This is a genomic window from Stenotrophomonas sp. STK16_22 (assembly GCF_051984505.1).
Taxonomy (GTDB): Bacteria; Pseudomonadota; Gammaproteobacteria; order Xanthomonadales; family Xanthomonadaceae; genus Stenotrophomonas; species Stenotrophomonas maltophilia_A.
The window spans coordinates 2735730-2787885 of record NZ_CP196972.1; the positions used below are offsets into that span (position 1 = coordinate 2735730).

The following is a 52156-nucleotide window of genomic DNA, read 5'->3' on the forward strand; positions in this document are numbered from 1 at the left end:
CAGTTGGCGCTGGCCGAGATCGGGCGCCAGCTCGGCATCAGCCGGCAGACCGCGCACAGCCATCTGCTGCGCGCACTGGTCGCCCTGCAGCAGGTGCCCGGCGCATGAGCCTGGACGCGATCGCGCGCGAAGCTGCACGCTGGTGGCTGGACGGGCACGACGGTGGCCGCGACGAGAACGCGTTCGAGCAGTGGTACCAGGCCGACCCTCGCCATGCTGCGCAGTACCAGCATCTGCAACACCTGTGGCAGGCCGGTGCGACGCTGCCCAGCCTGCAGCGGCAACAGCAGCGCAGGCAACGCCGTCGCCTGCGCGAAGCTGGCATTGCGGTTCTGTTGCTGTGCGCGCTGGGTCTCTACAGCCGCCATGTGTCGCCGCCCGTAGCGCAGGTCCTGCGAACGGCCGCTGGCGAGATCCGCGAGGAGACCCTTCGGGATGGCTCGCATGTCCTGCTGTCACCCGGCAGCGAAGTGAAGGTGCGCATCGATGGGCAGCGCCGCCAGCTCCAGCTGCAGCGCGGCCAAGCCTGGTTCCAGGTCGCCGCCGATGCCGACCGGCCCTTCCAGGTGCATACCCCACAGGGCACCGTCACTGCACTGGGGACCGCATTCGATCTTGCCGTGCAGGGCAACAGCAGCGTGGTCACCGTTACCGAGCATCGCGTGCGCGTGGACAGCGGCAACGTCAGCATGCTGGCTGACCACGGCGAACAGCTGCGCTTCGATGGGCAGGCAACAGCCCATGCAACAACGACCGCCCCCGGAGCATTGGCCTGGCGCGAGCGGCGCCTGCATTGGGTCTCGGCCCCACTGGCCGACGTCACGCAGGGCCTGGACCGCTGGCATGGCGGGCACACGTGGGTCGTCGGCGAGCAGCTGCGCCAGCAGCCGGTCACCCTGCTTGGCAGTGCCGACGGTGCGGCCGGCAATCGCGACCAGTTGGCCACTCAGTTGCAGGTGCGCGTGCTGCGCCTCGGCGCGGGCATACAGGTGTGGCTGCCGCCACGCAGGGAACAGCGTGATGGACCCTGACATCCGGCCTGCGGCTGCGTCTACCCAGGATGACGACGCTCTGCGTCAGCCCCTGGAGCCCCCGATGCTGTGCCCCCGCCCCCTTGTCCTCGCCCTGTCGCTGGCCTGTACCAGTGCCCTTCCGCTGCTGCCCGGCAGTGCCCACGCACAGACCGCCACCCGTACCTACAATCTGCCCGCACAACCGCTGGCGGCCGCACTGGACGCCTACAGCCGGCTGACCGGCGTCGATCTGGTGATCGGCGCAGCGCTGCCCGCGGGCCATTCGGCGCCTGCGCTGCGCGGTGACTTCGACGATGCGCAGGCCCTATCGCGCCTGTTGGCAGGCAGCGGCCTGCGCCCGCGCTTCGTCGATGCGCGTCGTGCCGCCCTGGAGCCGGCACCGGCTGAACGCGCCGATGGCAGCCGTCGCACTGGCCCGCTGCGGGTGCAGGGTACTACCGCACACGGTCAGGCACCGGGTGCCGGCGCCAGTCAATATGTACCGGCCACCCGCGATGGCTTTGCGCCCCCGGTGGGCAGCGAGCGCGTGGCGATGGCCGAACGCCAGGAAGGCAACAGCCTGCTGCGCTCGATGCCCGGCACCCACAGCTTCCATTCGCGCAGCCAGCCGGGCCTGCAGGTCAACATCCGCGGCATGACCGGTGCCGGCCGGGTCAACACCATGATTGACGGTGTCACCCAGACCTTCCGCAACAATGCCGGGCACGGCTCGGGCGGCCCGTTCGCCTATGTCGATCCCTTCCTGCTGGCCGGTGTGGACGTGCAGCGCGGTGCGGTCGCCGGTGGTGATGGCGCCGGCACGCTGGCCGGCAGTGCCAACTTCCGCACGCTGGACATCGACGATCTGCTCGGCGAGGGGCGCGACTGGGGCCTGCGTGCGGGCTACCGCCACGGCAACAACGGCTACGGCAGTGGCCGTACCTTCGCCGGTGCCTGGCGCCACAGCGAAGAGGGTGGCGACCGCCAGTTCGGCCTGCTGGCCGCCGCCAGCAGCAGCCGCAGCAGCGAATACGCGACCGCACGCGGGCAGAAGAACAACGCCGACCCGGGCAGCCAGCAGCCCAGCAGCTGGCTGTTGAAGGCGCGCCTGCAGCCCAGCGACCAGCATCGGCTGGACCTGAGCCACATGCGTTACGAAAACGACTTCTACCACAACTATCCGTGGCAGATTTCCGCGCGCAACCAGCGCGCCAGTTACCACTACACACCCTATTCGCCGTGGATCGACCTGCGTGCGACCTTCGCCAGCAACAAGACCCGGCTGTTCTACCCGCCGGTGGAGGACTCCAGCTACATCGGCCGCCGCACCCACAGCAGCCTTAGCAGCTGGACCGTGGACAACACCAGCCGCTTCGACATCGGTGCACTGCAGGCGCGCTGGAACACCGGCATCAAGCACCAATCGGACATCTATGTGGCCGATACGCCCATCCTGCGCGGTGCCAACCCGCAGGGTCGCAGCCAGCTGGACAGTGTGTTCAGCACGCTGGAGCTGCAGTACGACATCTATGCCCTGACCGCAGGACTGCGCCAGGACCGCTTCGGCATCCGTGGTCACATCCCGGTGTGCTCGGATGTGCCCGGCCAGTGCGCGGAGATCAATGGCGGCGACATCGACGTGCGTCGCACAGAGCGCGCACTCAGCCCGAGCCTGGCGGTTTCACTGCAGGCCACCGACTGGCTGCAGCTGTTCGCCGAGGTCTCGCGCACGTCGCGGCCGCCGCGCGTGCAGGAAATGTTCTTCGAGAAGATCCCGCTGGAGGACGCCAGCGTCGCCGACGGCATCGGCGCCAATCCGTTCCTGCGCCGCGAGCGCTCGCGCAACCTGCAGTTCGGCGCCGACCTCAGCACCGACTCGCTGCTGGTCGACGGTGACCTGGCACAACTGCGGGTCACCCGCTTCGACAACCGCATCCGCGACTACATCAAGCCGCAGTACCTGCTGATCGTGCATCCGCCGGAAGTGGAACCGTTCGTGGTGCCGATCGACAGCGATCCGCAGCTCAATGCCTGGACCGATGTGCTGGACGCCGACGACTTCAGCGCCACCACGCGCTGGATGAACCACCCCGGCGTGGTGCGCATGCGCGGCATCGAACTGGAAGCCCATTACGCCAGCGAGCACTACCACGCCACGCTGAGCTGGACCCGCTCGCGCACCAGCGCGCCGGCCATCGAGTTCGTCAACCTGGAAGACATCACCGCCCTGCCCGACCGCTACTGGACGCTGGACGTGGGCGGCCGCTGGTGGCAGCAGCGCGTGCAGGCCGGCCTGCGCGCCGAGTACTCCGGTCCGACCGAGGAAGGCTACGACTTCTTCCAGACCCGCAAGACCGGCGGCACCGGCGTGCTGCTGGACTTCTACGCCAGCTTCAAGCCGCAGGCCAACACCACGCTGTGGCTGAACATCGAAAACCTGCAGAACAAGGCCTATGACAACAATGCCTCGATCGACAGCATCTTCAGTCCGATCCTGGACCGCGGCAACGGCCGTGGCCGCACCGTCTCGATGGGCGTCAATGTGGCGTTCTAGCCGCCACTGGCTGCCGCTGTGCCTGCTCGCGCTCGCGTCGATGGCCAGCGCGCAGCCGATGCCCGGCACGGTGCTGGACCTCGCCAGCGGCCAGACCCTGGACGAAGCTGCGTTCGTGAAGCGCGCAGCGAACGCTCCGCGACTGCTGCTGGGCGAACGCCACGACCTGGCCGGTGACCACGCTGCCCAGCGCTGGCTGCTGCACGCGCTGCAGCAGCAGCGTCCACAAGGCGCGCTGGTGCTGGAGATGATTGCCAGCGAACGCCAGCCGCGCCTGCAGCGGGTGCAGCGCTGGCTGGCCAAGGGCAACCATGCCGACGGTGCACGCCTGCAGGAGCTGCTGGGCTGGGATACACGATGGCCGTGGACCGCCTACGGCGGGCTGGTGCAGGACGCCACCGTTGCCGGCATCCCCTTGTTCGGCGGCAATCTCGCGCGCGTCGAGGTCAACGCCCACCTGGCGTCCGCTGATGCAGTGCGGTTCCCGGTGCCCGCCGCCCACCAACGCCTGTCGGATGTGGTTCTGGCCCAGCACGCAGACGCGGCACCGATGCTGGAAGGGATGCTGGCCGTGCAACAGGCCCGCGACACGCGCATGGCACAGGTGCTGACCGCAGCACCCGCACCCGCGATGCTGGTAGCCGGTCGCTGGCATGTGCTGCGCGGCACCGGGGTGCCGGGCTACCTGCCACCGGATACGCCTGCGCTGGTGATCGCATTGGCTTCGCCGGGTGAAACCGTCGGTGCTGCTGATGCCGATCTGCTGTGGGTGCTGGACGATGAGTGAGCGCAGCCAACACTGGCAGGCGATCGTGATCACCGTCGTCCTGCACCTGCTGCCCCTGCTGCTGTTGGTGCACTGGGTTGCAATGCCGCCGATGCTGCCACCGCCGGAGCAGGACATGCGCATCAGCCTGCGCCTGCTGGCACCGGCCACGCCGCCACAGCCCGTAGAGGAGCGCCAGGCCGATACCCCCAGCCAGGCGCAGCAGGCGCGTGCATCGCAACCGACAAAGTCGCCGCCACCACCGAAGCCCACCGCCGCGCGCGAGGGCGAGTTGGCCGCCAGCGAAACGGGCGGGACGGGTCGAAAGCCGCTGCCGGTCGCCCCGCCTGCGGCCGCGACCGATGCCAGTCCCGCACCGGCATCGATCACGGCCGCGCCGCCCGCTCCAGACGCGCCACCGGCGGACTTCCAGGCCGGCGCCGCCAGCGACCAGTGGGAAGCCCGCCTGATGGCGCGGCTGGAGCGTTACCGCTATTACCCTGCCGCCGCGCGCTCGCGCCGGCAGCAGGGCACTGCCTGGGTCAGGGCCAGCATCGACCGCGAAGGTCGCCTGCTGGCGCTGCGGCTGGAGCAGTCCAGTGGCCAGCCGATGCTCGATGACGCTGCGCTGCAGACCTTCCGTCGCGCGCAGCCGCTGCCGCCCATTCCCGATGAACTGAAGGCACCACAGGAACTGGTGGTGCCGGTGGAGTACTACCTGCGCTAGGCTGCGTAGGCCTCCGCCTCGATCTCGAACAGCATGCCGTCCAACGCCAGTCGCGGCACCGGGATCAGCGTGCAGGTGGGCGCCGCGCGGTTCGGCCAGCGCCGTCGCACCTGGTGGGCAATGATGCCCAGCCGGTCCTCATCGTGGTCGACCACCAGGATGCGCAGCCGCGCCACATCGGCCAGACTTGCCTGCGCCGATCGCAGCGCGGTCTGCAGGTTGTCCAGCGCCTGCCCGACCTGTTCTTCGAAGCTGGGCGAGAGGCGGCCCTGGGCATCCTCGCCGCCCTGCCCTGCGACATGGATCACCCGCGCCGGCAGGCGCACCACCGCCACGTGTGAGTAGCCGTTGGCCGAAGGATCGTAGAGGCCCGGTGGATTGAACAGTTCCAGCAGGCCATGGCTGAGGTCCGGTGTGGTCAGCAGGTTCATGCCGCGCGCCTCGTGGGGGATGCCGGCAGTCTGTGACCTCAACTCCGGTTGAGGTCAAATGGGTCCTGTGCAACAGAGTAGTCCGCCATGCGCAACGATCGCGCGTTTCCGTGGACTCGAGCCTGCTCGACTTCCACCGACCAGAAGCAGTCGAGCAAGCTCGACTCTACAGAAGCGTGGTCACGTCCACGCTGGGTCTGCGGTGAAATCAATGGTCAACCAGAACGTGCTGCCCCGTGCATCCAGCCGCACTGCAATCTCGTCACGCATCGCATCGACCTCGCCCACTGAACCCAGCGGCGTGGCCGGGTCGGCCAGCACGTGGATCTCGATGAAGCGCATCCGCCCCATCTTCGCCACATGGCTGGTGAAACCGGCATAGCCACGCTCGGCGACGAACGCCTGCATCACCCGCTGCACGCGCCGGTCCAGATCATCCGGTGCCACCTGCAGCACTTCGCGCATGGCCTTCCAGGCACCCCGCGCCGGCACCGGCAACACCGCCAGGCTGATCAACGCCAGCACGATCGAATCCAGGTACGGCACCCAGTGGTGCCACTCACCACCGTGCAGGACCAGCGCCAACACGAAGGCCAGCACCACCGCCAGGCTCATCAACCCGCCCAGCAGCCAGCCGCGCACATCCAGCCACAACAGCGCGGAGCGCAGATGCCGCGCCCGCTGCGCGACGAACGCCGCCATCGCCAGGTTGCTGGCACTCAGCAATGCCGCCCACCACAGCGCGGGCCCGAATTTCACTTCGTGCCCGCCCGTGGTCAAACCGATCACGGCGTTGGCCAACGCGTACACGCAGGCCAGCGACAGGATCACCCCGCCCAGCGCCTCGACCATCGGCTCCAGATGCCAGTAGCCGTACTGGAAGCGCGGGCTCTGTTCCCGCGCCACCAGCCGCAGCACCGACAACGACACCAGGGTCAGGGCGACGTCGACCAGGCTGTACACGCCGTCGAACAGGATGGCCTGCGATCCCACCAGCAGGCCACCGATGAAGCCGACCGCGCTGACCGCCAGGGTGACCCCGATCGAGAACTTCAGGATGCGTTGCTCGCGCGCAGTATCCATCGTTCGCCGAGGGGCCGACCGTTGCCGGTCAGGCCTTCAGCACCTCCACCTTGTACGAAACCGCATCACCCTCCTGCTCGATGATGAGCCCGTGCACGTCCGACTCGAAGCCCGGGAAACGGGCGTTCTGCTCCCGGGCGATGCGCAGCGACTGGATGATCGGCTCGTCGCTGTCACCAAAACGCTCACCCGGCATGATGGTCGGGATGCCCGGCGGGTACGGCACCAGCATGGTCGCCGCAATGCGGCCACTGATCTGCTCGATGTCGACCCGTTCGATCTCGCCCTTCACAAGGTGGTTGTAGGCATCGGCCGGGGTCATCACCGGCGTCGGCAGATCCACGTACATCTCGCGCATCACCTTGGCCACGGCGAATTCCTGGTTGAACGCGTGCAGCGCGTCGCACAGGTCACGCAGGCCCCAGCCGGCGTAGGCATTCGGATAGTCGGCAGCCAGCGTCGGCAGTGCCTGGCTCAGCGGTGCGTTGCGGTCGTAGAGTTCCTTGAACGCCATCAGCTCGGTGACCAGGGTGCTCCACTTGCCCTTGGTGATGCCCATCGAGAACAGGAACAGCACCGAGTACAGGTTGGTCTTCTCCACGGTGATGCCGCGGCCCCACAGGAACTTGCTCAGCACCGCCGCCGGAATGCCCAGCTTGCCCATGCTGCCGTCCATCGCCAGGCCCGGGGTCAGCAGGGTCACCTTGATCGGGTCGATCAGAACATAGTCATCCACCAGGTTCTCGAAGCCGTGCCAGTGCGCATCCGGCTGCAGGTACCACTCCTCGCGCTTGGCCACCATCGGTGCCGGCGTATCGCCCTTGTCCAGGCTGCGCTCGACCTGGGTCGGCTGCCACACGCTGAACCACCAGTCGTCGCGGCCGAGATCATCGCGGACATGCAGCATCGCGCGGCGGAAGGCGATGGCTTCATCGTGCATTTCCTGTACCAGCGAACGGCCGGCATCGCCTTCCATCATCTTCGAGGCCACGTCACAGGCCGCGATCACTCCGTAATGCGGGCTGGTCGAGGTGTGCATCATGAACGACTCGTTGAAGCGCTCGGCATCCAGGTCGCGCTGCGCCGAGTTGCGCACGTGGATCATCGAGGCCTGCGAGAACGCGGCCAGCAGCTTGTGCGTGGAATGCGTGGTGAAGATGATCGCATCCTGCTCGCGCGGCTTGCCCTTGGCCATGCCGTAGTGGTTCTCGTAGAACGGATGGAACGCAGCGTAGGCGTACCAGGCTTCGTCGAAATGCAGGAAGTCCACCGCGCTGCCGATCTCGTCGGCGATCTTCTCGGCGTTGTAGCACAGGCCATCGTAGGTGGAGTTGGTGACCACCGCGATGCGCGGCTTGGAGCCGGCCTTGTAGGCCTTGCTGGCCAGCGGGTTGGCGGCGATACGCTGCTGCAGCGACTCGGGCGTGAACTGGTCCAGGCTGATCGGGCCGATGATGCCATGCGCGTTGCGGCTGGGAGTGAAATACACCGGCACCGCGCCGGTCATGATCAGCGCGTGCAGCAGCGATTTGTGGCAGTTGCGATCGACGAACACCACATCGCCACGGGCCACCGTGCCATGCCAGACGATCTTGTTGGCGGTGGAGGTTCCATTGGTGACGAAGAAGGTATGGTCGGCACCGAAGTTGCGTGCGGCCTCGTTCTCGGCGTCCTTGATCGGGCCGGTGTGATCGAGCAGCGAACCCAGTTCCGGCACCGAGATCGACAGATCGCTGCGCAGGGTGTTCTCGCCGTAGAACTGATGGAATGCACGACCGACCGGCGACTTGGTGAACGCCACGCCGCCGGCATGGCCTGGCGTGTGCCAGGAGTAGTTCGACTCGGCCGCATGGTGGATCAATGCCTTGAAGAACGGCGGCAGCAGGTTCTTCATGTAGTCTTCGGCCGCGCGCATCACCTGCCGCGAGATGAAGCTCTTGGTATCTTCGAACAGGAAGATGAAACCGTGGATGTACTTGAGCAGCTTGCTCGGCACCTTCTCGATGGTGCGGCGCTCGCCGTACAGGAACACCGGCAGATTGGCGCGGCGTGCGCTCTGCTCGCGCAGGAAGGCGGTCAGGCGCTGGAACTCGCCATCCACCTCTTCACTGCCGTCGATCGAGATCAGCACCGCCGAGGCCGCCACGTAGGTGCGGGCACCGGCGCGGGCATCATCCAGGTTCAGGCCGCACAGCACGCGCTGGTCGTTGCTGCGCAGCTCTTCCACCAGGGCGCGGATCAGGATGCCACCGATGCGCGGCGACTCGTAGTCGTTGTCGATGACAATGACCGGGTAATCCAGGGACTTGAAGTACACGTTGATTCTCCTTGACTAACTCAGGAACGCTGGGCGCCGGCGCTGATGGCCGATGCCTCGCGGGCGCGCTGCCGCTGCTGGCGGCGCTCCTCGCTGAAGAAGGGATAGAACACGGTGATGAACAGCACGAACAGGAAGGCGTACTGCACGATGGTTCCCGACGAGCCGTAGATCGCCCACAGGCAGTACACGACGGTCAGGCTGGTCAGTGTCCAGAACGCACCGGTGTGAACCAGGGTGTGCGAACGCTCGACCACGAAGTAGCAGGCCACGCACGAGTAGATGTAGGGCAGCAGGGTCAGCACCACCGCCGCCGATGTGATCACGTCGAACTGGGCCGACGCGGTTTCCGAGGTGGAGGTGACCAGCACCGCCAGGGTCATCAGCACCGCCACGATCAGCACGCCCTTGACCGGCACGTCGTCCTTGTTGGTCTTGCTGAAGATGCTCGGGAACAGGCCATCATCGGAGGCCGCCTTGGCACTCTGTGCGGTCAGCAGGATCCAGCCGCCCAGCGAACCGGCAGCGCCGATGAAGGCACACAGGCTCACCAGCGCGCCACCCCAGCCACCGACGGCCTTGGCGGCAGCCAGTGCGAACGGCGCATCGGAGGTCTGCAGCTCGCCATTGGGCACCATGCCCATGATCACCGAGGAACTGGCGATGTAGGCGATCGCGGCCAGGAACACACCCGCCAGGGTGGCGCGGGCCACGTTCTTTTCCGGATTCTCCACCACGCCGGCAGTCACCGAAGCGGATTCGACGCCGATGAAGGCCCACAGGGTCAGTGCCGCGGCACTGGAGATCGCGCCGAAGTTGGATTCACCGGACACGTTGTAGGCGCCCTTGAAGATGTCGGCATCGAAGAAGAACCAGCCGAAGATGGCAATACCCAGGATCGGCACCAGCGCGAAGCTGGTGGTGACCGTCTGCACGCGGCTGACGAAGGCCGGGCCGATCATGTTGGCGAAGCTCAGCGCCCACACCAGCACAAGCACCGCGATGCAGCGCACCAGCGGCTCGGACAGGATCGGGAAGAAGTAGCTGAAGTAGCCCACCGCCGCGATAGGAATGGCGACGTTGCCGATCCAGTTGGCGAACCAGTAGATGGTATTGGTCTGGAAGCCCATGTAGGGCCCGAACCAGTCACGCGCATAGGCATAGGGACCGCCGGCCTTCGGTGCCAGCTTGCCCAGCTTGGCGAACACGAAGGCCAGCAGCAGCGCACCGGCGGTGGTGATCAGCCAGCCCCAGATCGAGGCGGTGCCGATCTTGGCCAGACTGGACGGCAACAGGAACACGCCTGAGCCCATCATGTTGCCGGCGACGAGGAAGGTGGCTCCGACCACCCCGATTTTCTTTGCTTCTGCCATGACAATCTCCTGTACTGGCATGAGCCCGGTACAACCGGGCGTGGGGACGGTTACGCTGGCGTACGACCGCTGGCGCCTATTTGATGAAGTTGTATTGCAGACTGCCCTGCACCCGGACCGTGTCGCCGCGCGCGCCGCTCTGCTGTTCCAGGCGGCCGTACAGCAGCTCCATGCCCATCGTCCACGACGGTGCCGGGCTCCAGATCAGGTTGAACACGCCGTAGCGGCTCTGACGGAATGCGTCGGCTGCCAATGCAGCATTCCGCTCCAGGGTCAGCTGGCCGAAGATCAGGTTCGAACGCCACAGCTCGGACCAGTAGTGGGTGTAGCCAACGAACCCACCGTGCAGGTCCAGCGCATCAAGGCGGCCATCGGCACCGACCACCGCGTCCAGCCCGGAGCCGGTCAGGTCGGCGGTGTAACGGCTGAGGCCGCGCCCGCCGAGGGCACCGAACAGCAGCAGGTCGCGCTCGCCCACCGAGGCCGAACCGCTGAGTTGCAGGCCACCGGCCATACGCCGGTCGCGCTCGCCATCGCCGTCATAGGCCAGGCTGCGTGCCACCGCACCCAGCTGCAGGTGGCCCCAGTCGCGCTCCATGCGCGCGGTCACCGTCACGTCGGGCAGGCGGTTCACTGCCGCTCGCTCATCGCTGGCGCCGGCCAGTTCGGTCTTCGGATCTTCGGCGGCGACGGTCAGGGTGTTGCCCTTGCCCATCGCAAAGCTGTGGTGGATGCCTGCCACCAGCAGGTAGCCGGCACCGCCGGGACCTGCGAAATCCAATGTGTCGGGCAGGCTGTCCGGATCCATGAAACTGGAATAGCCATAGCCGGCGTAGGTATTGCCGAGCTGGCCATAGGCATGGCGCAGCCGGAATTCGTAGCCGTCACTACTGCCGAAGAAGTCGTTCTCCAGATAGAAGCGCAGGTTGCCGTGCGTGGTCGGACGCCGCGCCTCGAAACTGAAGCGGGTCTGCTTGGCATGGATGTTGAAGTTCGAGACATCACGATGACTGCCACCGACCGGCATCGACGAGGGAATGAACTGATCCTCATCCCCCGCTGCACGCGAATCGGCGATGGCATCGAGCTTGGCGTAGCCGCCGATGCGGATCACCGTGTCAGTACCCGGAATGGCGAAGAAGCCCTTCAGGTCCGGATCGGTCGGGCCGGCCGCACTGTCCGGTCGCGACGCGGCGGTGGACGGATCGGCCACCGATTCGCGCTGCGGCAGCACCGGCTGTGCCACGCCCGGTACCTGGGTGGGGTGCAGCAGGTTGGCAGTACTGGCAGGCGCGACCACGGGGGCGGGTGCCTGTGCAGTAGCAGGCGCAACGGTTGCGTCGCGCTGCTCAAGGCGGTCCAACCGCTGCTGCATGCCCTCCAGTGCCTGCCGCATGACCGCAATCTCACGACGCAGCGCCTGCGCGTCCTCCTTGTCATCCACCTGTGCATACGCCGGCGTGATCGCCAGTGCTGTCACACAGGCCAGGCTCAGTACCGCCACGCGCATTGCATCCTCCCTGGACGACCCCTGTTCGCAGCACGCAGACGGGACGCACGCATGCGCCACTCCGGCCTCGTGCTGCCGTTGCTGGAAATGCGGATACTGCGTCGACGACACCGGCCAGCCTGCGCATGGCAGGCAACAGGACGATGACACTGTCCTGCCCGCACCGATGTCGACGCCATCAAGGCCGCGCTGCCAGAGAGGTGGCGACCGCAGCGGTCTGGGTAACAAGCACAGAGTGAGAGTGTCGTGAATGGCTGTGCCAGCCGACCCTGATCAGGGCGTGGCGAGCGCGGCATCCATCGCGCATTGACGCTGTATTCCATGCGTCACAGGCTAATCCGCCTGTCGTTTTTGGCCTTGATTGGAATCAAGGCGGGATGCTTGATGTCAGTCACGATTCAGACGTGACGATGAACCACTGTTGCGCGGGCCCGCAACCGCAATGCCCGCCATGGAATGCGACAGGCCCGCATGCTGCCATGCGGGCCTGCGCAGTGTTTCATGGGGCTGGCGCCACTCAGCGCGGGCCAAGCACCGTCTGCAGATCGGCACCCTGCGGCAGACCCGCACGACGCTGCACCTGGCCCTGTGCGTCCTGGAACAGGATGCCCGGTGTGCCCTGGAAGCCCATCTCGATCATCAGCACCTGATTGGCGTCGAGCTTGCCAGCGATCTCGCGGCTGATGTTCGGCAGCGCCTTGATGCCACCGCGATCAAAATCGTGCTCGTTCTGCAGCAGCGCTGCGCTCGGGTCACGCGCGGCAAGGATCGCCGCGGCCTTGGCCGGGCTGTCCTCGCGGATCACGCCGACCATGATGTGACGCAGCTGCACCTTGCCGGCATCGACCCACGGCCGTGCCGCTTCCCAGAACTTGTGGCAGTACGGGCAGTTGGCATCGCTGAAGGTGTAGACCACGCGCGGCGCATCGGCCTTGCCATCACGCACCCAGGCGCTGGCTTCCAGCTTGGTCCACATCTTGGCCGACATCGGCGAAGCCACCAGCTTTTCAACGGCCTCAGCGGCTACATCGTTGCCCTCCGCATCGAACAGGCTGCCGACCAGTACGTGCTTGCCATCAGCGGTGACATAGGCCGCTGCCGGCTGCTGGCCGCCGACCACGCCAGCGAAGCCCCGCAGGCCACCGGGGGCATCGAATTCTGCGACGACCTCGAAACCATGCTTCTCGATGCCCTTCAGCACCGCAGGACGATCGCCCTTGTTGGCCGTGGCTGTGGCGCTCGCTGCCGGTGCCGCGGCGGTCTTGCCCGGTGGCGTCTGTGCCTGGCTGCAGGCGGCCAATGCCAGCAGGACCGGCAGCAACAGCACCGCAGGGGCGGTGCGCAGGGAAGTCGACAACATGGGAACTCCGTAGTGAGATGCCCGCGCAGGCTACCGCAGCCGGCGCAGTTTGTGTTCAAGACCGGCTGCCGTCAGTTCGCCCAGGTGCAGTTCACGCAGGCGCCCTTCGGCGTCGAAGAACAGGGTCGAGGGATAGGCCTGCACGCCCAGTACCGTGGATGCCGCAGCGTCATCGTCCAGCAATACGTTGCCCAGCAGGAGCCGTTCGCGCGCAACGAAACCCTGGACCTCCTCAAGGGTTTCACCCTGGTTGAGGAACACGAACTGCACGTCCGCATGCGCCTGCTGCGCCGCAGCCAGGACCGGCATCTCGCGCCGGCAGGGCCCGCACCAGGTCGCCCAGAGATTCAGCACCAGCGGTTTTCCCCGGAACTGCTGCAGATCAACCCTGCCCCCCTGCAGATCAGCAACCTGCAGTACCGGCAAGGGCATCTGCCGCTCCTGCCATGCGGACAGCAGCTGACTGCCGCCCGCCCATAGCAGCACACCCGCCAACGCTGCGCCCAGCACCGGGGCGCGCAACGCCCGCCATGGGCGCACCCGCCACAGCCCCCATGCCGATCCCGCAACCAGGACAACCACCAGGTGGTAGCCACCATCGGCAATCTGCAGAATGCTCCACGGCGCCTCGCGATACAGCGCGAAGTTCAAGGCCACGAAGCTGATGCGACCACACAGCAGGCCCACCAGCAGCATGTCCAGAACCATGCTGGGTGCAGAAGGCAGCGGCACGCCGTCCTTCCTGCGTGGCCATAGACGTGCCACGGCCATGGCAATCACTACGCACACGAGAATCAACACCACCGGCATCGGCACCGGCCCAACGCTCGACATCAGACCACCTGTTCAATCGTCCACTGACTGCATGGTCGAAGTGTCGCGCTCCGGTTGCAAGCGCGACGATGCCGCCGACATCAGGCCGCGCTGCGCCCCAGTTGCATCACCGACGGCGATTGCAGCCCGCGCAGGCTGCCTGCCACCGACGGCATCAAGGGCCGCTCGCGACGCTTGCTGCTGACGTGACGCCGATAGTTGGCCGGCGTCATGCCAACGATGCGCAGGAACAGCCGGCGGAAAGCACTCTGATCAGCGTAGCCGACACCCCACGCCACCTCATCGATACCCGCCCCCTGCTGCAGCAGGGTCTGCGCCTTGGCGATGCGCAGCCGTTGGCAGTATTCGATCGGCCGCAGGCCGGTGGCCTTGAGGAACCGCCGCTGCAGTGTGCGCGGCTCCAGCCCGGAGACCTCGCAGATCGCGGCAAGGGTGGCGCCGCGTGCCGCCGTGGTGTGCAGCCAGCGCTGTGCCTTCAGCACATCACGATCGCCATGTGCGAAGTTGGCGCTGAAGCGCTCCAGGTCCTGCTGGATCGTGGCGGGCACGGTGATGCCCAGTTGCTGTGCGACCGCACTGGCCACGCCCTGCCCGTGCAGCCGGTACAACAATCGCAGGCCAAGGAAGCGCCAGGCCTGGGCCCCACCGACCGTCAGCAGGTCACCGTCATCCACCAGCGCCCGCTCGCTCGGCACCCAGCTCGCGGCCTGCGCCTGCAGGCCTGGATGGCGCCCGAGATCGGGGCCACTGACCGTACGCCCGGCCAGCAACCCGGCACGTGCCAGCACGCTGACGCCATCACTGGCGGCGGCCAGCAGACTGCCGCCATCATAGTGCGCACGCAGCCAGTCCAGCAGGACCTCGTCCGCGCGCAGGCACGCGCCGGCACTGATCTGGCCGGGAACCGCGATCACAGCCGGGATGGCCGCATCGAGCATTTCCGCACCCGCAATACGATGCACCCCGGTCTGGCTGGCCGGCACGATCCAGCGGGTGACCAGCACCCGCTTGAACGGCCGACGCTGCTGCTGGGCAAGGCGATTGGCAACGTGCGCCATTTCGGCCAGTACGGAGGCGGCAGACGGATCACCTCCCGGGTATTCAACCACCGCGATCTCGACGAATCCTTCGTTCCTGAATCCTTCCACAGACCACCTCCTCGGTTCGTTGCAGGCCATCGAACGGCCGGTTCAGGCGAAGGGTAGGAACTGGTCCATCGGCGGGGCTATGAAGAAAGTTGCAAAGTGCGCTGAATGCGCGCACCCGGGCCAAGCCTTGACTCTCGACCAGACTCCAGGCTTCACAATGGTCGGCAGCCCCTGCAGGAATCCGCCATGAACATTGGACAACTGGCCCGCCAGGCGGGCGTACCGATCGATACGGTGCGCTACTACGAACGACAGCAGCTGCTGCCGACCGCGGCCCGCTCGGCGGGTGGCTACCGCATCTTCGGCGAGCAGGACCTGCGCCGGCTGCGATTCATCCGCCGCGCCAAGGCGCTGGGCTTCAGCCTTGAAGAGATCGGCGAGCTGCTCGCATTGAGCGATCGCCATTCGCAGGACATGGGCAGCGTGCGCGACACCGCGCAGGCGCGCCTGCAGGACATCGCACAGCGGATGGCGGAGCTGCAACGCATGCACACTGCACTTTCGCTGCTGGTCGACGCCTGCCCAGGTCACGGCGCGCTGGACCAGTGCCCGATCCTGGCGGCACTGACCGACGACACTGCACAGGCGAAAGGCGACTGACATCGGCTTCGCAACGCACGTGAAGAAAAGTGCAACAAATGCTTGCCAACCCCCTGGGGCAAGGCTATTATTTCGCTCCTCAGCGACGTGGGGCCATAGCTCAGCTGGGAGAGCGCCTGCATGGCATGCAGGAGGTCAGCGGTTCGATCCCGCTTGGCTCCACCAATCTTTCGGCATTAGGCCGTCGAAAGGTCGCTAAAGAACATTGATGAGAATTGCGTCCCCATCGTCTAGAGGCCTAGGACATCACCCTTTCACGGTGGCGACCGGGGTTCGAATCCCCGTGGGGACGCCACTCATCACGAACAACGAGGACCCGGCCGATAACCGGGTCTTTTTTGTTCACCGCCTACCGGCATTCAGGTTGTGGCGTTGCGGTTCCCCTGCCCTCGTGGCCGCGGTTGAACCGGAACGAAAAAAGCTCAAAAAAAGCTTCCACAAACGTGAACACGCAGGTATGATAGGCGGCTCGGTAACACGGGGCCATAGCTCAGCTGGGAGAGCGCCTGCATGGCATGCAGGAGGTCAGCGGTTCGATCCCGCTTGGCTCCACCACTTTCGACATTAGGCCGTCGAAAGTTCTACAACTTGAAGTTTTTCGTGCGTCCCCATCGTCTAGAGGCCTAGGACATCACCCTTTCACGGTGGCGACCGGGGTTCGAATCCCCGTGGGGACGCCAGTTTCAAAACGGACTCTGCTCCCGGCAGATCATCCGGAGTTTCATTGGGGCCATAGCTCAGCTGGGAGAGCGCCTGCATGGCATGCAGGAGGTCAGCGGTTCGATCCCGCTTGGCTCCACCACTTCGACATTAGGCCGTCGAAGGATCTACAACTTGAAGTTTTCGTGCGTCCCCATCGTCTAGAGGCCTAGGACATCACCCTTTCACGGTGGCGACCGGGGTTCGAATCCCCGTGGGGACGCCAATTCTTTAAAACCCCGGCTTCGGCCGGGGTTTTTCTTTGCCTGTGATTCCTGGGAAGGCCCTATCCACGCATGGCGCGGATCTACTGCAGGGCCGGGATGGATCCGGCGGCCGGTTGGCCCAGTAGATCCACGCCATGCGTGGATGGCTTCAACTCGGCCACACCTCAGAACCGGCGATACATCCCGATCGATGCAGGTGCGGTGGGTGCGAAACCAAACTGCGCGTACAACCGGTGCGCTTCACCATCCGCCAGAAGGCTGACGTATGCCGACGGCGGCAGGTTCGCCTGCATCCAGCCCTCCAGGCGACGCATCACTTCCTTGCCCAGGCCCTGACCCTGCAGGCGCGGCAACACAGCGATATCGCAGACCTGCAGGTGGCAGCCCCCATCGCCGACGATGCGCCCCATCGCCACCAGCTCGTTACCCTGGTAGGCACACACTCCATACAGGGTATTGGGCAGCGCGCGTGCCGCCGCCTCCTGGCTCTTGGCACTGAGGCCCGCCAGCACACGCAGCTGGCAATAGTCTTCGACCGTGGGCACGGCGTCGCGGAACTGGCAGGCGACGGAATCATTCATGCGCTATCTCCCTGTAGGTCGGGCTATCCTGCCTCATCCATGTCGCAGCTGCTGCGACCCACGCCCGCAGAGTTCCCATGTGCTATTCCGCCCTCATCCGCGCCGACTACGCCAAGCTGGTGCGCGAGTTCGGCGCCATCCTGTCGTTGGAAGAATTCGCGGAGCTGTACGCGCACGATCCTGGCAAGAAGCGCCCCAGAACTCCCAAGGCGATGGATGACGGCTTCGCCGGCGAGCGCACCGAGCAGGGCCGCGACATCGTCGCGAAAATCCAGCAGTGGCATGCGCAGGAACGCCAGGATCTGGAAGCGGAGCTGGCCCGCCAGCGCGAGCGACGCGATATTGCCAATGCCACGCTGGCGACCCGCCCCACCCAGAAGGCACGCAACGACCTGCGCGTGGCCGGCAACCGCATCGATCGTGCGCAGGCTCGGCTGGAAGATCTGCACCGGGTGCAGCTGCTGCCGCGCGACAACCGTATTTTCCCCGGTACCTACGCACCGGTGATGGTCAGCGAGAGCGGCAAACGCGTGATCAAGCCGATGCGCTACCAGTGCCGGCTGCCGGACAAGCCTGCGCGCAACGACGTGCTATATCCGGGCACCTACAACGCGCGGCGCGACAGCCTGGAAGGCTATTGGCGCGGTGCGTTCGGGCTGCGCCACGGCGTGGTGGTGGTGCAGGCGTTCTATGAGCACGTGCCACGCCACGCCATCGCCTGCCGTACGCTGGGTGCCGATGAGAAGGATCAGGACGTGGTGCTGGAGTTCCGGCCCGATCCCCCGCGCGACCTGCTGCTGGCCTGCCTGTGGGCGGAATGGGAAGGACCGGAAGGTCGCCTCCTGTCATTTGCCACGATCACCGACACGCCTCCGCACGACGTCGCCGCTGCGGGCCATGACCGCGGCGTCGTTCCCATCCGCAAGGAACACCTCGATGCCTGGCTCAATCCCGATCCGGATGACCTGGCGCGGCAGTACCGCATCCTCGACGACCGCGAGGAGATCCGCTACGTATACGAAGAAGCGGGCTGAACACCGCGCACAGATGAAAAACCCCGCCTGGGCGGGGTTCATGGATCAGGGATTGCCGCCGCACATCGCCTCTTCGCAGAAGGCCTGTTCCTGCAGGCATTGTTCGACCTCTCCACCCCGCGCGATGCAGCTCTTGTAGAGCTGGAAACAGGGCTGGCCACACCACGCAGCAGAGGCCGTACCACCGAAGACCGCCATCGAAAGGACACCCGCAGCTACCATGCGCTTGATCCACTTCTTCATGCCACTCTCCTTGTAGGCCTGAGCATTCAGGCCCGGGCAGGATACGCCCACCGCTTCAGCACGCGCCAATCAGGCGCTGGCGCTGGCGCGGCCCACTGCGCGTACCAGCGCCTGGCTCAGATCTGCCGAGAGATAGGGCTTGACCAGCAGCACGCCGGCCAGCATCGGCTCGGGCAGCTGCTCGGCCTGCATCCCGGTGGCCAGCACGAACGGCACTCCGCGCGCCGACAGTGCCGCAGCCACCGGCTCGCTGGTCTCATTGCGGGCCAGGCGGTAATCGAGCAGGGCCACGTCCGGGGTCGACGCCTGCAGCAGGCGCAGCGCTTCAGCCACGCTCGCGGCCAGCCCCACCACCGTCGCACCGGCATGCACCAGCTGCATCTGCAGCAGTGCGGCACTCATCTCGTCGTTCTCGACCACCAGCACCCTCAGGTCCTGCAACACTGTCATCGGCTACCGCTCCTGGAGGCATTCAAGCCGACGCAGTATAGCCATGACAGGGCCGAAGCCGACAGGACGCGCCCCGATCGGCCTCCCCACTATGAAAGCCGTGCCGACCTCGGTTACACTCGCACGCTGCCTGCCGGTGTGGCGGAATGGTATACGCAGCTGACTCAAAATCAGCCGGGGGTGACCCCATGAAGGTTCGAGTCCTTTCACCGGCACCAAAGACCCTTGCGGCAGAAGGGTTTCAAAGAAAATGGCGTAATGGAGTCGTGAATCGTCCGGCTCCGCCTTTTTTCTTCATTCTCTCTCTCGCTACACACCGCGTCGCATCTGCTGCAGCCCTGCCCTCACCCACGCCTTGGTGCGGACGTCCCTCGCTCGAGGTTTCGTCTCCGCCGGCGGCTTACGCGGTTCGAGTGCTGCCTTGATCCGCTCGATCTCCTTCGCCCCAGCCTCGGCCAAGCGCCGAGCCTGTTGCCGCTGCTCGCGGGTTGGCGGCAGGCCGGGCAGCGGCGGCTCCGGCTGGATCGGGGTGCTGTCCGTCAGCCGCGCCACGGCTTGGCGCAGGGGCAGATCGGGATAGAGCCTGGCCGCACACCAGCGCTCGGCGTAGCGCTTCGCCTGCCGGACGTTGGCGGCGCGGACTTGCTTCACATGCCACATCTTCTGGCCTTCCATCCAAAGGCGCACCCCGGGGCCGCCGTCGGGCGTGACGCTGGCCGTCTCGCGGCCGTTGTACCAAAGCGCCCAGCGCTCACCCGTCTGGACCCAGCCAGAGGGAATCGGAGCGGTGCGGAAGCCGTGGGAGGAATGCATGGCCGGAAGGATACGACCGGCCGTCGCAGATCCTGCGAACGTGGCAGCGACCTGCCTGAACGGTTCGAGGAAGGAGTTGTTAAGCACTGCATCGGCGATTTGACGAAATCGTCAATTTGCCCGAATCGGAGAGTCGAGCCTGACTCGACTCTGTGCCGGCGCGGCGCTGCTCACGCGCCCCCGGGTTGAGCTGCCTGCGGCCCCGGATCCGGCACAGTCAGAATGCCAGCGCCGGCGTCTGGGCACTATCGGGCAACCACCCACTGACGTTCGGGGTTCTCCCTACGCAGCCAGCTGGTGCTCGTAGAAAGGGTGCCGCCTGTCGCGAATATCCTGCGGACGCGCGGGCCATCTGCCTGAATCATTCGGCCTTCAATCCAAGGCCAGCCCCTCTTAGCATGCATGTTGCGCTCAGATGCTTGCTGATGCATATTGCAAGCATCAAACAAAGGAGTGCTTGCTATGAATGAAGAATCTGCCGAAAGCCCTCAATCTGCGGGTGGCAAGGCCAGGGCTACTGCTCTTTCTGAAAGCAAGCGCTCTGAAATTGCCAAGAAAGCGGCAGAAGCGCGATGGGGAGGAGCTAAGAAAGCGACCCATGAGGGGACCTTGACCATCGCTGGCGTTCCTATCCCTTGCTACGTGCTTGAGGATGGCAACCGTTACATCAGCACGCGAGGGATCATGAAGGCCCTCAAGCGCCCATGGAGAGGCCGTAAATACACCGGGACCGAATTGCCGGTATTTATCGAGGCCGGCAACCTCCACCCCTTTATAAACAACGACTTGAAGGAAATTCTGACCGGGACCGAAGTGCGTAGCACGAAGGGGGTCGTCTCAGAAGCTTTCCGGGCCGAGGCACTCCCGGCTGTGTGCGACATCTACCTGCGCGCTCGCGAGGCCAAGGCGCTTACCGCTACGCAGCTCGTCGTCGCTCAGCAGGCAGAGGTCCTTGTCCGCGCACTTTCGCAGCTAGGCATCATCGCCCTGGTTGACGAAGCCACGGGCTACCAGGAAGTCAGGCCGCGCGACGCACTGCAGCAATACTTGGATGCAGTTCTTCGAAAGGAACTTGCCGCCTGGAGCAAGCGTTTTCCGGACGAGTTCTACGAAAACATCTACAAGCTAAAGGGCTGGACTTGGCCCGGCATGAAGAAGAACCGCTTCAGTGTCGTTGCGCACTACACTCGCGACTTGGTCTATGACCGACTCGGGACTGGTGTTCTTAAGGAGCTGGAAATGCGCTCACCTAAGAACGAGAGTGGCGTACGGCCCAATAAACTGCATCAGTGGCTATCGGATGACGTCGGCCACCCCCTTCTTGCCCAGCATCTCCATTCGCTGATCATGTTCCAGCGCCTGGCGATCGCTAGCGGGCATGGTTGGCAGAGATACGTGAAGATGGTCGACCAGGTACTCCCCAAGAAGGGCGACACACTGGAGCTCCCGCTCAATGATCCATACTGAGCAGGTATAGGACTAAATCGATGCACGATCACTGACAATTGTGTTCGCACTTACGTTCAACCCACAGATCGAATCCCTGACCAATGAAAAATGGAATTTACAATGTGCATCCAATGGAGAGCCCGCGGTATCACCTTGCGCGCGCAAATGTCCGATTTCGTGATATCCGAGTCCAGGTTGAGCAACACGCCAACTCCGGCGCCTTCTCATTAATTACCGAAACTGATCCGGGAAACGGAAAACGCACAACTGTACTAAGAAGGACAAAGAGAACGCCACTCGTGGTCGGCGCGACGGTAAACGACGCGTTCGAGGAGCTGCGAAAGGCTCTTGACCAAGCGTGCTATGCCGTTGCCAAGGCAGCTGGTAAAAGTGGCAAGAAGTGCGCATTCCCCTTCGGTGAAACAGAGCAAGAACTTGCTGGGAGGCTGACTGGAATAAGCCGGGAGATCCCAAAGGAGATCTTTGCTGCGATTCTCGGATTCCAGCCCCGGCTCGACGGCGACAAACTCTTGTGGGCGGTCAATGCCGTGGCCAACCACAGCAAGCACCGTGTGACCATCGCGTTTCCAACGCCTATTTCCAGCGCAACCATTAGCCAGATTGTGCTCAACGGCTCGGGCAGCATCTTGGGGCCGTGGAACGAAGACCGAGGTGAGTTGATGATTGCAGAGGTCGATGCAGACTCCGAAGTTTCCATCGGAGAGATGCAGTTTGGTGTGAGCCTAAGGTTCGGCGACATTGAGGGCCTGGAAGGGCTAGAGGTCGAACCCGTTTTCCTTCACGCAGAGGCGAAAGTTGCACAGATTCTGGATGCAATCGAGGAAAAGGCAGAGGAACTAGCCTTGTTTCCCAGCTAGGTGAGCGCGACTGGATTCAGAGTCAGGACATCCCAATACATCGAACTAACATGGGAGGTCTACCCTACTAGTATGTGCGGCCGCTTCGTCCAGCTCCCCGTGATCGACTTCGGCCAGCCGGGGCTGGCTGACCTTGCCCTCGGCCTGGCCGAGATCCAGCCCAGCTACAACCTGGCGCCGACACAGCGCGCATCGGTGATCCTGGACCGTGGCGAAGGCCGGCAGGTAACCCGGATGGCCTGGGGCCTGCTGCCGTTCTGGGCCAAGGCAAAGGGGCTGCAGGGCTCGACCATCAACGCCCGCATCGAGACGGTGGCCACCAAGCCCGCCTTCCGGTCAGCGTTCAAGAAGCGCCGGTGCGTGATCCCCATGGCCGGCTACTTCGAATGGTCGGTGAGCCCGATCGACGAGAAGAAAGACCCATGGTTCATCCACGCCACCGGGCCGCTGCTGGCCGCCGGCCTGTGGGAGGACACCAGTCCCCTGCTGCCCAACGGCAACCTGGGCACCTTCACCATCATCACCGGCGACAGCAGCGGCGTCTCGGCCGATATCCACGACCGCATGCCGGTCTGGCTGCAGGCCGGCCAGCTCGATGAGTGGATGGCGGCCAGCCCCGACGATGCCATGGCCATGCTGCTGGCAAGCGAGGCGCCCGCGATGGAGGCCTACCGCGTCAGCCGCGCGGTGAACACCCCACGTAACAACCGCTCGGATCTTTTGCTCCAGGTGGAATGAAGCAGGGCCGAGTCTGACTCGGCCCACTGCCTTTTCAGTCCAGCCAAGACGCAAGGCGCACGCCCAGCAGACGGTGCTCCCGGGGACCTGGATGTACATCGAAGGTCGCTGCGCTGAAGTCGTTGGCCGACAGCCCCATGGCGCCCTGCACCGCATCGTCATAGAGCATTTCGGTCGAGACATACGCTACCCCACATGCAAATGCCGCCTCACGGAGTGCACGCTGGGTGTAGCGCCAGTTTCCATAGGTGTGAACAGTGTTCAGATCGTTGGCGTTCGGCCGGAAGCAACCAACCACCACCACCGCGGCACCGACTTCTTGGAATGCCTGACAAATCGCGATGATGTTTGCTCGGGTCGATGCCTGGCCCAGCTCGTTTTGACCAAACCCCACAAGCACCAGATCGCCGGCGCCCACGTCGGCCACTGCCGCAGCCAGCCTGACGCTGTCCTGCCCTTGGTAGGTCCCATTTGCGGAGGTGGTGCCGGGGATGCTCCGATTGCTCAGCGTCACGGCGCTGCCGTATCCCGCTTGGATGGAACGAACCAGCTCCCAGACCATGCCGAACCGGGTGTGCACTGCCCCAGCCCCGTCGCCCGTGTCGTACACCGGAACCGTGGCCAGCACATCCGCGCCATACGGCGGGTTTGCCAGCAACCCGCCCACATCCTTGGTGCGGTCATGGAACACGGTATTGGCTGACGAACGCACAGCAGCGAGGCTGTAGGGGCCACCCATCTGCGCGAAGTTGCTATCGCCGTAGGCCAACACCTTGATCGGCAGGCCCTGCCGCAACTTGCGCAGTGCCGACTTGAGCAGCTTCCGGTTACGTGCAAGCTCAGCGCGGAACTCCGCAAGCGACTGCCGCTTCACGCCTTCCGGGGCATTGTCCCAAAGCGGCAGGATCACCCTGGCCTCGGCGTCGATCGCGAAGAGCGGCAGCTGACCGACACCGGCCGCTGGTACAAACTCGCTGGCGTCTCGCACCCGCTCCGTGCCCGTGATCACTGAAACGGCACCGGTAAGCGGGGTGTAGACAACCAAGTCGTAACGCCGCGCCTTCCAGCTGTAGCTGACCAGTACCGCCCTTTCCGCACCACTGGTGCCAGGAAGGGAGAACGCGCCCAGCGCCGGGATCACCCAGTAGTCGGTGTCCACGCCCAAGGTGCCACCGGTGGCGGCATCCTTCACGGTAACCCCGGTCAGGGCGGCATGTGCTACACGATCCCGCATGTAGCTCCAGGTTTTGGCAGTTCCGGCCGCCGGCCGTAGCGTGAGCGGCTCATCGGTGACACTGCCGCCGGTCAGCGCAGCCAGGGTCACAGTGGCGTCCAAGGTGCGCTTGCCACCGCTGCGCACTGCAATGCCCTTTACTCGAAGCTCGGTGCCGTGCCAGCGCGCTGTCGCCTCAAGAATCTGGTCACCCAGCCAAACGTCGGCACCGACTTCATCTTGATCTAGCTGGTAGCCAGTGAGGGTCAGATCGTAGGCAAACCGGTAGGTGGTCGACGATGCACCGTTCGACCACGACGACACCGGGCCGCTCCGCCAGAACTTGCGGTACTGATCGGTAACCAAGCCCACCACGCTGTGATAGGTGATCGCCGAGAGGAGCCGTGCACCGCTCGCGTCCTGCGCCTCAACAACGAGGTAGTACATGGTTCCGGATTCCACAGTGAAGCGAGACAGCGGAAAATTCACCGTCGCCATCGAGGGCGCCCCGGGTACGATGCCCAGGTCATCTACCGTCCCCTGCGCGCTCGCCACGAGAACGTCACCGGTGAACCCCGGCGGTTGCACTTCCCAAGCCGCGCCGCGCGGGCGCGAGTACAGCCATACTGCAACCTTCGCTGTGCCGGCCTCAACGATCAGCGGGACGTTCACTCCATCTGCCACAACGCCGACGGGAACATCCAGTCCACCGACGATCCCGATGGCCCAGGTGTAACGCCCGGTGGGGAGCGTGAAAGCACTCTCGCCCGCCAAGGCGGCCACTGTCTGTGGCGCGCTGGGAATCACCTGATCGATAGCAGCCTGGAACGTTTCCAGTGAGGTCGCCCGAGCATCCAGGTCGGCAGACTTCACCAGCTGCGCTGCGCCCAGGCTCCACGCAATCGCCGAGCCCGCGCCCATGTTGCTCCAGAAGCCGGCCGAAGGGGTGGAAAGGTAGTAGCCCATGCGCCGCTGGGAAAGACCGGTGGTGCTCAGGTAGCCCATACCCATACCCAGCGCCGCATCGGACGCATCTCGCGCATCAAGCGTGATCAGGTAGGTGTAGCCAGCCTCGGCGATCACCACCGGAATCGGAACCCACACCCGCGCCGCAAAGCCGATGGTCAGGCCCAGATCAGAAACAGGCACGGATTTGCGGGACAGCAGCACGTCACCAGCCAAGCCTGGCCCCGCGCGGTCCTGAGTAGTCACCGCGAGCGACCGGCGCCACACTGAGATGCGCAGTTGAGTTGTCCCCGCCCCGAGCTGCAGCTGGGCACGCACCCCGTCGAAACTGGCACCGGCCGCGATGTCGGTGCCAACATCGAATGCCTGCGTCCAGGACGAATACCCCAAGCTGGACGCGACAATGGCGGTCGGCGCGCGCGAGATCAGTTCGTCGTACATGCCGGAGCGCACCGCATCAGTGAGAGGGTCGACTTGGCTGATCGCTGGGCGAACCTCATAGCGGTCAGCCTTCTGCGACATCACATCCGCATCCCGCCACTGCAACCCGGCAGCAACCATCACGTAGCGACCGCTGTTGCTCACGGTCAGCCCGGAAACCGGGTCAGTGTGGGTCCCACCATCACCGATCACCGCCACCTGGCGGTTCAGGGGGATCTGCCCTGCCCCGGCTGCTGCGCTGGCCGCCGCCCAGGTGGGGAACTCGATGGTGCTCCCGTCAGCGAGGAACTGCTGAAAATCCGTCTCGATGCCATTCCAGCTCTTCCGAGTAACCCCGCGGCGATCCTGCCAGGTCAGCGCGGTTCCGTTGATGCCATTGTCCAGGTTCTCGGCATTGTCGTAGAGATCCTTGGGCGAGTTCGAACCCAGCGGATTGCCGGTGTTGAAGGTCGTCATGTTGCTGCGTCTCCAGTGGCGCTACGGCGCGGTGGCGTCGTCGTATTGGTAGAAGGCGGGGTCGTACTGCAGGGCGGTCAGCTCAACCGAGCCGTCTTCGCCGGGCGTGAGTTCGGCCAGCACGGCGTCATACCCAGCGCGCGTGCTGTCGCAGAAAATCAGCTCCGGCGGGTCAATCGTCGGGTCGTCCATGATCCAGGTGTTGAAGGCGTGCTCTCCCGGCAGCGCCGAGGCGGCGATGGTCAGCCGGTGGTCGTCCACTCGCGTGGGCACGATGACGTTCGACAGCGTGCCGTCCTGGAACCGCACCAGGCAACGCGGTGCCGGCAAGCTCCAGTCCAGGTACTCGCCCACCTCGATCAGCAGCCGAGTACCGTCCAGCCTGGCCGACTCGATCATCGTGCTGGTTGTGCTCGACCCGGGTATGTCATCGAACAGCTTCACCCGGTCCCCGTACTGGTAGACCAGGCCCATCATCTCGGTCTTCGTCTTGTAGGTCAGGCGCTGGCCCTGGTGCTTCATCAGGCGCCGCATGCCGATCCGGTACGCGCGATCGCGAGTCCCTACACCCTGAAGTTCGTAGGACTCGACCTTCCAAGGCTCGGTCACACCAGGCAGCCGGCATTCCACCGTCTCTGCCGCCCAGGTCACCTCGTCGATGTAGGTCACGTCCACGCCGTCATAGTCGTCCGGCCCCGGCGAAATGAACGACGTGCTGAGCGGCTCAAGCTGACGCTGCGGCGAGATCCCGCCTCGCCACCCCTTCACTCCTTCGCGGCCCGCCGAACACATCGAATCGATCAGTAGGAAGTAGCCCATGCCCGCCTGCGCCGCCATCTGCAACATGTCCAACGCGCTCGTGCCGGTCTTCTCCGCGCTGAAGTCGAAGAACTCCCCTCGCGGCGTCCAGTAGGTGTCTTCCAGATGCTGCAGTGTGTCCGTATCGATCTGGTCCGCTGGCAGGCCAAGGGAGCGCATGACGTGGATCATGGCGCCGCTGATGCTGCGTGCAGTGCCCTGGTCGTACAGCCGTGTAGCCTCCACATTGAACCGGCGGTCGGTCTGCGCTGCCAGCTTCGTCCCGGTGGTAACCGTCAGGCCGATGGTCGTCAGGTCGTCGTAGCGCGTCGGCCGCTGCGACAGCCGCGCTCGCAGGCCCTGCCAGTAGCAGGCATCCCGTGCCGAATTGCCCCCGCGCTCGGTCACCCGCCTGACCCGCACCTCGACCTGCCCAGGGGCGCCGAGGGTGATGCGCTCGGTGAAGCCCACGGCATCTTCGGAGTATCCGGTGTACGTGTGAGTCCGAACCGTCCAGGGCGCGCCCGAGCCATACACCCGATACCCAACGCGGATGCTGACCGTGAACGTGCGTTTGTTGCCCTTGCTTGTGTACCAGATGAGGCCGCCGGGGAAGTTGAAGTCGTACTCGAACGCATCCGTGGTTTCGCCGTTCGGGCACACCAGGAAGGGTCCCAGCCACTCCTCGCCCTCCTGGAAGCCAGTGGCGCTGTAGTCGGTGGCCGTCCGGTTGGTCCAGCCTGGCCAGCTCGTGTCGACCACGCCAGCCTCTGTCAGTCGCTCTACGGCCAAGGTGAGCCCGGCCACAGCCGCAATTCGATAGTCGCTTTGGCCGCGAGACATTGCCAGCGACACCACGCCAGGCGGCAGACCACCGAAAGCAGTTCCAGTAGGGCCGTCATAGGCCAACGTCACCCGGGGCTGTGTCGCAGGTGTTCCACCGCTCGTGGCCACACCCGCCGTGGACGTTGGGCTGCTGCCGAAGACCGAGGCCGGCAAGCCGCTGTAAGTGATGCTCCCACCAGCAAACGGGCTGGCCGCCTCCGCAACCGTGACCACACCGCCGGACTGAGTGGCCACCAAGCCGCTGTCCACCAACTGGTCGTTGATGGCGGTCAGCAGCACGCCGAGGGTGATGTAGTTTGCGACCAGCGCAACGCTGTAGGTGGTTCCCCGCCAGCTGATTCCGAAGGTGACCGGAGAGCCGCTGAAATCGAAGTTGCTCGCCGCGGCCGATCCCGTCACGCGGGCAGCACTTCCACCTACGCCGGGCACCGCGGGCGAGCCTGCGGCGTAGCTGGCCACGAACAGTGCGTAGTCAGCGCCGTTGTAGGTCAGTAGCACCGGCATGCCCACATAGGGCGCCAGCTCCGCCACAGCGCTGCCGGCGATGATCGAGTAAAGGCCGCTGGTGGTGGCGGTGAATGAGGCCGCCACTTTGAGCGTAAGCACAGCGCCAACAACCCAACTGCTGGGCACGGAGCTGGTCGGGCGCTCGTTACCGTTCGCGTCGGTGACAGTCGCATTGTTCAGGGTGATCACGTTCCCCGACACCGTCACCGAGTCAGCGTTGATGCCCGTGGACACGTCCGCTGTATCGCTCAGATCCAGGCCGGCTGTGCCGGAGGCCGTTGCGCCCACCTCCGTGGAGTTCACCCAGTTCTCGGAGCGCACGTCGCCGCTCACATCCGCACCCGGTGGGTAGATGGTCATCTGCACGTCGCTGCCGAACGAGCTGATAGGCGTATTCCCCAGCCGCGCCGAGCCCACGGGGATGATGTGCCGACCTTTCCCCACGCACACGAACATGTGGGTTCGATAGGACTTCTCGCCTACGAAGCGGGAAACCGGCTGGACCAGGTAGTCGGCCCAAACGCGGCATCGCCCCAGAACCTCCCGGACCGGGCTCCCGAGCCGCGCGGTGTTCGCCCGAGCCGTGTCGAGGCTGAGACTGTCGCCCTGCCCGTTTCGACTACCAGGCAGATTGTTGGCCATGTAGATGGCATACGCAGCCACCACCGCAACCACAACCCAGTAGATCACCGCGGCAATGCCCTCGTAATGAGGGACCGGATAGATGCGCACGTCGCTGCCGTCGTCGATCCAGGTGGCTGCCCAAGCCTCTGGCGCAACCGGTGCGCCGTCCACCTCCAGCTCGATCGGCTGCTCACCCTCTCCGGTGTACCCGCGTACGTTCGCCCGCAGCCAGCCATCCACCGTCATCCGGCCATGCTGGTGGGTTTCCAGCGCTTCACTGGGCATACGGGAAGGAAACACCCGGATCACGCGTAGTACTCCACACGGTTGAAGCGGCGCTCGAAGCGCGCCACAGGCAGGACCGTCACGTTGCGGCCGTCGTTGCATTCCAACGTGCACATGCGGCCGTCTACCTCCACCAGCACTGCGACGTGGGTCACCATGCTGCCCTCGTAGCAGAACGCCACGGCGCCCTCTACCAGGTCGCTACCGGCGTGCTGCAGAACCGCCTGCTGAGCCAGCTCGGGCAGATCGTCTCGGGTGGCGCCCAGGTGTTCATCCCACGCCGGCAACCCAAGATCCCGCCGCACCTCATTGACCACGCCATAGCAGTCAAGCTCGGGAAACACGCGGCCGCCGCTGACCCAGACCACGTCCAGGTACTTTTCAAGGTCGATCGTCATGAGATGTAGCGCAGCCCTGGGTGCTTGGAGAGGTTGAAGCGGTCGCGCGGCCAGGCCGTGTCGAGGATATTCATGAATCCGGCTGTGATCTGGACCTCGGTGGCCGACCACTGGCCACCCTTGATGACCATCGAGAGCGGGCGCTTGATTGGTGCAAGCAGATCGCTGCTCAGGTAGACCCGCAGGGTTACGGTCATCTCCTGCCGCGCGGCCAGCGCGGCGCGGATCTTGGTGCTCACCACGCCATCGATGTTGGTCAGGGCGAACCGGAGATCCTGCACGCCGTCGGCGTTGCGCGCCGGCTTGGCCACGTCCATACCGCAGGCCTTGAAGGTCACCGTCTGGCCAGTTTCCAGCGCTGCAGTCAGGTCCTCCCACCCCTTGGTCAGGTAGTGGGTCTCGCCACCGACGGTGATGGCCAGAGTTTCGTGTTCGATCTCGCTGCCCCCGGACGCGTACAGCCGTTCAAGAATGCTCATGGCTGGGGCCACTCCCTGTTTGCGGCCAGGTCGATCACATTGGCCTGCAGGAAGCCTTCCGGGTACTCAGACCAACCATCAGCCAGCAGAGGCCGGAGGTACAGTTCCAGCTGTGCCGTGAACATCCACAGGTTGCTGTTGGTCAACGTCGGACCGTCGTAAATTTCGGTGAAACGCGCCTTGTAGTAGTCCATGCCCAACGGGCTGCGAAGGCGACAGGCAAACCAGGACACACCATCGAACAGCTGCTCCTGGAACCACTTCTCAAACAGAGCAGCCTGCTGGTCGTTCAACAGCCATCGCACCTCGGTCTGGCTCGGGGTCGCGGTGTAGGCCCGCCGTGGCAGCGATCGCCCACTTACGAAGGTGGACCGCGTCTGCGGGGATACGTGGCGAAGTCCATAGCCCTCGCGCAGCGGTTCGGGCAACCACTTCGGCTGCATGATCAGCGCCATTACCCGACCTTCCTTCTGACATTCCAGTTCGATCGCATCGCGCGTGATTGGGGACCTGTGCCGGATGTGGTGTCCGCTACACGGTCCTGCCGCGCCAAGGCCACTGCGCGCCTTACTGTCTGCTCTTGCATCAGCCGTTCCCGCTCGCTGATGGAGCCATTCACGTTGAAATTCATCTCAAAGGTGTCGCCCCGACCTCCGCCGGCAGAATCGCGGGACACGCGGTCGAGGGTTGCGTCCAGCTTGGCGCTGGTGGCCGCGGTGGTGACCCGCTCGCCCTTCTGCAGCAGCCAAGTTCCCGTCTCGGGAACGCTGTCGATGCCGTCGTGGGCCATGCCTACTGCTGAAACCTCGCCTACTAGGTTGGCAACTGCTGCAGCCGCGGCGGCCATCGCCGCCAGGTTGGCGGGAAACGGCAAGCCGCTCGAAAGCGCCGAGCTGACCGCGTCCTTGGCTGCAAGTGCGGCCCTTGCGACCGAAAATGCCTTGCTGATTGCGAATGCGGCCCGGTAGATGCCGGATTGCTCGCCGAAACCGGCACGCATTACCCCTGCAACGCCGGCCAGTCCCTGCTCTGCGGCAGTCAAGCCAACCTGCCATCTGGCCTTGTCCAGCTCGTCAAGCCGTGACTGATGGGTAGCCGCCAGCACCGCCTCCTGAGCATCCCAATCCTCATTCAGGTCGGCGCGGGCTTTTCTGTACTCTTCCAACGCTTGAAGCTGCGTCGCGTACTTCTTGTTCTCTTCCTCGACCGCCTTGTTGATCTTGGAGAACTCGCCGCTGGCCCCGCCGTAGAGCGCGTCCGGGCCGCGATACTCGCTGCTGCCCGACCCGCCGACCTGCTCGATGACCTTTCCAGCGACCTTGGCAAACTCAGGGTCGTTCGCGGCGCCTGCCGCTGCCGCCGCCTGCAACGTTTTCAACCGCTCTCGGGCCAGGTCCAAGCCGAGCGAGTCCTTCTTGTTTAGCTCGTCCTTCAGCTTGACGAACGCCTCAGTGGCCTTCGCCGCCGCTTCGTTGGCTCTCTTCTGCTCCTGCAGAATGTCCAGATTTCGAGCGTCCGCGCGAAGAGACTCCTGCTTGCTGGTATTGAGGCCTTTCAGAGCGCCATGCGCAAGATCAAAGTTAAGCCGCTGCAGCTCTGTAGCACGTCCCGAACGATCCGCGCTCGTGTCGAACAGCTCGATCTGCCGTTTCAGCTGCAGCGAGGCGGACTCATAGGCATGCTCCAGCTGCTGCTGACCAGCCAGACGCTTCTTGGCATTCTCGGCATCTGCAGCTGCCGCGGCAGCAGAAGCTGCGGCTGCACGGGCGGCAGGATCGCCCGTAACGCCGGACGGCGGCAGGCTGGCCTCGATGAGCCTGACGGTAGGCGCCGGCTTCGGTTGCATAGCGGCCCAGCCGCGGTCGGCGTACTGGGTCCCCGTCTGGTAGTCCTTGAGGAACTGGCTCCAGCCACCACCTTGGGAGCCGAACAACCCGCTGTACTGGCCTGTCGCCAGCTTCATTACCGCGTTGCCCTGCTTCTCGATTGCGACCAGACCGCCACGAACACGGTCCAAGCCCTCAATCGTCCCACTGAAGATGCCTCCGAGGTCACTGATCTGCCGGAAGCTGTCCGCGATCGACGCCGTGAGGTTTCGGACCTCAGTGCCGTCCTTCAGATAGGTGGCGAAGTCCGTCAGGATCGATCCGAGACCTGCAATCATCGCGTCGAACCCCTCCCTGACCAAAGGGTCGTTGAGGGTGTCGATGAAGGAATTGATTGCAGCGGTGGCGCCGGCGAGGCTTCCGTCACGACCAGTGGTGAGATCGTCAATGGTGTGGCGGAGTGCAGTCAGCGAACCACCGAAGGTGTCCCGTGCTGCCAGTGCGGCACCAGCGTAGGATTCCTCAAGGATCTCCAGGATCATCACCTGGGCCTCGCCTTCCTTGCCGGCTTTGACGAGCTCGTCGATTGTGCCGCGCACCTCCTTGGTGAAGGCCGCGCCGAAACCCTGCTGGGCGAGCGCGGCGGCAGCCTTGCTGGGCGATTCCAGCGCGCGCCCGATGGTCTCCGCCGACTGGCTGACGCTGATGCCGAGGCGCGCCGACTGGTCGATGACCGCCTGCATGGCGCGGGGGATGTTGGAAGCCAGGATGCCCGAGTAGGACAGCAGTCGTGTCTGTGCCTCGACGATCTCACCGCCACTGAATGTGGACTTGCTGGCAAGCGTATCGGCCATGTCCAGAAGCTGCTGCCGGGTATACCCGGCGGCCCCGCCCGTTGACCGGATGATTGCATCGAGCTGGGCAACCTCTCGCTCGGCACTCATGGTATTGCGAGCGATCAACAGGCCTACCGTCGAAAGCCCGGCAAGAGCGGCGGTCATGCCAGCGGCGAGCGCCAGACCAGCCAGCTTCGCCTCGGCCTCGACCTTCTTGCGCCACTTCTCCGCCCGGCGCTCGGACTTGTCCAGGCCGGACGCGAAGCCGCCGACCTCGGCGATTACGTCGATGGTCAGCGTACCAAGGGACCGGGACATAGCTCTCTCTGCTGCAGGGGCCGGCCGATGGCCGGCGAGATTGATGCGCGCCCTACGCGCCGACTACCACTGCTTCATCGCCTCCTCGAGGCTGATGGGCTCGGCGTCCGCATAGGGAATGAAGTCGGCAGGCTTAAACGGGGTCGAGCCAGGCTTCTTGTTGGCGTTGACGAACAACGCGGCCAGCATCCCTGCAGCTGCATCCATCCGCCCGCCCAAGTTCAGGCTGCCGCGCTTGGCTCGGTACACGCTCCAGAGCTGGAACTCCCGGATGGAGAGGCGCTCCTTCGCCTCACCGATGCTGCGGCCGCCGATCCCGTTGAGGACCAGCTCGCACCACAGCTCATCCTCCGGGGTCAGCTCGTAGCTTTTCCCAGGTTGTTCACCTCGCCGATGGCCATCAACAGCGCCACCGACAGGTTGCCGTCCAAGGCACCGCGCTCCGGATCGGCCTCGCCGGTGATATCAGCGACGGTGAACACTGCCTTGCCGTCCTGGTCGCAGATGCTGGCCGCGATGCGGCCGGCCACACCATCGTGCTTGTTCGTGGCCGACAGCACGTCGGACACCGCCGCCTGGAAGCCCAACGGCCGCACATAGACGGTGGCGGTCAGCTCTTCGTCGCCCTGCTTCCAGCGGATCTCCTTCTCCACTGGCCGGCCAGTGAACGCTCCGGCCTGCAGCAGGCCGTCGACGCTCAGGCTCACCGCACGCGCGGTGGCGGACTTCTTCGGGGCCCGGCTCACGGCGTCTCAGCCTTGCGCAGCCAGACGCCCGACCCGCTGCGCTGCATGGTCGCGGCAGTGGTCACCACCGCATTGCCCTGGAAGTCGAACGGGAAGTCGCTCACGTAGGCCTGGAAGGTGTACCAGGTGCGGGTATTCGGCAGGACCAGCTCGTCTACCGTGGAGCGCTCGGCCGTAGCCGCGGCGCCGGTGCCAGCGCCGCCGGTGAAAGCGACAGTCGGTGTGCCGGTGTAGCCGGTGCCAGGATTGGTGATATTGACGCCGATCACCGAGCCAGAATCGACGATGGCAGTGGCCGTTGCACCGCTGCCACCGCCGCCAGTGATGGCCACGGTCGGCGCACTGGTGTAGCCGGTGCCGCCGTTGGTCACTTCGATGTTCGAGATGCTGCCGACCTGCTGCACAGTGGGTTCGATGTCCACGCCGTCGGACCAGCCGATGGCCCACTGGATCGGGTCGCCGCCGTCCACCTGCTCGGCCAGCTGCCAGAACAGGTAGTGGCTCTCGTTCTTCGGGTCGGCGTTGATGGTCACCGACGCCTGGCCGGGCGTGCGCAGGCCCTTCTTATAGGTGCGCGTGTTGGTCTCGGACAGGCAAGTGTCGTCGATCTGGTCCGCCGGCGCGGTGCCGGGGTTGAAGGCCGTGATGCACTCGATCTCGCGGACAACGCCGTTGATCAGGCCATACAGCTGGGTTCCTTGGGTCAGGATGCTCATCGTTTCTCCTGCGGGCAATAAAAAGCCCCGCAGTGCGGGGCGTGGGTGGGGATGTAGTGAGGCGTTACCGAGGGACCAGCCAATCCACATCGAATGACAGGCGCAACAACTTCGTTTCGGGATCAAGCATCTGGCCGCCCCAGCGGGTTATGTACCCGCGAGGTTCGAAGGCATCACGCAGTGCGGTGGCACCCTCAATCAGGGATGCTTCGTTCTTTGCATAAACGTCCACCTGCGTGGTCAGCGCGTCTACGTCAGGGCGCTGGGCCAAATAGTTCTCGGGGCTACCACCGACCGTCTGCCAGACCGCATAGGGAAGTGCAGGCGGCTTCTCGATCAGTCCGAACGGATAGACACGGATCGGAGCGTCGCCAAAGGCCAGCAGCACCGCTGGTGATGCGATGCAAAGCGGGAAGATGGGCGGGATCATGCCGCCCCCTGCTTGGCCAGCACGCGGTCGAGCGCCTGGTTGAAGCTTCGCGCGAACACGTCGACGGCCTTCTGGCCGGCTTGGTCCGGCACCGGCCGGAAGATCGGTTGCGCAGCCATCTTCGAGGTGCCGAACTCCAGCAAGCGCCAGTACCAGGTGATGCCACCGGGGTTGCTCGTCCCCTGCTGAGCGGCGCGGCCGGCCTGGGCACCGCCCAGAACGCCAACACGGAACGCCAGCACGCCATCCTGCTTGAACGCGCGGCCATTCCAGCGCACCGCGACGTTCTTCCAGATGGCGGTCTCGGTTTCGTGGTCGTCCACCCGGCGGGCGTTGCTCTGCGCCTGGTCGCGCAGCACGTTGGCTGCCCTGCGCAGGGCGGCCCGGCCGCCCTTGTAGTTCACCTCGCGCTTCACCTGCGCCATCTTGTTGCGGATGCCGTCCAGGCCGCTCACGTCGAATCGGATGCCATCAGCCATCGTTGACACCCTCGCTGCACGGAAGCGTCAGGTACTCCAGACCGCTTACCGGGTCGGGCAGCACGCCATGGATGTTCAGGATTTTGCCGCGGAACAGCACCCGGCACTTGTCGGTCACGTCTTCGCGGTGACGGATGGTCACCCGCAACGTGACCTCACTGTCCACCGCGTTGGCTGCCACGAACTCGCGGGCCGACAGCGGCACCACTTCGGCCCACACATCGGCAAGCGGCTCCCAGCTGACGGTCTGCGCGCCGGTCGCAGGCGACTGCCCGTAGACCTGACGCTGCAGCTGCACCCGATGGCGCAGGCGGCCGGCAGCGATCATCGCGGCTTCCCGCTCAGGTAGTTGCCCGGGCTGGCCGGCTCCACGTCGCCCCCCTCACTGTCACAGAGGTAGTCCACCAGCCGGTTAACCGCCTTGGCGTTCTCCTGGTCGGCCGTGGTCTTTTCCCGCAGCGCCGCCACCAGCTGGTGCGTCGCCTCGGTCTGGGCTCGCAGGGCGGCCAGCAATTCGCTTTGCTCGTTCATTCGCTTCTCGCATCCATTTCATGAGCCAGGCGCGCCGGCGCGCGCAGCCGGAGCAGGCCACTTACGCCACCGTGGAGCGCCGTAGCGGCGCCAGCAGGGCCGTCGCAGCGCGAGAAAGGACGTACCCATGTCCGGCATCGGCGGGCACCGTGTTGTCGCCCTCACCCTCCCGGAACCGGTAGTGGCTTGCCAGTTCCACCAGCGTGGCCAGCACTACCTGTGAAGCGAGCACCGGTTCTCCTTCATCGTCCACCACCGGCACGGGGATCCCGTCAGCACCGATGATCGGCGCGCCGGTGCCATCCCGCTGAAGCTCATAGCGGCGCCACGGTGACTTCAGCCAGCTATCCACCGCCGCACTCACGGCCGGTATGGCAAATGCCAGCCACAGGTCGTCGGCGCCAGGATCAAGCCGGAGCTGCTCCTGGGCCTGCGCCTTGGTTACGAACTCAATCATCGCCGTCTCCCAGGCTCACAGGCCCCGCCGGAACCCGCACGCTCCGTCCGTCCTTGCCGTCGCGACCCTTGCGTGCGCCCAGCGCCCAGTCCTGGTCGTTCTCCAGGCAGGGCTTCGACGCATTGCTCCGCTTGGCGATCCACAGGGCACCGTCGTGGGTGATGGACTCGCCTGCCTTCACGCCCATCCCTTCGCGCCAGAAGCCGCGATGCACCATGTAGGGCAGCACGAACTCCTTTCGGCGGTCGCCGGCGTCCAGCGTAATGACGAAGCCACGCTCGGCGTCGTAGTCACCGGCGGCTGTCTCGAAGCTGAGCCCGTCCCGGCCGTCCTCACCGACGACCTTGCCCAGCCTGATCGCCTCACCCTTCGTGGTGGTGATCACCAGCTCGCCGGCGCGATCGATCATGGCGCCGGCCACGCCGACACCGTCAGCGCCGGCCTGCGGCGGGTTCTCGGTCAGGTGCTTGGCCACCGCCGCAGCCAGCTGCTGCTCGGTAACTGGATCCGCGTCCAGGCCATCCTTCGGCACCGGCAGCGCATCGACAGCGGCCTTCACCGTTGCCTCAATCACGGCAGGATCTGCGTCCCGGCCGTGCTGCACCGGGTTGGCTTCGAAGTGCTTGGAGACGGCATCGGCCGTGGCCACGTCGACCAGCGTCAGCAGGCGAGGCGACTCGAGCAGCTTGGCCACGACCAGGTCGGCCAGCGCATCCACGTCCACCGGCTCGGCGTCCTGCCCCGGGGCGCCCTTCTCCGGAGCCCGATCGCGCAGCTCTTCCAGCTCACGCTTCACCGGCGCGACCGCCTCCCGGATAAGGCCGCCGATCTCCTTGCCGAAGTCGATGGGGTCAGTCATTGCGGAACACCTCGGCTCTCGCGGCGTGAAGGGCCTTCATCATGAAATTCTCCTGCTGCAGCGCGCGTAGCTCGTCGCTGTCCTCAGGCGGTGTGTCGGCGGCTTCGGCGGACGGTGCCACCGGTGCGGCCTCGGGTTCGGCCGTGATCTTGTTCTGCCGGACCTGGTCGAGCGGAAAGTCCTGTTGCTGCATGTAGACGGTGTCGCCACCCTCCAGCGGTGGAAGGTTGAACGCGAGTCGGGCTTCATTCGGAGTCTCGATGCCGCCACCGGTCAGCTTGGTGTGCACGTCCGCCTGCTTGCCCGCGTCCATTCGCAGCAGCGGCTCCAGATCCAGTTCCACGCCCATCGGGCGGGAGATGCCAAGGCCCTCGTCCAGAAGCTCTTCGATGCCCTCAATGTGCGCCTGCAGCGCGTCCGAGTGGTACAGCTGGTTGATGTCGTCGACCTTCATACCCGCAGGGATCGACCCGATGCCGATCTTGAACGGCGGGATGCCGAACGGCTGACAGATCTGCTCGTCCGAGTAGCGCATCTGTTCGACAAGCTGCGAGTCAGCTGCCTTGAAGGCGAACGGAGTGAATTTCATATCCGCGCCCACCACGGCCACCTTGCCGGCGTTGGATCCTTGGAAACTGCTGTTCCAGTAGTCCTTAACTGCCTGCGCGTCCTCTTCGGACATCCCGGCCGGTGCGGTCAGGATGCCGCCAGGGTTGGCGCCGTTGGAGAAGAAGGTGGTCGAGTCCTTCAGGATTTTCAGGTTCTTCACCGCAGGCCAGTGCGCCGCGCACAGCGGCGGCACCCCGATCAGCTGGTGATGGAAGCAGTTCATCCGGTCGTGAATGATCTCGCTGGCCGGCACGATGAGTTGGGAGCCTGGGTAGTTCTCCGGCAGTAGGTTCGTACCGGTGCTGTAGTTGAGCTGGTAGAAGACCTCACCGCTGTCGGACACCATCGGCTGCACGCTGCACGGATCGAGCACCCAGAGCCGGTTGACGACCTGACGATTGTCGCGGCCCTTCAGGACGTAGGTGTTGCCCTGGATCAACTTGGACAGCATCCAGGCTGCGCGGAACTGCTGCGCGATCTGGTAGCCGTTCGGCTTGCGCAAGACGGGGGCGTAAGCGGTGTTGTTCTTCTCGACGCGCCAAACGCCGTTCGCGTCCTCCGTCTTCAGCACGAAAGGAAGCTTGCCGATGTCGGAGGCGATGCGGTTGAGACAGGCATACAACGTCGGATAGGTCAGGATCGTGGTCGCGCGCTCTTCCATGTTGCGCTGCCACGCACCCGTGAATGGCTCCTGCACGGTCAGGGTATGCCAGCTGTCCCGCCCCGGCGCGGCAACTACCGGCGAGAGCGATTTGAGGTAGTCGACGCCATGCCGCCGCACGCCAGCGGCGATGGCCAGCTCCCGGGGCGAGAAACCGGTCATACGGATGTGTCCTTGTTCGGCTGGCCGGCCCTGGCCACCGCCTTCTTGACCTTCTTCTTCGCCCTTCCAGGCGCAGGCGCCTTGGCGCCCGGATTCGGCGCCATGGGCGATTGCGCCACCATGTCACGCCTCAAGTAGCCGCCGCGCTGCTCCAGCGCCGCAGCGACACGATGATGCACGCTGATCACGCGGCCACCGCGTCCGACGATATCAACCTTGCTCATGGGAACCTCGCAGTTCGGGGGGAGGTGACGGGGCCCGAAGGCCCCGCCACGCGTCGGTTACGAGCCAGACGGAACCGAACCGCTGCCCCAGTTCACGCGGGCCCAGGCGACGGCCTGCGTGCGGCGACGCTGCCAGTTGATGAAGCGCTCGACCAGGAAGGCCACGCTGTTCGTCTGCCACAGCGAGACAACCTGCTGCGCGGTCGGCGTGGTGCTGCTCATGGTCGGGGCGTCATCCATCACCAGCGATGCCTGATCCGACATCGAAACCTGCAGACCACCTTCGTCGCCCAGGAAGATCTCGTCGCCCTTGATCAGCGCGATCACGGCACCGTCTTCATCGTCCGGCACATACGCCGACACGAACGCAGGCAGGCCCAAGAAGGTGCCACCGGTGAAGTTGATGCCCGGGAACTCGGAAGCGCCCAGCGGGTTGACCATCAGCGACAGCGCGATCGCGGTACGCTCCGACATCGCCCAGAACGAGCCCGCCAGCGACAGGTTCGAACCTGCGATGGCATTCATGAGCGCCGCAGCGCCAGCGCGGATCGAGTCCGGATCACTGCCAGCCGGAACCGTGGTCGCCGTTACGCCATTCAGGATCGAGGCGGGTGCCTCGTCGGCGACGGCCGCTGCATCCGGATCGATGAACTGCGTGTCGATGGTCTGATTGACCGCCCGGCCCAGCTCGTCGCGCAGAAGCGCATCGGCCGCCGGCGTGGCGCGCATCATGGTTTCCTTGGTCGCGGCAGCAATCGCGGCCACCTTCAGCGGGGTCAGCTTCGCACGGGTGTACGACCACTTGGTCAGCGGCTTTGCAGCACCTTCCTTGACCCACTTGGCCGTGCCAGCCGAACCCTGAACCAGCACCGGGGTATCGAACGGCAGGTTGCGCAGGCGTTCCGAGACTTGGCCAAGAAGCGAGCGCGGGCGCAGCCACTCGACGAAGTCGGCGAAGGCCACTCCGCCATCGGTGATCAGGTTTCCGGCCCAGGTCGCGTTGCCGGTGCTGGCAGCTTGAACCGCGGCCTTCTCCTGGATGATGCCGTGCAGGCGCTCATCGTTCGGGTAGATGGCGCGGGCCACGTCCAGCGGATTCTGGTGGTGGACATGCGATACGGCCAGGCAGCGGGCCATACGGGCGAAGCCGATGCCTGCGTCGGTCTTGTCGACCGTCTTCAGCTGCGCCGGTTCCAGCGTGCGGCCTTCGGCGCCGACGGTAGCCGAGCCCTGCGCCTTGACGATGGTTGCAACGGTGGTGGCCGACTTGGCCTGGATCGCCTGCAGGTGCTCGTAGCGCTCGATGTCGCCATCCAGCGAGGTGATCTGACTCTTCAGCGAGTCGAACTCCTCCTGCTCGCCGGTGTTCAGGGAGCGCTGCTCGTCGGCCGGCTTCTTCATTACGGCGGAGAGCTGCTTTTCCAGCTCAGCACGGGTGGCGCGGAGCTTCTCCAGCTGTTCTGCGATGTTCATTGTTCGGTTCTCTCTCGTAGGCGCAGCCGTTCGGCCCGGGTTCCACGCCGGGCGGTGCCTGCAAATGATGGGAAGCGGGTTCCACCCCGCAAGGCCACGCGGCCCGGCACTTCAATGCAACAACTTCACCGCGCCGCCGGCCGGTCGCTCGACCTTGGCCAACTGGCGCTGGATAAGGGGGACACCATAGTTCACCGGGCGCCGGGCGCCGGAATCCATGGCCTTGATGGTCTGGATGGTCGCCGCGGCGTTGGCCGGGATGGTGACCAGGGAAAGCTCGTAGATCTCGGTCTCGGTGAAGCGGATGCCGCCGCCTTCCATGTAGCTGTACTCCAGCGCGCGGAAGCCGATCGACACGCCGCGCACCAGCTGTTCCTTCACCGACTGCCATGCCAGGTCACAGAGATCCTTCAACGCGCCCGGCGTTTCGATCTTCACCACGCTCGCGGTGAACGGGATGCCCTTCGCCGTCGGCTTGCCGAACTTCACGATGCCCACCGGGCTGTCGTGGCGGTGCTGCCAGAGCAGCGGAAGCTCGGCAGCGAATTTCGCGCCCAGCGGCTCGACGATATCGCCATAGCGATCCGGCTCCGGCGTTGTGGCCAGGCCGGTGATCACCTGCAGGTCGTCGTCGTAGTTCTTCACCTCCAGCAAGCTGTAGGCGCGGTTCTCGTTCTTCATGGGCTATCCCAAGGTCATGAGGACAAGCTTCTTGTCACTCTTTTCTTCAGCAACGGGGATGCTGATACCAACAGCCATCAGCAGCGCGGTCATGTCATCGATCTTTTCGCTCGATCGCTTCTTGTCTGGCGCCATGTTCAGGTTCTGATCTCGCCGCGCCACCAGGTTGGAAGCGCACCAGGTCAGCACCGGATCACCGTCATGGACGAAGCGCTTGCCCACGTAGGCGCGCTCCAGGTCCTGCATAGCCGGGTGATACGACTTCGGCCCCTGGATGAATTGCACCATCGGGACGCCGGCGGCCAGAAGCCGGCCCACAACCTCGGTTGCGTTCCAGCTATCGAATGCGATTGACTGAACGTTGAATCGCGAGACGACGTCCAGGATCGACATCTCGATATGGGCGTAGTCGGTGACCTCGCCCTCGGTAGTTTCGAGGTGACCAGACGCGACCCAGCCCGCATAAGGGACCGTACCGCGCTCAGTTCGCTGCTTTACTGCCTCCTCTGGAACCCAGCGGCGACCCCAGGTAATGATCTTTCCGTCCACCCGCCACACAAGCCGGAACGACGTCAGGTCGCTGGTGCTGGCCAGATCCAGCCCACCCCAGCATGGAACATCCTTCAGCGCCTCAAGGTCGACCTCACCAGAGCAGGCTGCCCACTTGCGTAGTGCAACCCAGCCGTTTGCCGCCGAGGCCGGCCGGTTCAGCCGCTTGATCTGGAACTCAGCCAGCTTGGACGGCATGGCCTTGGCCTCGACCGCCTCCTTTCGGATAGCTCCCAAGAGGTGCGGGTTTACCTCCATCAGAGGGTTGGCTTTTCGCCAACTCGCCTCGTCGAAATCTTCGTCGTCTTCGTCGACAGCGTAGAACACTGCCAGGTAATGGTCGGCTGTGTGCTTGAACACGCCGGCCAGCAGCTGCTTCACGAACTGCCGGATCTCGGCCCAGGGGCCGGGGTTGGTGTATCCCTCGGTCGTGGTGAACAGCCAGAGAGGGTTGCGGCGGGCGCCCGCAGCGGACTGCAGGACGTTCAGCAGATCAGGCGTCTTGTGCGCGTGGATCTCATCAAGGCCAACGTGGGACGGGTTCAAACCGTCCTGAGTGCTTGCCTTCGCGTGAATTGGCTTGAAGCTGGCGCCGATCTCCATGCGACTGATCGACTTGGCCCAGGTCTCAAGCCCATACGCCTCCCGAAGGTCCGGCGTCTTCTCCACCATCCGTTTGGCGACGTTGAAGATGATCGAAGCCTGCGGGAAGGTGGTCGCCGCCGAAATCACCTGGGCGCCTTCCTCGTTCTCGCAGCATTGGCAGTACAACAGGATCGCAGAGGCCAAGGTCGACTTGGCGTTCTTGCGTGCCACCGCAAACAGCGCCGATGTGAAACGCCGAGTGCCATCGAGCTTCCGGAATCCAAACAGCTGGACCACGAAGAATACGTGGGACCGGTGCAGGCGGATCTCGGGAGTCTCCCAAGAGCCTTCAACGTGCGGCAGCAGCTCAATGAAGCCGCAGGCGTGCACTGCATGCGCGGGTGAAAACGTGAACGCTGACCCTCTCTTCTTCGCGCGGGCCAGGTCGTCCAGGAAGCGTTTGGCCGCCTGGCGAATCAGCAACCCGAATGCCTTGCCCTTCCGATCCTCCACCGCTTCCTGCGCGTAGTCGATGGCCACCGCCACGTAGTCGGCGGGATCCGGGCTCGGGCGCCGCCGGTGGCGCGCCGCAGTCGTCGGCTTCGCTGGCTTCTTTTTACTTGGCGAGCGCCGGGAGGGCGCCGAACTTGTTGCCGGGCTTTTTCTCGGCGCCACCAGAACTCACCTTGCGTCTGCTCGCCGGCGTCATACCGAACTCGGACATCAGCGCCTTCAGCGCGGTCTGTTCAGCGGCTGTGATATCCACCCCTGCCATCTGCTTGGCGACCTGGACCTGCCAGGCGTAGCAGAGCTGCTGCAGTGCATACAGGTCCACCGTCTGGAGAACCTTGGCTGCCACCAGCTGGGGGCCAAGGTCATTCCACATTGCAGCCCCGTTGACGTTCAGGTGCTGCGGCGGGTCGGGGAACACGTCGATCAGGTCGAACTCGGGAGCGTCAGGCGCCTCACGGTCCGGCCGGGCGGTTCCGGCAATCACCTTGAGGGCCGGAGCGGTCGGCTTCCGTCCTCTCATTTTTCAAATCTCAATTTTGACGGTGCGAAAAAAAGGCTGGGCGCACGGTCAGGGAGGCGAACCGCCCCAACTTTTGACCCTCCCCCCGCCCTGTCATTCGTTGTTGCGATTCATTCGCATCCACGCGCGCGTTTCGGGGTCGCCTTGGCACCTCGGTGCCAGTTGCCGAACCCGCCGTCCTCGGTCGCAGTCTTGCGGTCGTGGCAGGGCTTGCAGAGGGGCTGCCAGTTGTCGGTGTCCCAGAACAACGCCTGGCTGCCCTTGTGCGGAGTGATGTGGTCGACCACCGTCGCGACCGTGACGTGCGCCGACCGCTGGCACTCCGCGCACAACGGGTGCCTCAGCAGGTAGGTCGCGCGCGCTCGCTGCCATCGGCTGCCGTAGCCGCGCTCGGCTGTGGTCTTCCTCACCACTGCAGCTGGCACGTGCACGACCGCCGGCCTCGGCATGGCGTTGTGCTTCGGTGCCCGGCGCGGCATCAGCCGCCGTCCGAAGGAATAGGTTTCCCCTGCACCTGATCAATGGCATCGAACTGTGCCTCGTACAGATCGAGGCACCGCTTGCGGCCGTGGCTCACTTCGAACACGGCAGACGGCGCCGCCTCTTTCACCCACTTGCAGCGCAAGCGCAGCTTGGCGTCGATGGGCACATAGGTGGCCACCGGAACCTTGATGACTGCTGTTGGCGGCGGGTTCTGCTTGGTCGGTGCGGCCTGGCACGCTGCCAGTAGCGCAGCGGTTGTAACCACGATGACGCGCATGTCAGTACCCCTTCAGTGCCGGACAGGCGGAATCGAGCAGCTCCAGTGCTGCCTTGCAGGTGTCGGGTCGTTGCTCGTAGCGGCCGCGCCAGGTGGACGCCTCCTTCTCGGATGCCTCAATCTTGCTGGCCAGCTCCTGAAGTGCTGCCGCGCTCTCTGCCTTGAGCGCTTCCAGATTCTCGGCTTCGACCCTCAGTGCGGCGGCGACCTCAGCCAGTCGCTGATCGCGGCTATCCACGTCGGCCTGCAATCGGGCGGCATCGGCCTGCCAGTCGGCCTGGACCTGGATGACCTGGGCGCTCAGGTCGCGGATCTTCTGCTCCTTCTCCCAGGCAGTCAGCCCGGACACCATGCAGCCAAAGGCCAGCACGGCGCACACCAGCTTGACCCTGCTGCCGGGCTTGCTCAGCCACTGCAGCACGTCGGCAATGGCGCCTACGATCAGCGTCCACAGCGCGCTAAAGAAACGAATCAGTACCCTCATGGCTTCTCGCCTCCGATGGCACCAGTGGCCCGCTCCACCATGCGCACGTAGCCGGGCAGCAGCCGGCGGATCAGGACGCCGGACAGGCCGGCCAGAGGCAGCTGCGGGGCGCCCGCCAGCGCCGGCCAGATGGACGCGGCAACCGCGATGACCCATGCGGCCACGATGGCGTAGGCCACGACCGCCACAGCCAGGGCAGCCCAGCGCGCGGCGGTCTGCAGGAGGCGGTGGCCGCGACGGCGGCTGGCGTCAGCGGCTACCCGCTCCGCGTCCTTCTCCGGCAGCAGCAAAACGCCGATCAGCGCTCCCGCCATGGCAACCAGCAACACGGACTGCGGCACGCCGAGGATCACCCGTTCGGCCTGCCTCAGCGCATCAGCCGTCGCCGGTGCCACAACCGCCGCGGTGAACGTCCCGACAATGGTTTTTAGAGTGCTCACGGGCTCAGTCACGGCGCCACCGTTCCGCCGGCCTTGCGGTACACGGCCAACAGGTCGGAAAGCTGCTGTTCGTGCTGGCCGTAGCCAGCGCCAGGCAGGCTCGCCCAGATGTTGCTGACCGCCTTGATGGCCTGCGGGATCTTGCCCGCCTGGATCAGCGGCAGCGCGCGACGCTCCCGGATCTGCTGCAGCGCGATCAGGTCCTGGCTCAGCGGCGAGAAATCCTTCAGGCCGAGCGTCTTCTTGTACGCATCGTAATAGCGGCGCAGCAGCTGGTAGCGGCCTGCCGCAGTGGACTGGATCTTGAGCTTCGGAAGGTCCACCAGCACGCGCGGATGGTCGGCGTAGCTCTTGAACAACTGCCCGCCAACGATCACGTCATAGCCGCGGTCCTTGGTGGCCTGCTTGCCGTTGTCCGTGCCTTCGGACCACGCCAGCATGTCGAGGAAGGCCACGACGTTCACGCCGCCAGCTTGTTGGGGGGTGATCTGTGCCATGGCGAATCCTGAAATGAAAAACCCCGGCTGGATGGCCGGGGTCGAGTCGTGCGCGATGGTAGAAAATTACGGCCGTTTATATGGAGCGCGCAACTCCACAGCCACTCGATGCTTCTCCATTGCCGCTGCGAGCTGCTTGGAGCGCGCTTGCTCCGCCTCCCTCCTCCTCTCCAGGACCGACCGAGATACGGTAGACAGGTCGATTTGGCGCAGCTTTCTGCCGTCCACTTGCTCAATCAAGTCGTTCATAGCCTTCTCAAGCAAGCTCTTGCTTTCCTCACCCCATTCGAATCGAAACCACTCGCCGACTGTGGAGTACTCGCTCAGGTGAAGATGCATTGCTCCCTCAGCCGCCCGGGCCAGGGCAGTAGACCGGCAGGTGAAAGCCATCGCTCTCAGCAGCGGAAGCGGACAGGCCGTCTGGATCGACACCAGCCGCGACTCAGGGTGGCTGCTCATCCCCACCTTTACATACATCGGACCTGATCCATCACGTGCCATCACGATGTACACGTCGCACGTAGCGTCAGGCTTCTGCCGCCAGCCGGGCTTCCGTTCCAACGAGAAATTCACATGCAGCGGGTTTATCACGCCGCATCCCTTGAAAGAGTCACCACGAACTGTCGCTCAGCTCCGGCCATCGCATCGCTCATCTTCATCAGAATCCATTCATACACCACGCGCCACCTACGGGGATAGTCGGACGGGTCGCAACCAATTGCCAAGGCGCGGCGCCGATCAGGGTTCGGTTCAAGCCCAGTTCCACGGCATTCCTTGCACATCGTAACCTTTGCCTCTTCCATGCTGTACTGCCGCCCGCCACAGGCCATGCACTTGTTACCGCCCGACAGCTCAACGATGGCTGCCCGAGCAATAGCCGGCAGATGATCAGCAGTGTTCTTCGGCCAGGTGGACGCACGTGCCATGGCCAATTCCGAACGACACCTGGCCACTTCGTTTCGCTGAGTGGTGGTCGGCGACCTGCCTGCGAATGACACGGCTGCCTCGGCCAGCTGCAGATCCAGGTGTACCTCCGTCAGCTTCCGGGCCTGTCGCGCAAGCTCAGGCATGACGAGCGACAGGATTACGTCTCTCAGGGCACCCTGTCTGAGCGCCGCTCCGTCCGGCCACCAGCACGCCTCCAGCAGCTCCCGGCCCAGCCCTGCCGGCACCATACCCAGCGCCGCTGCAATGTCCTGGTTCGTCAGGTCGGGCTTCCCGCCTCCCCGGCCGATGTCGAACTTCACCGTGGTCGGCCCCAGCCGTCCCATCGCCTCACGTGGATTCATGCCCGTTCCCCTGTCGTTAAGTGGCCGGCCGCCGCCGGCCCGCCCGTAATACGCACCACCACCTGACCGCGAGGCCGTCGTTCGTCATGCACGAACAGATGCCCTTGGAACCGCCCATCGTCGATGCCTAGCAGCTGGGCGATGCCGTCTCGGTACGGCTTGCACCGGCCCGTCATGTTGTCGTCGTCTGGCAGCTTCTTGCCCGGCGCCTGGTAGCAGTCGATCCACAGGTGCAACTTGCCGGGTGGCAACTGCAGCGCGCGCCACCCCGCCTCGTGCGCCAGCACCACTGCCGTCTGACGGGCCAACTTCGTGGCCATGGCCTTCACCCGGTAGTGCACGCGGGCGTTCGGCGACAGATCCTTGCTCGGCCAGGGAAGCACCAGCTCCAGCGCGCGGTCAGCCTGCATGGTCGGCCTCGTTCTGCTCGATCGCATCGCGGAAGGCCGCGCGCCAACGGAATGCCGTCGCACGGCTGACGCCGAAGTCGGCCCGAAGCTGCGCAACCGATGGGACACGGTCTCCGTACATGCGGACCATCCGCACAGCAGCAGTGAGCGTGAGGTTCTGCCGGCCCCAGGTCGGCCAGCCGGGCTGTCGATTGTGGTGGTGATCGGCGGGTTGCTGGCTCATGGGACCTCCGGGCTAGCGGGCAGCATGGCTGCCTTGATCTTCGGCAACACCTCGTCCAAGTACGCCTCCGACCAGTTGTGCCCGCGCGGGTTGATTTCGCTCGAAACCGGATAGGCGCAGCCAGCTACCATGCGCAGCAGCTCCGCCGGCACCAGCACATAGCCTTCGGGCGGCGTGAGGGCGGCTACTACGGCGCGCATAGAAGGGTTGAGGTCATATGCGCCCGCTCGGGCACCAGCTGCAGTGCTGGGCAGATCGAACTTCTCGTACTCCACAGCCAGCAGCTCCCGCGCCTGCTTCTCGATGGCGTCCATCAGTCGCGCTCCTTCTGGCTGCATGACCTGACTACAAGCACGCCGATCACACCCACGGCCGCGTTCGCCCACCATGGCCCGTTACCACAGGCACCGATCAGGATCAGCGCCCATCCAGCCACGAACGGCTTGCTGGCCATCAGACCACCTCCGGGCCGGCCGGCTCGGCCGCAAAGTGCGTGATCTTGGGGTTGTCACCCCGCCAGCTCCCGAACACCGGCCGCTTGCTCACCGAGTCCCACAGCATCAGCCGCGTGCCGTCCTGCGGCGCCTCGGAGATCGGGCGCCAATCCAGCGCGCGGGCGTTCCAGGCTGCTACGGCCCCCATCGGTTCATAGTGCGAGTAACCGGGATTCACCGGGCAATCGGTGAGGCTTGAACTGCACTGGACGGTCAGACCGACTTTCTGCCAAACACCGGTCTCAGGGACTGAGCCGCAGAACGGGCACGGCTTCAACGCGAGCGCGGTCATGCCCGCTGCTCCCAGCTGGCCGTCAGGCGCTGCACCTGCCCGCCCCGCGCCTGGAACTGCTCCACCGTCTCGGACGGGCGCTGGTCGTCCTTCTCCTTGCCCCACGGCTTGGCCGGTGCCAGGTCCGCCAGCAGCCCCACGCGCGACCGGTTGATGGTCATCTTGTCCACCCGTGGCGCCTTCGGCTGTGTGCCATTCTTCGCACGGTAGGCGCGGCCACGTTCGATGCGGCGCTCCCGAAGTTCTTCAGCCGTTGCCTTCTGGAACCGCATGCCCTGTCCACTGTATCGATACGCTGCCGTCGCCCGGCGGCCCGTCTTCGTCAGATAGCCGCAATTCACCAGGTACTTCAGCTGGTCGCGCACGGTGTTGCGCTCGGCGCTGAGGTGCGCGGCGGACAGCCCCAGCACCTCAAACAGCTGCGCGTGGTCAATCGCTTCAGATTTGCGCGCCTCGAATACGCCGCGCACCCTATCTGCCATGCCGGTGTTAGCCATTGGTGTCATTCCTCAGTTCGTTGATGTACGTCTGGTTTGAAATCAGCTCGTCATCCGAGCCGTATGTCTCGTGGAAGGTCCGCGAGCCATCCATCAGGCTCGGGCCGTAGATCTGGCGCATCGTCGCGAAGGTGTTCCCCTCCATCGGATGCCGCTGGTGGTGCCACTTGCAGAGCGCGTAGCCGAACATGTGACCGCGCCGCAGGTTCCCGCTCTTGGCGTGGTTGTAGTCGCAGCCGTAGACCACCAGCTCCGGCTCCAGCAGGCCCTGCATCTGAAGCGCCAGGCAGGCCATGCAAGGGCCCGTCTTTGCCAGCTCCATCCGGGCCCTTTCCTCTCGGGTGGGAGGCGGCCCGAGCGACATTGACCACCACATCAGCGCGCGCCCCTGTCCCCGTGGTCTGCGCGGCGCCAGCCGTACTGCCACGCCTCGGCCTTTTCGGTGAAGTGGCCGACCTGCTTGGCCAGACCGCCCTCCGGCTGGTCGTGCCACACCAGGTGCGGGTTGTCGCTCAGGCGTTGGCCGTTCAGCCGCGCCGAGTAGCCGGCGTTGATCTCCTTGGCGTACCGGCTGCGCGTGTTGTAGTTGGCAAAGTCCATCAGCGCTTCTTCCTCGTCGTCTCGCGGCGTGCCGCGCTTAGTTCCTGGTCCCGCTGGTCCCACCCGGCCTGCCAGCGGTGCCGCCGCGTCAAACCGTCCTGCCCCATCTCGTACCGCGGTGCCGATTCCCGACTGCGGCAGGCATCGCGCGCCCAGCGCCCGGCCTGCTCGGCCTGGACCATCTCCGCTTCAGTCACCATCGAAGTTCAGTTCCGCAGCGGCCCGTTCCATCGCAGCGCGCGCCGACTCGCGATCGCGGACCGGCCGAACGACGTGCTTCTCCTGTTCGATTGCCAGCACTGGCTGCGGCAGCAGCTTCCCTTCGACCACGTGCTGGACAGCGCGCGTGTAGGCCTCCTCCAGCATCCGGCGCTGCTGCGAGCCGTGGTCAGCGCTGGCGTAGACGTGCAAGTCCAGCAGCGAACGCACCAGCACCGTGAATCCGCTCTGCGGGCGGCCTGGCGCCATCTCCCGCTCCACCGCCGCCATGACCGGAATGTCCAGGCACATCTGCAGGAACCGACCCGGCGTCGGTGGCCACTCGCGGCCCTCAGTGAGGCAGGCGGCTAGCCCACGGGCGTGCTGAGACCTGAGCCTCCCCCTCAGAATCTGAGCCCATGTGGTTCCGGCCGGCGCCAGGGTTCGGTCATGCTTGAGGGGTGAGGCGCCGTTCTGGCGCTCCCAACTACCCGGGAACATGGAGCCCATCTGCTTCCAGAACTCGAACAGGTAGTCAGCTGCTTCAACGCTGAGTGGCTCCCCCGACGACGGCAAACTCGGCATCGAAGACGACTCCGGTCTCATCGCCAGGGCCGCCACCACCGCCACCGCTTCGGCGTTCGGCGCGGAACTGCTGCTGGAGCTGCTCGATTCGATCGGCAGAACCGTGTTGAGGCGTTGCATGGGACGCTCCCTTGGTGCGGTTGGTGGTAGACAGGTCGCGCTCAAGCCATGCGGCTTCGAAGCCCTGCCAGTTGCGGGTGCAGCACTTCGCCAGGCATTGGTCGACCGTGAAGCCCATGGCAGCGGCCAGATGCAGCTCGCGGCCGAAGCTCTCCAGAACGGTCGGAGTGACCGGGGCGCGGCGCTGGCGGCGGAGGTGGAGCCAGTCACCAAGGACCTGCGGAGACGGCGGGCTGGGCCAGGTCGCGAAATCCAGATCCACTGCCTGAGCAGCCGGCGCGCTTGCGCGCTGCTTTCTGCTCTTAGGTTCTCTTCCTGGTTTAATTCCTGGTTCCTGTGCACGTGGTTCACCACCCCCGTGCACGTCGTTCACCACCTGGTGAACCTGATTCACCACGGGGTGGTGAACGTCGTTCACCACCAAATAGGGGTCATCCTCTGGCGCCTTGGGTGCCGCCTGAATGCCAAAGTGGAAGTTGAGGCGGTACTGGTTTGGCAGCCGAAGGTTGTCCTTGGCGCGCGGCAGAACGGTGATGTAGCCGGCCTGGGCCAACTTTCCAATTTGGTCAATGACAGAGCGGCGGGTCAGCCCACAGTCCTCTGCCAGCGTGTCGTGGCTGGGCCGACACTGGCCGGTATCCTTGTTGTGGCGCTCAGCCAGCATCAGCAGCACGAGCTTCTGAGTGCTGGTGACGCGCTGGCGGGCAGCCCATGCGAATGCTTCGAAGCTCATTTCAGACCGCCAGCGTGTAGTTGGCGCCGGGCGCGACAGCCCACCAGGTGCAAGCGCTGCGGCGACTGACCTTGCACTCCCGCTTCTGTCCGCGCCAAACCAACCCAGCCTCTTCCAGCTCGGGCAGCCGGCGAGCCAGCATGTAGCGGCAAAGGCCAGTCCGCTGGGCAAGCTCATTGCTCGTCAGCCCGCTGCCTTGCTTCAGAGCCAGCATTGCCACCCGCTGCTGATCTGCCTGCAGGCCACTATCAACGACGTGACGTGCAGCTTCGTGGCTGGTACTGGGATCAGTGGATCGAGCGGGATGGCTGGTCACTTGCGCGCCCTCCCCTTCGCCGCAGCACGTGCCACGTTTCGCTCCAGGCGGTGCGCCATCGTGCGCAGCGCACGGGCCTCGCTCACCATCAGCTCGGCCTCGTCACTATCGATACGCCGGTCGGACATCGCCTCCACAGCAGTGCCCGACAGACGGCCAACGCGAGAAGTGATCTCCAGCAGCTTCGTCTGGATTGCGCCGATCTCATCCGACCAGCCACCCTCCGGCGGCGGCGGAACCGCGTCCACGGCCATGCCGAACTGGCCGGCCAGCGCCTGCATCCACTCCAGGGCGTACTCGCAGCCGCCCGCCTTCTCCTGCATCCACTCGGTCAGCAGTTCGGCGTGTTCGATCGTCAGGGACTCACCCTCCAAGCCGCGCAGCTTCGCGCGCAGCGTCTCCGGGTGCATCGACTTGCCGCGGCGGTCGGCCAGGTAGGCAGCTGCATCGGCCACGCCGCCGGGCGTCTTGCGCACGGAGTTGTAGAGCACGTCCAGCCAGTTCAAAGAGGAGGTTCGGCAAGTCATGGGTCACCTTGGGGAGACAGGTGTTTCAAGGTTTTTCGGGGCATTGCGGCGGCGCATCATGTGCGCCATGGACAACTACTCAGGGACGACTGGCGCCGCCCTCCTTGCGCTACGCTGGCGTTTCCACACGAACAGCCCACAAGGAGGGCGACATGGACGATTCACAGGAGCAGAAGCCGCTGGCACCGGTGGCCGGCTGGGACAGTGGTGTGGTCACGCAGTACGGGATCGGCTTCTTCACGATGAAGTACCTGGTGAGCCCGACAGAGAAAGTTGCGCAAGCTCATTCGAGTCCCAACTACGCGCTGACCTCAGTTCAACTTCGCGAACTGGGACAGCGAATGCTGACGCTCGCAGAGCATCTGGAACGGAACCCTCCGACCAGCGCCGGGTCTCCACAGCACTGACCGACACACCAAGGGCCAGGCTGATCGCCAGCTGGTCCCACTGTTGGAAGGCGCGCTGGCGACGATGGATCGCTAGGCGCTGCTTCAGCGCGCGCATCTCAGGCCACCTCCAAGGGGGCGTAACGGTTCTCGTCGGGGTCGTGCGGCGCCTGCTGCGCCTGCGGTTGTTCCTGGACGCCCAGCAGGCGCTGGATCTGCGGCAGCGCCGGCAAGGCGCCCTCTTCCGGCCAGCCCTCAACCTGTTCGATCGGCAGCTTCAGCACCGTCG

The 52156-nt window shown here is 65.0% G+C and carries 64 protein-coding genes and 7 tRNA genes (2 of these 71 only partly in view); 18 read left to right on the top strand and 53 right to left on the bottom strand.

The features are described from left to right. The 5 genes from ACSYAO_RS12570 to ACSYAO_RS12590 all read left to right on the top strand — a co-directional run. Nucleotides 1-108 carry the final stretch of an RNA polymerase sigma factor gene (locus ACSYAO_RS12570; RefSeq protein WP_149908560.1) on the top strand. The gene continues 402 nt to the left of window position 1, outside the view, so only the last 108 of its 510 coding nucleotides appear in the window; the start codon falls outside the window, past its left edge; the stop codon is at nucleotides 106-108. Further along, the gene (locus ACSYAO_RS12575) at nucleotides 105-1031 is read left to right on the top strand and encodes a FecR family protein (RefSeq protein ID WP_032129372.1); all 927 of its coding nucleotides are present in this window, start codon (nucleotides 105-107) and stop codon (nucleotides 1029-1031) included. Before ACSYAO_RS12570 ends, ACSYAO_RS12575 begins: the two co-directional genes overlap by 4 nt. A 64-nt stretch (nucleotides 1032-1095) precedes the next feature. Beyond that, nucleotides 1096-3567 carry a TonB-dependent receptor gene (locus ACSYAO_RS12580; protein WP_149908561.1) on the top strand — a complete coding sequence of 824 codons (2472 nt, stop codon included), beginning with the start codon at nucleotides 1096-1098 and terminating at the stop codon, nucleotides 3565-3567. After that, the gene (locus ACSYAO_RS12585) at nucleotides 3554-4354 is read left to right on the top strand and encodes a ChaN family lipoprotein (protein ID WP_149908562.1); all 801 of its coding nucleotides are present in this window, start codon (nucleotides 3554-3556) and stop codon (nucleotides 4352-4354) included. Before ACSYAO_RS12580 ends, ACSYAO_RS12585 begins: the two co-directional genes overlap by 14 nt. Continuing rightward, nucleotides 4347-5060, top strand: a complete 714-nt coding sequence (locus tag ACSYAO_RS12590) for an energy transducer TonB family protein (protein WP_149908563.1) — start codon at nucleotides 4347-4349, stop codon at nucleotides 5058-5060. The genes ACSYAO_RS12585 and ACSYAO_RS12590 overlap by 8 nt, the downstream gene beginning before the upstream one ends. On the opposite strand, the gene ACSYAO_RS12595 is transcribed toward ACSYAO_RS12590, so the two are convergent. The 8 genes from ACSYAO_RS12595 to ACSYAO_RS12630 form a co-directional block, all read right to left on the bottom strand. Further along, on the bottom strand, nucleotides 5057-5491 hold the full coding sequence (locus ACSYAO_RS12595) for a RidA family protein (protein ID WP_134951330.1): 435 nt from the start codon (nucleotides 5489-5491) through the stop codon (nucleotides 5057-5059). The genes ACSYAO_RS12590 and ACSYAO_RS12595 overlap by 4 nt on opposite strands. Nucleotides 5492-5671: 180 nt before the next feature. After that, nucleotides 5672-6574 carry a cation diffusion facilitator family transporter gene (locus tag ACSYAO_RS12600; RefSeq protein WP_049398424.1) on the bottom strand — a complete coding sequence of 301 codons (903 nt, stop codon included), beginning with the start codon at nucleotides 6572-6574 and terminating at the stop codon, nucleotides 5672-5674. A 28-nt stretch (nucleotides 6575-6602) separates the two neighbouring features. After that, the gene (locus ACSYAO_RS12605) at nucleotides 6603-8891 is read right to left on the bottom strand and encodes an Orn/Lys/Arg decarboxylase N-terminal domain-containing protein (RefSeq protein WP_149908564.1); all 2289 of its coding nucleotides are present in this window, start codon (nucleotides 8889-8891) and stop codon (nucleotides 6603-6605) included. 20 nt (nucleotides 8892-8911) lie between these two features. Beyond that, nucleotides 8912-10264, bottom strand: a complete 1353-nt coding sequence (gene adiC, locus ACSYAO_RS12610; RefSeq protein WP_006461445.1) for an arginine/agmatine antiporter — start codon at nucleotides 10262-10264, stop codon at nucleotides 8912-8914. Nucleotides 10265-10340: 76 nt separating this feature from the next. Continuing rightward, entirely contained in the window at nucleotides 10341-11774 is a 1434-nt protein-coding gene (locus tag ACSYAO_RS12615; RefSeq protein WP_049461603.1) for a DcaP family trimeric outer membrane transporter, read from the bottom strand. A 517-nt stretch (nucleotides 11775-12291) separates the two neighbouring features. Further along, on the bottom strand, nucleotides 12292-13134 hold the full coding sequence (gene dsbG, locus ACSYAO_RS12620) for a thiol:disulfide interchange protein DsbG (RefSeq protein ID WP_049422839.1): 843 nt from the start codon (nucleotides 13132-13134) through the stop codon (nucleotides 12292-12294). Nucleotides 13135-13164: 30 nt separating this feature from the next. Then, on the bottom strand, nucleotides 13165-13968 hold the full coding sequence (locus ACSYAO_RS12625) for a TlpA disulfide reductase family protein (RefSeq protein WP_049461604.1): 804 nt from the start codon (nucleotides 13966-13968) through the stop codon (nucleotides 13165-13167). Between the two features lie 80 nt (nucleotides 13969-14048). After that, on the bottom strand, nucleotides 14049-15116 hold the full coding sequence (locus ACSYAO_RS12630) for a GlxA family transcriptional regulator (RefSeq protein WP_032129381.1): 1068 nt from the start codon (nucleotides 15114-15116) through the stop codon (nucleotides 14049-14051). A 186-nt stretch (nucleotides 15117-15302) separates the two neighbouring features. On the opposite strand from ACSYAO_RS12630, the gene ACSYAO_RS12635 reads away from it, so the two are divergent. From ACSYAO_RS12635 to ACSYAO_RS12665, 7 genes are all read left to right on the top strand, one after another. Further along, nucleotides 15303-15716 (top strand): heavy metal-responsive transcriptional regulator, encoded by a 414-nt coding sequence (locus tag ACSYAO_RS12635; RefSeq protein ID WP_049461605.1) that lies wholly within the window; start codon nucleotides 15303-15305, stop codon nucleotides 15714-15716. An 89-nt stretch (nucleotides 15717-15805) separates the two neighbouring features. Continuing rightward, nucleotides 15806-15881 (top strand) — tRNA-Ala (locus tag ACSYAO_RS12640). A 54-nt stretch (nucleotides 15882-15935) separates the two neighbouring features. Continuing rightward, nucleotides 15936-16011: transfer RNA gene (locus ACSYAO_RS12645), tRNA-Glu, on the top strand. 184 nt (nucleotides 16012-16195) lie between these two features. After that, nucleotides 16196-16271, top strand: a tRNA-Ala gene (locus ACSYAO_RS12650). A 49-nt stretch (nucleotides 16272-16320) separates the two neighbouring features. After that, nucleotides 16321-16396: transfer RNA gene (locus ACSYAO_RS12655), tRNA-Glu, on the top strand. A 46-nt stretch (nucleotides 16397-16442) separates the two neighbouring features. After that, nucleotides 16443-16518: transfer RNA gene (locus ACSYAO_RS12660), tRNA-Ala, on the top strand. 47 nt (nucleotides 16519-16565) lie between these two features. Then, nucleotides 16566-16641, top strand: a tRNA-Glu gene (locus ACSYAO_RS12665). 165 nt (nucleotides 16642-16806) lie between these two features. Here the strand turns inward: ACSYAO_RS12665 and ACSYAO_RS12670 are convergent. Then, the gene (locus ACSYAO_RS12670) at nucleotides 16807-17223 is read right to left on the bottom strand and encodes a GNAT family N-acetyltransferase (RefSeq protein WP_010484960.1); all 417 of its coding nucleotides are present in this window, start codon (nucleotides 17221-17223) and stop codon (nucleotides 16807-16809) included. A 77-nt stretch (nucleotides 17224-17300) separates the two neighbouring features. Between ACSYAO_RS12670 and ACSYAO_RS12675 the strand changes: the two genes are divergently transcribed. After that, nucleotides 17301-18257: an SOS response-associated peptidase family protein gene (locus ACSYAO_RS12675; protein ID WP_440565609.1), complete on the top strand. Its 957-nt coding sequence runs from the start codon at nucleotides 17301-17303 to the stop codon at nucleotides 18255-18257. A gap of 45 nt (nucleotides 18258-18302) precedes the next feature. On the opposite strand, the gene ACSYAO_RS12680 is transcribed toward ACSYAO_RS12675, so the two are convergent. Both ACSYAO_RS12680 and ACSYAO_RS12685 read right to left on the bottom strand, forming a co-directional pair. Continuing rightward, nucleotides 18303-18500, bottom strand: a complete 198-nt coding sequence (locus ACSYAO_RS12680) for a hypothetical protein (RefSeq protein ID WP_010484956.1) — start codon at nucleotides 18498-18500, stop codon at nucleotides 18303-18305. 69 nt (nucleotides 18501-18569) lie between these two features. Next, nucleotides 18570-18950, bottom strand: a complete 381-nt coding sequence (locus tag ACSYAO_RS12685; RefSeq protein ID WP_032129385.1) for a response regulator — start codon at nucleotides 18948-18950, stop codon at nucleotides 18570-18572. Nucleotides 18951-19082: 132 nt separating this feature from the next. Here ACSYAO_RS12685 and ACSYAO_RS12690 point away from each other — a divergent pair. Next, a tRNA-Leu gene (locus ACSYAO_RS12690) sits at nucleotides 19083-19168 on the top strand. A 91-nt stretch (nucleotides 19169-19259) separates the two neighbouring features. Here the strand turns inward: ACSYAO_RS12690 and ACSYAO_RS12695 are convergent. Beyond that, nucleotides 19260-19763, bottom strand: a complete 504-nt coding sequence (locus ACSYAO_RS12695) for a hypothetical protein (RefSeq protein WP_440565611.1) — start codon at nucleotides 19761-19763, stop codon at nucleotides 19260-19262. A gap of 462 nt (nucleotides 19764-20225) precedes the next feature. Between ACSYAO_RS12695 and ACSYAO_RS12700 the strand changes: the two genes are divergently transcribed. The 3 genes from ACSYAO_RS12700 to ACSYAO_RS12710 all read left to right on the top strand — a co-directional run bounded on the left by ACSYAO_RS12700 (nucleotide 20226) and on the right by ACSYAO_RS12710 (nucleotide 22828). Further along, nucleotides 20226-21230 carry a P63C domain-containing protein gene (locus ACSYAO_RS12700; protein ID WP_440565613.1) on the top strand — a complete coding sequence of 335 codons (1005 nt, stop codon included), beginning with the start codon at nucleotides 20226-20228 and terminating at the stop codon, nucleotides 21228-21230. 83 nt (nucleotides 21231-21313) lie between these two features. Next, nucleotides 21314-22090, top strand: coding sequence for a hypothetical protein (locus tag ACSYAO_RS12705; protein ID WP_440565615.1), 777 nt, complete (start codon nucleotides 21314-21316; stop codon nucleotides 22088-22090). Nucleotides 22091-22162: 72 nt separating this feature from the next. Then, the gene (locus ACSYAO_RS12710) at nucleotides 22163-22828 is read left to right on the top strand and encodes an SOS response-associated peptidase (RefSeq protein ID WP_440566983.1); all 666 of its coding nucleotides are present in this window, start codon (nucleotides 22163-22165) and stop codon (nucleotides 22826-22828) included. Nucleotides 22829-22862: 34 nt separating this feature from the next. Here the strand turns inward: ACSYAO_RS12710 and ACSYAO_RS12715 are convergent, their stop codons facing one another. From ACSYAO_RS12715 to ACSYAO_RS12910, 40 genes are all read right to left on the bottom strand, one after another. Then, nucleotides 22863-25904 carry a hypothetical protein gene (locus ACSYAO_RS12715; RefSeq protein WP_440565617.1) on the bottom strand — a complete coding sequence of 1014 codons (3042 nt, stop codon included), beginning with the start codon at nucleotides 25902-25904 and terminating at the stop codon, nucleotides 22863-22865. A 21-nt stretch (nucleotides 25905-25925) separates the two neighbouring features. Continuing rightward, on the bottom strand, nucleotides 25926-28988 hold the full coding sequence (locus ACSYAO_RS12720) for a host specificity factor TipJ family phage tail protein (protein ID WP_440565619.1): 3063 nt from the start codon (nucleotides 28986-28988) through the stop codon (nucleotides 25926-25928). After that, entirely contained in the window at nucleotides 28985-29362 is a 378-nt protein-coding gene (locus tag ACSYAO_RS12725; RefSeq protein WP_329810717.1) for a nitrite transporter, read from the bottom strand. Before ACSYAO_RS12725 ends, ACSYAO_RS12720 begins: the two co-directional genes overlap by 4 nt. Continuing rightward, nucleotides 29359-29841, bottom strand: coding sequence for a DUF1833 family protein (locus ACSYAO_RS12730; protein ID WP_329894409.1), 483 nt, complete (start codon nucleotides 29839-29841; stop codon nucleotides 29359-29361). The genes ACSYAO_RS12725 and ACSYAO_RS12730 overlap by 4 nt, the downstream gene beginning before the upstream one ends. Beyond that, nucleotides 29838-30296, bottom strand: coding sequence for a hypothetical protein (locus tag ACSYAO_RS12735; protein WP_440565622.1), 459 nt, complete (start codon nucleotides 30294-30296; stop codon nucleotides 29838-29840). Before ACSYAO_RS12735 ends, ACSYAO_RS12730 begins: the two co-directional genes overlap by 4 nt. Beyond that, complete coding sequence (locus ACSYAO_RS12740; RefSeq protein WP_440565624.1) at nucleotides 30296-32821, bottom strand: phage tail length tape measure family protein; 2526 nt, start codon at nucleotides 32819-32821, stop codon at nucleotides 30296-30298. The genes ACSYAO_RS12735 and ACSYAO_RS12740 overlap by 1 nt, the downstream gene beginning before the upstream one ends. Before the next feature lie 63 nt (nucleotides 32822-32884). Continuing rightward, complete coding sequence (locus ACSYAO_RS12745) at nucleotides 32885-33070, bottom strand: phage tail assembly protein T (RefSeq protein WP_199155929.1); 186 nt, start codon at nucleotides 33068-33070, stop codon at nucleotides 32885-32887. A 107-nt stretch (nucleotides 33071-33177) separates the two neighbouring features. Continuing rightward, the gene (locus ACSYAO_RS12750) at nucleotides 33178-33567 is read right to left on the bottom strand and encodes a phage tail assembly chaperone family protein, TAC (RefSeq protein WP_440565626.1); all 390 of its coding nucleotides are present in this window, start codon (nucleotides 33565-33567) and stop codon (nucleotides 33178-33180) included. Then, nucleotides 33564-34283, bottom strand: coding sequence for a phage tail tube protein (locus ACSYAO_RS12755; RefSeq protein ID WP_440565628.1), 720 nt, complete (start codon nucleotides 34281-34283; stop codon nucleotides 33564-33566). The genes ACSYAO_RS12750 and ACSYAO_RS12755 overlap by 4 nt, the downstream gene beginning before the upstream one ends. 64 nt (nucleotides 34284-34347) lie before the next feature. Continuing rightward, nucleotides 34348-34713, bottom strand: coding sequence for a tail completion protein gp17 (gene gp17 / locus ACSYAO_RS12760; protein WP_440565630.1), 366 nt, complete (start codon nucleotides 34711-34713; stop codon nucleotides 34348-34350). Further along, the gene (locus ACSYAO_RS12765) at nucleotides 34710-35192 is read right to left on the bottom strand and encodes an HK97-gp10 family putative phage morphogenesis protein (RefSeq protein WP_164088775.1); all 483 of its coding nucleotides are present in this window, start codon (nucleotides 35190-35192) and stop codon (nucleotides 34710-34712) included. Before ACSYAO_RS12765 ends, gp17 begins: the two co-directional genes overlap by 4 nt. After that, entirely contained in the window at nucleotides 35185-35520 is a 336-nt protein-coding gene (locus ACSYAO_RS12770; RefSeq protein WP_440565633.1) for a phage head closure protein, read from the bottom strand. The genes ACSYAO_RS12765 and ACSYAO_RS12770 overlap by 8 nt, the downstream gene beginning before the upstream one ends. Continuing rightward, nucleotides 35517-35723 (bottom strand): hypothetical protein, encoded by a 207-nt coding sequence (locus ACSYAO_RS12775; RefSeq protein WP_329894348.1) that lies wholly within the window; start codon nucleotides 35721-35723, stop codon nucleotides 35517-35519. Before ACSYAO_RS12775 ends, ACSYAO_RS12770 begins: the two co-directional genes overlap by 4 nt. A 61-nt stretch (nucleotides 35724-35784) precedes the next feature. Continuing rightward, nucleotides 35785-36180: a hypothetical protein gene (locus ACSYAO_RS12780; RefSeq protein ID WP_440565635.1), complete on the bottom strand. Its 396-nt coding sequence runs from the start codon at nucleotides 36178-36180 to the stop codon at nucleotides 35785-35787. After that, nucleotides 36173-37039 carry a hypothetical protein gene (locus tag ACSYAO_RS12785; RefSeq protein ID WP_440565637.1) on the bottom strand — a complete coding sequence of 289 codons (867 nt, stop codon included), beginning with the start codon at nucleotides 37037-37039 and terminating at the stop codon, nucleotides 36173-36175. The genes ACSYAO_RS12780 and ACSYAO_RS12785 overlap by 8 nt, the downstream gene beginning before the upstream one ends. Further along, complete coding sequence (locus ACSYAO_RS12790) at nucleotides 37032-38471, bottom strand: phage portal protein (RefSeq protein ID WP_440565639.1); 1440 nt, start codon at nucleotides 38469-38471, stop codon at nucleotides 37032-37034. Before ACSYAO_RS12790 ends, ACSYAO_RS12785 begins: the two co-directional genes overlap by 8 nt. Next, entirely contained in the window at nucleotides 38468-38695 is a 228-nt protein-coding gene (locus ACSYAO_RS12795; protein WP_440565641.1) for a hypothetical protein, read from the bottom strand. The genes ACSYAO_RS12790 and ACSYAO_RS12795 overlap by 4 nt, the downstream gene beginning before the upstream one ends. Before the next feature lie 57 nt (nucleotides 38696-38752). Further along, nucleotides 38753-40168 (bottom strand): phage major capsid protein, encoded by a 1416-nt coding sequence (locus tag ACSYAO_RS12800; protein ID WP_440565643.1) that lies wholly within the window; start codon nucleotides 40166-40168, stop codon nucleotides 38753-38755. A gap of 111 nt (nucleotides 40169-40279) precedes the next feature. Then, on the bottom strand, nucleotides 40280-40849 hold the full coding sequence (locus ACSYAO_RS12805) for an HK97 family phage prohead protease (protein ID WP_440565645.1): 570 nt from the start codon (nucleotides 40847-40849) through the stop codon (nucleotides 40280-40282). A 3-nt stretch (nucleotides 40850-40852) separates the two neighbouring features. Further along, nucleotides 40853-42529 carry a terminase large subunit gene (locus ACSYAO_RS12810; RefSeq protein WP_440565647.1) on the bottom strand — a complete coding sequence of 559 codons (1677 nt, stop codon included), beginning with the start codon at nucleotides 42527-42529 and terminating at the stop codon, nucleotides 40853-40855. Between the two features lie 70 nt (nucleotides 42530-42599). Next, nucleotides 42600-43016 carry a terminase gene (locus ACSYAO_RS12815; RefSeq protein WP_099559413.1) on the bottom strand — a complete coding sequence of 139 codons (417 nt, stop codon included), beginning with the start codon at nucleotides 43014-43016 and terminating at the stop codon, nucleotides 42600-42602. A 110-nt stretch (nucleotides 43017-43126) separates the two neighbouring features. Then, nucleotides 43127-43426: an HNH endonuclease gene (locus ACSYAO_RS12820; protein WP_440565650.1), complete on the bottom strand. Its 300-nt coding sequence runs from the start codon at nucleotides 43424-43426 to the stop codon at nucleotides 43127-43129. A 68-nt stretch (nucleotides 43427-43494) separates the two neighbouring features. Beyond that, nucleotides 43495-43776: a hypothetical protein gene (locus ACSYAO_RS12825; protein ID WP_279914477.1), complete on the bottom strand. Its 282-nt coding sequence runs from the start codon at nucleotides 43774-43776 to the stop codon at nucleotides 43495-43497. Between the two features lies 1 nt (nucleotide 43777). Then, nucleotides 43778-44260 carry a hypothetical protein gene (locus ACSYAO_RS12830; protein WP_440565652.1) on the bottom strand — a complete coding sequence of 161 codons (483 nt, stop codon included), beginning with the start codon at nucleotides 44258-44260 and terminating at the stop codon, nucleotides 43778-43780. Further along, nucleotides 44257-44712 carry a hypothetical protein gene (locus ACSYAO_RS12835; protein WP_440565654.1) on the bottom strand — a complete coding sequence of 152 codons (456 nt, stop codon included), beginning with the start codon at nucleotides 44710-44712 and terminating at the stop codon, nucleotides 44257-44259. Before ACSYAO_RS12835 ends, ACSYAO_RS12830 begins: the two co-directional genes overlap by 4 nt. Continuing rightward, entirely contained in the window at nucleotides 44709-45197 is a 489-nt protein-coding gene (locus ACSYAO_RS12840) for a glycoside hydrolase family 24 protein (protein WP_440565656.1), read from the bottom strand. The genes ACSYAO_RS12835 and ACSYAO_RS12840 overlap by 4 nt, the downstream gene beginning before the upstream one ends. 66 nt (nucleotides 45198-45263) lie before the next feature. Further along, nucleotides 45264-45788: a GIY-YIG nuclease family protein gene (locus tag ACSYAO_RS12845; protein WP_440565658.1), complete on the bottom strand. Its 525-nt coding sequence runs from the start codon at nucleotides 45786-45788 to the stop codon at nucleotides 45264-45266. After that, complete coding sequence (locus tag ACSYAO_RS12850; RefSeq protein ID WP_440565660.1) at nucleotides 45785-46486, bottom strand: hypothetical protein; 702 nt, start codon at nucleotides 46484-46486, stop codon at nucleotides 45785-45787. The genes ACSYAO_RS12845 and ACSYAO_RS12850 overlap by 4 nt, the downstream gene beginning before the upstream one ends. Continuing rightward, nucleotides 46483-46896: a hypothetical protein gene (locus tag ACSYAO_RS12855; protein ID WP_440565662.1), complete on the bottom strand. Its 414-nt coding sequence runs from the start codon at nucleotides 46894-46896 to the stop codon at nucleotides 46483-46485. The genes ACSYAO_RS12850 and ACSYAO_RS12855 overlap by 4 nt, the downstream gene beginning before the upstream one ends. Next, nucleotides 46886-47119: a hypothetical protein gene (locus ACSYAO_RS12860; protein WP_440565664.1), complete on the bottom strand. Its 234-nt coding sequence runs from the start codon at nucleotides 47117-47119 to the stop codon at nucleotides 46886-46888. Before ACSYAO_RS12860 ends, ACSYAO_RS12855 begins: the two co-directional genes overlap by 11 nt. Then, nucleotides 47116-47433 (bottom strand): hypothetical protein, encoded by a 318-nt coding sequence (locus ACSYAO_RS12865; protein ID WP_440565666.1) that lies wholly within the window; start codon nucleotides 47431-47433, stop codon nucleotides 47116-47118. The genes ACSYAO_RS12860 and ACSYAO_RS12865 overlap by 4 nt, the downstream gene beginning before the upstream one ends. Then, on the bottom strand, nucleotides 47433-47573 hold the full coding sequence (locus ACSYAO_RS12870; protein WP_440565668.1) for a hypothetical protein: 141 nt from the start codon (nucleotides 47571-47573) through the stop codon (nucleotides 47433-47435). The genes ACSYAO_RS12865 and ACSYAO_RS12870 overlap by 1 nt, the downstream gene beginning before the upstream one ends. Then, complete coding sequence (locus tag ACSYAO_RS12875) at nucleotides 47573-47905, bottom strand: Lar family restriction alleviation protein (protein WP_440565670.1); 333 nt, start codon at nucleotides 47903-47905, stop codon at nucleotides 47573-47575. Before ACSYAO_RS12875 ends, ACSYAO_RS12870 begins: the two co-directional genes overlap by 1 nt. Continuing rightward, complete coding sequence (locus ACSYAO_RS12880) at nucleotides 47902-48411, bottom strand: hypothetical protein (protein ID WP_440565672.1); 510 nt, start codon at nucleotides 48409-48411, stop codon at nucleotides 47902-47904. Before ACSYAO_RS12880 ends, ACSYAO_RS12875 begins: the two co-directional genes overlap by 4 nt. Next, the gene (locus tag ACSYAO_RS12885; RefSeq protein ID WP_440565674.1) at nucleotides 48395-48724 is read right to left on the bottom strand and encodes a Ref family recombination enhancement nuclease; all 330 of its coding nucleotides are present in this window, start codon (nucleotides 48722-48724) and stop codon (nucleotides 48395-48397) included. The genes ACSYAO_RS12880 and ACSYAO_RS12885 overlap by 17 nt, the downstream gene beginning before the upstream one ends. A gap of 53 nt (nucleotides 48725-48777) precedes the next feature. After that, complete coding sequence (locus tag ACSYAO_RS12890) at nucleotides 48778-49002, bottom strand: hypothetical protein (protein WP_440565676.1); 225 nt, start codon at nucleotides 49000-49002, stop codon at nucleotides 48778-48780. A 189-nt stretch (nucleotides 49003-49191) separates the two neighbouring features. Next, entirely contained in the window at nucleotides 49192-49512 is a 321-nt protein-coding gene (locus ACSYAO_RS12895) for a hypothetical protein (RefSeq protein WP_440565678.1), read from the bottom strand. Nucleotides 49513-49744: 232 nt separating this feature from the next. Next, the gene (locus ACSYAO_RS12900; protein ID WP_440565680.1) at nucleotides 49745-50638 is read right to left on the bottom strand and encodes a helix-turn-helix domain-containing protein; all 894 of its coding nucleotides are present in this window, start codon (nucleotides 50636-50638) and stop codon (nucleotides 49745-49747) included. A 1-nt stretch (nucleotide 50639) separates the two neighbouring features. Beyond that, complete coding sequence (locus tag ACSYAO_RS12905) at nucleotides 50640-50852, bottom strand: winged helix-turn-helix domain-containing protein (protein ID WP_440565682.1); 213 nt, start codon at nucleotides 50850-50852, stop codon at nucleotides 50640-50642. A 98-nt stretch (nucleotides 50853-50950) separates the two neighbouring features. After that, on the bottom strand, nucleotides 50951-51481 hold the full coding sequence (locus ACSYAO_RS12910) for a phage regulatory CII family protein (RefSeq protein ID WP_440565684.1): 531 nt from the start codon (nucleotides 51479-51481) through the stop codon (nucleotides 50951-50953). A gap of 152 nt (nucleotides 51482-51633) precedes the next feature. Here ACSYAO_RS12910 and ACSYAO_RS12915 point away from each other — a divergent pair, with 152 nt between their 5' ends. After that, entirely contained in the window at nucleotides 51634-51888 is a 255-nt protein-coding gene (locus ACSYAO_RS12915) for a hypothetical protein (protein WP_440565686.1), read from the top strand. Nucleotides 51889-51986: 98 nt separating this feature from the next. Here ACSYAO_RS12915 and ACSYAO_RS12920 read toward each other — a convergent pair whose 3' ends face one another. After that, on the bottom strand, nucleotides 51987-52156 hold the final stretch of the coding sequence (locus ACSYAO_RS12920) for a transcriptional regulator (protein ID WP_440565688.1). Its footprint extends 322 nt past the window's final position; 170 of the gene's 492 nt are visible here — the last part of the coding sequence; its start codon lies off the right edge, out of view; the stop codon is at nucleotides 51987-51989.

Coding starts and splice junctions, on each gene's coding strand:
- ACSYAO_RS12575 (WP_032129372.1), top strand. CDS start 105: ATGAGCCTGGACGCGATCGCGCGCGAAGCTGCACGCTGGTGGCTGGAC.
- ACSYAO_RS12580 (WP_149908561.1), top strand. CDS start 1,096: ATGCTGTGCCCCCGCCCCCTTGTCCTCGCCCTGTCGCTGGCCTGTACC.
- ACSYAO_RS12585 (WP_149908562.1), top strand. CDS start 3,554: ATGTGGCGTTCTAGCCGCCACTGGCTGCCGCTGTGCCTGCTCGCGCTC.
- ACSYAO_RS12590 (WP_149908563.1), top strand. CDS start 4,347: ATGAGTGAGCGCAGCCAACACTGGCAGGCGATCGTGATCACCGTCGTC.
- ACSYAO_RS12595 (WP_134951330.1), bottom strand. CDS start 5,491: ATGAACCTGCTGACCACACCGGACCTCAGCCATGGCCTGCTGGAACTG.
- ACSYAO_RS12600 (WP_049398424.1), bottom strand. CDS start 6,574: ATGGATACTGCGCGCGAGCAACGCATCCTGAAGTTCTCGATCGGGGTC.
- adiC (WP_006461445.1), bottom strand. CDS start 10,264: ATGGCAGAAGCAAAGAAAATCGGGGTGGTCGGAGCCACCTTCCTCGTC.
- ACSYAO_RS12615 (WP_049461603.1), bottom strand. CDS start 11,774: ATGCGCGTGGCGGTACTGAGCCTGGCCTGTGTGACAGCACTGGCGATC.
- dsbG (WP_049422839.1), bottom strand. CDS start 13,134: ATGTTGTCGACTTCCCTGCGCACCGCCCCTGCGGTGCTGTTGCTGCCG.
- ACSYAO_RS12625 (WP_049461604.1), bottom strand. CDS start 13,968: ATGTCGAGCGTTGGGCCGGTGCCGATGCCGGTGGTGTTGATTCTCGTG.
- ACSYAO_RS12635 (WP_049461605.1), top strand. CDS start 15,303: ATGAACATTGGACAACTGGCCCGCCAGGCGGGCGTACCGATCGATACG.
- ACSYAO_RS12670 (WP_010484960.1), bottom strand. CDS start 17,223: ATGAATGATTCCGTCGCCTGCCAGTTCCGCGACGCCGTGCCCACGGTC.
- ACSYAO_RS12675 (WP_440565609.1), top strand. CDS start 17,301: ATGTGCTATTCCGCCCTCATCCGCGCCGACTACGCCAAGCTGGTGCGC.
- ACSYAO_RS12680 (WP_010484956.1), bottom strand. CDS start 18,500: ATGAAGAAGTGGATCAAGCGCATGGTAGCTGCGGGTGTCCTTTCGATG.
- ACSYAO_RS12685 (WP_032129385.1), bottom strand. CDS start 18,950: ATGACAGTGTTGCAGGACCTGAGGGTGCTGGTGGTCGAGAACGACGAG.
- ACSYAO_RS12695 (WP_440565611.1), bottom strand. CDS start 19,763: ATGCATTCCTCCCACGGCTTCCGCACCGCTCCGATTCCCTCTGGCTGG.
- ACSYAO_RS12700 (WP_440565613.1), top strand. CDS start 20,226: ATGAATGAAGAATCTGCCGAAAGCCCTCAATCTGCGGGTGGCAAGGCC.
- ACSYAO_RS12705 (WP_440565615.1), top strand. CDS start 21,314: ATGAAAAATGGAATTTACAATGTGCATCCAATGGAGAGCCCGCGGTAT.
- ACSYAO_RS12710 (WP_440566983.1), top strand. CDS start 22,163: ATGTGCGGCCGCTTCGTCCAGCTCCCCGTGATCGACTTCGGCCAGCCG.
- ACSYAO_RS12715 (WP_440565617.1), bottom strand. CDS start 25,904: ATGACGACCTTCAACACCGGCAATCCGCTGGGTTCGAACTCGCCCAAG.
- ACSYAO_RS12725 (WP_329810717.1), bottom strand. CDS start 29,362: ATGACGATCGACCTTGAAAAGTACCTGGACGTGGTCTGGGTCAGCGGC.
- ACSYAO_RS12730 (WP_329894409.1), bottom strand. CDS start 29,841: ATGAGCATTCTTGAACGGCTGTACGCGTCCGGGGGCAGCGAGATCGAA.
- ACSYAO_RS12735 (WP_440565622.1), bottom strand. CDS start 30,296: ATGGCGCTGATCATGCAGCCGAAGTGGTTGCCCGAACCGCTGCGCGAG.
- ACSYAO_RS12740 (WP_440565624.1), bottom strand. CDS start 32,821: ATGTCCCGGTCCCTTGGTACGCTGACCATCGACGTAATCGCCGAGGTC.
- ACSYAO_RS12755 (WP_440565628.1), bottom strand. CDS start 34,283: ATGAGCATCCTGACCCAAGGAACCCAGCTGTATGGCCTGATCAACGGC.
- gp17 (WP_440565630.1), bottom strand. CDS start 34,713: ATGATCCCGCCCATCTTCCCGCTTTGCATCGCATCACCAGCGGTGCTG.
- ACSYAO_RS12765 (WP_164088775.1), bottom strand. CDS start 35,192: ATGGCTGATGGCATCCGATTCGACGTGAGCGGCCTGGACGGCATCCGC.
- ACSYAO_RS12770 (WP_440565633.1), bottom strand. CDS start 35,520: ATGATCGCTGCCGGCCGCCTGCGCCATCGGGTGCAGCTGCAGCGTCAG.
- ACSYAO_RS12775 (WP_329894348.1), bottom strand. CDS start 35,723: ATGAACGAGCAAAGCGAATTGCTGGCCGCCCTGCGAGCCCAGACCGAG.
- ACSYAO_RS12780 (WP_440565635.1), bottom strand. CDS start 36,180: ATGATTGAGTTCGTAACCAAGGCGCAGGCCCAGGAGCAGCTCCGGCTT.
- ACSYAO_RS12785 (WP_440565637.1), bottom strand. CDS start 37,039: ATGACTGACCCCATCGACTTCGGCAAGGAGATCGGCGGCCTTATCCGG.
- ACSYAO_RS12790 (WP_440565639.1), bottom strand. CDS start 38,471: ATGACCGGTTTCTCGCCCCGGGAGCTGGCCATCGCCGCTGGCGTGCGG.
- ACSYAO_RS12795 (WP_440565641.1), bottom strand. CDS start 38,695: ATGAGCAAGGTTGATATCGTCGGACGCGGTGGCCGCGTGATCAGCGTG.
- ACSYAO_RS12800 (WP_440565643.1), bottom strand. CDS start 40,168: ATGAACATCGCAGAACAGCTGGAGAAGCTCCGCGCCACCCGTGCTGAG.
- ACSYAO_RS12805 (WP_440565645.1), bottom strand. CDS start 40,849: ATGAAGAACGAGAACCGCGCCTACAGCTTGCTGGAGGTGAAGAACTAC.
- ACSYAO_RS12815 (WP_099559413.1), bottom strand. CDS start 43,016: ATGAGAGGACGGAAGCCGACCGCTCCGGCCCTCAAGGTGATTGCCGGA.
- ACSYAO_RS12825 (WP_279914477.1), bottom strand. CDS start 43,776: ATGCGCGTCATCGTGGTTACAACCGCTGCGCTACTGGCAGCGTGCCAG.
- ACSYAO_RS12830 (WP_440565652.1), bottom strand. CDS start 44,260: ATGAGGGTACTGATTCGTTTCTTTAGCGCGCTGTGGACGCTGATCGTA.
- ACSYAO_RS12840 (WP_440565656.1), bottom strand. CDS start 45,197: ATGGCACAGATCACCCCCCAACAAGCTGGCGGCGTGAACGTCGTGGCC.
- ACSYAO_RS12850 (WP_440565660.1), bottom strand. CDS start 46,486: ATGAATCCACGTGAGGCGATGGGACGGCTGGGGCCGACCACGGTGAAG.
- ACSYAO_RS12855 (WP_440565662.1), bottom strand. CDS start 46,896: ATGCAGGCTGACCGCGCGCTGGAGCTGGTGCTTCCCTGGCCGAGCAAG.
- ACSYAO_RS12860 (WP_440565664.1), bottom strand. CDS start 47,119: ATGAGCCAGCAACCCGCCGATCACCACCACAATCGACAGCCCGGCTGG.
- ACSYAO_RS12865 (WP_440565666.1), bottom strand. CDS start 47,433: ATGGACGCCATCGAGAAGCAGGCGCGGGAGCTGCTGGCTGTGGAGTAC.
- ACSYAO_RS12870 (WP_440565668.1), bottom strand. CDS start 47,573: ATGGCCAGCAAGCCGTTCGTGGCTGGATGGGCGCTGATCCTGATCGGT.
- ACSYAO_RS12875 (WP_440565670.1), bottom strand. CDS start 47,905: ATGACCGCGCTCGCGTTGAAGCCGTGCCCGTTCTGCGGCTCAGTCCCT.
- ACSYAO_RS12880 (WP_440565672.1), bottom strand. CDS start 48,411: ATGACACCAATGGCTAACACCGGCATGGCAGATAGGGTGCGCGGCGTA.
- ACSYAO_RS12885 (WP_440565674.1), bottom strand. CDS start 48,724: ATGGAGCTGGCAAAGACGGGCCCTTGCATGGCCTGCCTGGCGCTTCAG.
- ACSYAO_RS12890 (WP_440565676.1), bottom strand. CDS start 49,002: ATGGACTTTGCCAACTACAACACGCGCAGCCGGTACGCCAAGGAGATC.
- ACSYAO_RS12895 (WP_440565678.1), bottom strand. CDS start 49,512: ATGTGCCTGGACATTCCGGTCATGGCGGCGGTGGAGCGGGAGATGGCG.
- ACSYAO_RS12900 (WP_440565680.1), bottom strand. CDS start 50,638: ATGAGCTTCGAAGCATTCGCATGGGCTGCCCGCCAGCGCGTCACCAGC.
- ACSYAO_RS12905 (WP_440565682.1), bottom strand. CDS start 50,852: ATGCTGGCTCTGAAGCAAGGCAGCGGGCTGACGAGCAATGAGCTTGCC.
- ACSYAO_RS12910 (WP_440565684.1), bottom strand. CDS start 51,481: ATGACTTGCCGAACCTCCTCTTTGAACTGGCTGGACGTGCTCTACAAC.
- ACSYAO_RS12915 (WP_440565686.1), top strand. CDS start 51,634: ATGGACGATTCACAGGAGCAGAAGCCGCTGGCACCGGTGGCCGGCTGG.